General features: G+C 71.3%; 52 protein-coding genes and 2 pseudogenes (2 of these 54 only partly in view). 23 read left to right on the forward strand and 31 right to left on the reverse strand.

What is annotated here, in order from left to right:
- Positions 1–1,331 carry the 5' portion of a potassium transporter Kup gene (locus AB0F98_RS20420; RefSeq protein ID WP_357737506.1) on the reverse strand. It extends 637 nt beyond the left edge of the window, so 1,331 of the gene's 1,968 nt are visible here — the first part of the coding sequence; the start codon lies at positions 1,329–1,331; the stop codon falls past the left edge of the window.
- A 332-nt stretch (positions 1,332–1,663) separates the two neighbouring features.
- On the opposite strand from AB0F98_RS20420, the gene AB0F98_RS20425 reads away from it, so the two are divergent.
- Positions 1,664–2,278, forward strand: coding sequence for a CatB-related O-acetyltransferase (locus AB0F98_RS20425; RefSeq protein ID WP_357737508.1), 615 nt, complete (start codon positions 1,664–1,666; stop codon positions 2,276–2,278).
- A 111-nt stretch (positions 2,279–2,389) separates the two neighbouring features.
- Positions 2,390–3,001 carry a histidine phosphatase family protein gene (locus AB0F98_RS20430; protein ID WP_357737510.1) on the forward strand — a complete coding sequence of 204 codons (612 nt, stop codon included), beginning with the start codon at positions 2,390–2,392 and terminating at the stop codon, positions 2,999–3,001.
- Here AB0F98_RS20430 and AB0F98_RS20435 read toward each other — a convergent pair.
- The 3 genes from AB0F98_RS20435 to AB0F98_RS20445 form a co-directional block, all read right to left on the reverse strand.
- Entirely contained in the window at positions 2,931–3,437 is a 507-nt protein-coding gene (locus AB0F98_RS20435) for an Lrp/AsnC family transcriptional regulator (protein ID WP_355143172.1), read from the reverse strand. The genes AB0F98_RS20430 and AB0F98_RS20435 overlap by 71 nt on opposite strands.
- Before the next feature lie 98 nt (positions 3,438–3,535).
- Complete coding sequence (locus AB0F98_RS20440; RefSeq protein WP_357737512.1) at positions 3,536–4,678, reverse strand: acyl-CoA dehydrogenase family protein; 1,143 nt, start codon at positions 4,676–4,678, stop codon at positions 3,536–3,538.
- The gene (locus AB0F98_RS20445; protein WP_357737514.1) at positions 4,675–5,790 is read right to left on the reverse strand and encodes a Xaa-Pro peptidase family protein; all 1,116 of its coding nucleotides are present in this window, start codon (positions 5,788–5,790) and stop codon (positions 4,675–4,677) included. The genes AB0F98_RS20440 and AB0F98_RS20445 overlap by 4 nt, the downstream gene beginning before the upstream one ends.
- Before the next feature lie 203 nt (positions 5,791–5,993).
- On the opposite strand from AB0F98_RS20445, the gene AB0F98_RS20450 reads away from it, so the two are divergent.
- On the forward strand, positions 5,994–7,370 hold the full coding sequence (locus tag AB0F98_RS20450) for a glycosyl hydrolase family 18 protein (RefSeq protein WP_357737516.1): 1,377 nt from the start codon (positions 5,994–5,996) through the stop codon (positions 7,368–7,370).
- A gap of 81 nt (positions 7,371–7,451) precedes the next feature.
- Here the strand turns inward: AB0F98_RS20450 and AB0F98_RS20455 are convergent, their stop codons facing one another.
- Positions 7,452–8,333 carry a winged helix-turn-helix transcriptional regulator gene (locus tag AB0F98_RS20455; protein WP_357737518.1) on the reverse strand — a complete coding sequence of 294 codons (882 nt, stop codon included), beginning with the start codon at positions 8,331–8,333 and terminating at the stop codon, positions 7,452–7,454.
- A gap of 86 nt (positions 8,334–8,419) precedes the next feature.
- On the opposite strand from AB0F98_RS20455, the gene AB0F98_RS20460 reads away from it, so the two are divergent.
- From AB0F98_RS20460 to AB0F98_RS20470, 3 genes are all read left to right on the forward strand, one after another.
- Positions 8,420–9,688, forward strand: a complete 1,269-nt coding sequence (locus AB0F98_RS20460; RefSeq protein WP_357737520.1) for an MFS transporter — start codon at positions 8,420–8,422, stop codon at positions 9,686–9,688.
- A 105-nt stretch (positions 9,689–9,793) separates the two neighbouring features.
- Positions 9,794–10,027: a hypothetical protein gene (locus AB0F98_RS20465; RefSeq protein ID WP_357737522.1), complete on the forward strand. Its 234-nt coding sequence runs from the start codon at positions 9,794–9,796 to the stop codon at positions 10,025–10,027.
- A 62-nt stretch (positions 10,028–10,089) separates the two neighbouring features.
- Positions 10,090–11,010 carry a 5'-3' exonuclease gene (locus AB0F98_RS20470; RefSeq protein ID WP_357737524.1) on the forward strand — a complete coding sequence of 307 codons (921 nt, stop codon included), beginning with the start codon at positions 10,090–10,092 and terminating at the stop codon, positions 11,008–11,010.
- Positions 11,011–11,068: 58 nt separating this feature from the next.
- On the opposite strand, the gene AB0F98_RS20475 is transcribed toward AB0F98_RS20470, so the two are convergent.
- Positions 11,069–13,852, reverse strand: coding sequence for a DEAD/DEAH box helicase (locus AB0F98_RS20475; protein ID WP_357737526.1), 2,784 nt, complete (start codon positions 13,850–13,852; stop codon positions 11,069–11,071).
- 121 nt (positions 13,853–13,973) lie between these two features.
- On the opposite strand from AB0F98_RS20475, the gene AB0F98_RS20480 reads away from it, so the two are divergent.
- Positions 13,974–14,711, forward strand: coding sequence for an HAD-IA family hydrolase (locus tag AB0F98_RS20480; RefSeq protein WP_357737603.1), 738 nt, complete (start codon positions 13,974–13,976; stop codon positions 14,709–14,711).
- A 195-nt stretch (positions 14,712–14,906) separates the two neighbouring features.
- Positions 14,907–15,818: an EamA family transporter gene (locus AB0F98_RS20485; RefSeq protein WP_357737528.1), complete on the forward strand. Its 912-nt coding sequence runs from the start codon at positions 14,907–14,909 to the stop codon at positions 15,816–15,818.
- Here AB0F98_RS20485 and AB0F98_RS20490 read toward each other — a convergent pair.
- The 6 genes from AB0F98_RS20490 to AB0F98_RS20515 all read right to left on the reverse strand — a co-directional run bounded on the left by AB0F98_RS20490 (position 15,781) and on the right by AB0F98_RS20515 (position 20,624).
- The gene (locus AB0F98_RS20490) at positions 15,781–16,707 is read right to left on the reverse strand and encodes a diacylglycerol kinase (protein ID WP_357737530.1); all 927 of its coding nucleotides are present in this window, start codon (positions 16,705–16,707) and stop codon (positions 15,781–15,783) included. The two genes, AB0F98_RS20485 and AB0F98_RS20490, sit on opposite strands and share 38 nt — an antisense overlap.
- Before the next feature lie 73 nt (positions 16,708–16,780).
- On the reverse strand, positions 16,781–17,674 hold the full coding sequence (tatC, locus tag AB0F98_RS20495) for a twin-arginine translocase subunit TatC (protein ID WP_357737605.1): 894 nt from the start codon (positions 17,672–17,674) through the stop codon (positions 16,781–16,783).
- An 81-nt stretch (positions 17,675–17,755) separates the two neighbouring features.
- Entirely contained in the window at positions 17,756–18,073 is a 318-nt protein-coding gene (tatA, locus tag AB0F98_RS20500; RefSeq protein ID WP_357737532.1) for a Sec-independent protein translocase subunit TatA, read from the reverse strand.
- Positions 18,074–18,329: 256 nt separating this feature from the next.
- Positions 18,330–18,578, reverse strand: a complete 249-nt coding sequence (locus AB0F98_RS20505) for a hypothetical protein (protein ID WP_357737534.1) — start codon at positions 18,576–18,578, stop codon at positions 18,330–18,332.
- A gap of 10 nt (positions 18,579–18,588) precedes the next feature.
- On the reverse strand, positions 18,589–19,629 hold the full coding sequence (locus AB0F98_RS20510) for a YafY family protein (protein ID WP_357737536.1): 1,041 nt from the start codon (positions 19,627–19,629) through the stop codon (positions 18,589–18,591).
- The gene (locus AB0F98_RS20515; protein ID WP_357737538.1) at positions 19,626–20,624 is read right to left on the reverse strand and encodes a WYL domain-containing protein; all 999 of its coding nucleotides are present in this window, start codon (positions 20,622–20,624) and stop codon (positions 19,626–19,628) included. Before AB0F98_RS20515 ends, AB0F98_RS20510 begins: the two co-directional genes overlap by 4 nt.
- 126 nt (positions 20,625–20,750) lie before the next feature.
- On the opposite strand from AB0F98_RS20515, the gene AB0F98_RS20520 reads away from it, so the two are divergent.
- The gene (locus AB0F98_RS20520) at positions 20,751–21,752 is read left to right on the forward strand and encodes a cation transporter (RefSeq protein WP_357737540.1); all 1,002 of its coding nucleotides are present in this window, start codon (positions 20,751–20,753) and stop codon (positions 21,750–21,752) included.
- Positions 21,753–21,834: 82 nt separating this feature from the next.
- Positions 21,835–22,920 carry a DUF3866 family protein gene (locus tag AB0F98_RS20525; RefSeq protein ID WP_357737542.1) on the forward strand — a complete coding sequence of 362 codons (1,086 nt, stop codon included), beginning with the start codon at positions 21,835–21,837 and terminating at the stop codon, positions 22,918–22,920.
- A 10-nt stretch (positions 22,921–22,930) separates the two neighbouring features.
- Here the strand turns inward: AB0F98_RS20525 and AB0F98_RS20530 are convergent, their stop codons facing one another.
- From AB0F98_RS20530 to pafA, 3 genes are all read right to left on the reverse strand, one after another.
- Positions 22,931–24,070 carry an oxalate decarboxylase family bicupin gene (locus tag AB0F98_RS20530; protein ID WP_357737544.1) on the reverse strand — a complete coding sequence of 380 codons (1,140 nt, stop codon included), beginning with the start codon at positions 24,068–24,070 and terminating at the stop codon, positions 22,931–22,933.
- A 216-nt stretch (positions 24,071–24,286) separates the two neighbouring features.
- Positions 24,287–24,493: a hypothetical protein gene (locus tag AB0F98_RS20535; protein ID WP_076471848.1), complete on the reverse strand. Its 207-nt coding sequence runs from the start codon at positions 24,491–24,493 to the stop codon at positions 24,287–24,289.
- Between the two features lie 97 nt (positions 24,494–24,590).
- Complete coding sequence (gene pafA / locus AB0F98_RS20540; protein ID WP_076471849.1) at positions 24,591–25,949, reverse strand: Pup--protein ligase; 1,359 nt, start codon at positions 25,947–25,949, stop codon at positions 24,591–24,593.
- 136 nt (positions 25,950–26,085) lie between these two features.
- On the opposite strand from pafA, the gene rfbB reads away from it, so the two are divergent.
- The gene (gene rfbB, locus AB0F98_RS20545; protein ID WP_357737547.1) at positions 26,086–27,063 is read left to right on the forward strand and encodes a dTDP-glucose 4,6-dehydratase; all 978 of its coding nucleotides are present in this window, start codon (positions 26,086–26,088) and stop codon (positions 27,061–27,063) included.
- A gap of 48 nt (positions 27,064–27,111) precedes the next feature.
- Here rfbB and prcA read toward each other — a convergent pair whose 3' ends face one another.
- The 6 genes from prcA to arc form a co-directional block, all read right to left on the reverse strand.
- Positions 27,112–27,933, reverse strand: coding sequence for a proteasome subunit alpha (gene prcA, locus AB0F98_RS20550; protein ID WP_357737549.1), 822 nt, complete (start codon positions 27,931–27,933; stop codon positions 27,112–27,114).
- A gap of 58 nt (positions 27,934–27,991) precedes the next feature.
- Positions 27,992–28,831, reverse strand: coding sequence for a proteasome subunit beta (gene prcB, locus AB0F98_RS20555; RefSeq protein ID WP_350790088.1), 840 nt, complete (start codon positions 28,829–28,831; stop codon positions 27,992–27,994).
- Positions 28,750–29,418: an endonuclease VII domain-containing protein gene (locus AB0F98_RS20560; RefSeq protein ID WP_357737552.1), complete on the reverse strand. Its 669-nt coding sequence runs from the start codon at positions 29,416–29,418 to the stop codon at positions 28,750–28,752. Before AB0F98_RS20560 ends, prcB begins: the two co-directional genes overlap by 82 nt.
- A gap of 5 nt (positions 29,419–29,423) precedes the next feature.
- A complete protein-coding gene (locus tag AB0F98_RS20565) occupies positions 29,424–29,639 on the reverse strand; it encodes a ubiquitin-like protein Pup (protein WP_357737554.1) in 216 nt (71 codons plus the stop codon).
- 107 nt (positions 29,640–29,746) lie between these two features.
- Positions 29,747–31,264 (reverse strand): depupylase/deamidase Dop, encoded by a 1,518-nt coding sequence (dop, locus tag AB0F98_RS20570; protein ID WP_357737556.1) that lies wholly within the window; start codon positions 31,262–31,264, stop codon positions 29,747–29,749.
- 235 nt (positions 31,265–31,499) lie between these two features.
- Entirely contained in the window at positions 31,500–33,281 is a 1,782-nt protein-coding gene (gene arc / locus AB0F98_RS20575; protein ID WP_357737558.1) for a proteasome ATPase, read from the reverse strand.
- 178 nt (positions 33,282–33,459) lie between these two features.
- Here arc and AB0F98_RS20580 point away from each other — a divergent pair, with 178 nt between their 5' ends.
- On the forward strand, positions 33,460–33,753 hold the full coding sequence (locus AB0F98_RS20580) for a ferredoxin (protein ID WP_357737607.1): 294 nt from the start codon (positions 33,460–33,462) through the stop codon (positions 33,751–33,753).
- Between the two features lie 103 nt (positions 33,754–33,856).
- Here the strand turns inward: AB0F98_RS20580 and AB0F98_RS20585 are convergent, their stop codons facing one another.
- The 3 genes from AB0F98_RS20585 to AB0F98_RS20595 all read right to left on the reverse strand — a co-directional run bounded on the left by AB0F98_RS20585 (position 33,857) and on the right by AB0F98_RS20595 (position 36,575).
- Positions 33,857–34,429 (reverse strand): hypothetical protein, encoded by a 573-nt coding sequence (locus AB0F98_RS20585; protein WP_357737560.1) that lies wholly within the window; start codon positions 34,427–34,429, stop codon positions 33,857–33,859.
- Between the two features lie 77 nt (positions 34,430–34,506).
- Complete coding sequence (locus AB0F98_RS20590; RefSeq protein WP_357737609.1) at positions 34,507–35,457, reverse strand: tRNA (adenine-N1)-methyltransferase; 951 nt, start codon at positions 35,455–35,457, stop codon at positions 34,507–34,509.
- Between the two features lie 62 nt (positions 35,458–35,519).
- Positions 35,520–36,575 carry a site-2 protease family protein gene (locus AB0F98_RS20595; protein ID WP_357737611.1) on the reverse strand — a complete coding sequence of 352 codons (1,056 nt, stop codon included), beginning with the start codon at positions 36,573–36,575 and terminating at the stop codon, positions 35,520–35,522.
- A 182-nt stretch (positions 36,576–36,757) separates the two neighbouring features.
- On the opposite strand from AB0F98_RS20595, the gene AB0F98_RS20600 reads away from it, so the two are divergent.
- From AB0F98_RS20600 to AB0F98_RS20620, 5 genes are all read left to right on the forward strand, one after another.
- Complete coding sequence (locus AB0F98_RS20600) at positions 36,758–37,675, forward strand: PD-(D/E)XK nuclease family protein (RefSeq protein WP_357737562.1); 918 nt, start codon at positions 36,758–36,760, stop codon at positions 37,673–37,675.
- 316 nt (positions 37,676–37,991) lie between these two features.
- Positions 37,992–38,222, forward strand: a complete 231-nt coding sequence (locus tag AB0F98_RS20605) for a hypothetical protein (RefSeq protein WP_357737564.1) — start codon at positions 37,992–37,994, stop codon at positions 38,220–38,222.
- Positions 38,219–38,899 (forward strand): response regulator transcription factor, encoded by a 681-nt coding sequence (locus tag AB0F98_RS20610; RefSeq protein ID WP_357737566.1) that lies wholly within the window; start codon positions 38,219–38,221, stop codon positions 38,897–38,899. The genes AB0F98_RS20605 and AB0F98_RS20610 overlap by 4 nt, the downstream gene beginning before the upstream one ends.
- Positions 38,900–39,251: 352 nt before the next feature.
- Positions 39,252–40,019, forward strand: a complete 768-nt coding sequence (locus AB0F98_RS20615; protein ID WP_357737568.1) for an ABC transporter ATP-binding protein — start codon at positions 39,252–39,254, stop codon at positions 40,017–40,019.
- Entirely contained in the window at positions 40,019–42,571 is a 2,553-nt protein-coding gene (locus AB0F98_RS20620) for an FtsX-like permease family protein (RefSeq protein WP_357737570.1), read from the forward strand. The genes AB0F98_RS20615 and AB0F98_RS20620 overlap by 1 nt, the downstream gene beginning before the upstream one ends.
- A gap of 113 nt (positions 42,572–42,684) precedes the next feature.
- Here AB0F98_RS20620 and AB0F98_RS20625 read toward each other — a convergent pair whose 3' ends face one another.
- Together AB0F98_RS20625 and AB0F98_RS20630 are read right to left on the reverse strand one after the other, a co-directional pair.
- Positions 42,685–43,338 carry an HAD family phosphatase gene (locus tag AB0F98_RS20625; RefSeq protein WP_357737613.1) on the reverse strand — a complete coding sequence of 218 codons (654 nt, stop codon included), beginning with the start codon at positions 43,336–43,338 and terminating at the stop codon, positions 42,685–42,687.
- Positions 43,339–43,475: 137 nt separating this feature from the next.
- Complete coding sequence (locus AB0F98_RS20630) at positions 43,476–44,249, reverse strand: neutral zinc metallopeptidase (protein WP_357737572.1); 774 nt, start codon at positions 44,247–44,249, stop codon at positions 43,476–43,478.
- A gap of 86 nt (positions 44,250–44,335) precedes the next feature.
- Here AB0F98_RS20630 and AB0F98_RS20635 point away from each other — a divergent pair, with 86 nt between their 5' ends.
- On the forward strand, positions 44,336–45,145 hold the full coding sequence (locus AB0F98_RS20635; protein ID WP_357737574.1) for a methyltransferase domain-containing protein: 810 nt from the start codon (positions 44,336–44,338) through the stop codon (positions 45,143–45,145).
- Positions 45,146–45,189: 44 nt separating this feature from the next.
- Here the strand turns inward: AB0F98_RS20635 and AB0F98_RS20640 are convergent, their stop codons facing one another.
- Both AB0F98_RS20640 and AB0F98_RS20645 read right to left on the reverse strand, forming a co-directional pair.
- Positions 45,190–45,708: a GNAT family protein gene (locus tag AB0F98_RS20640; RefSeq protein ID WP_357737576.1), complete on the reverse strand. Its 519-nt coding sequence runs from the start codon at positions 45,706–45,708 to the stop codon at positions 45,190–45,192.
- 115 nt (positions 45,709–45,823) lie between these two features.
- A pseudogene (locus AB0F98_RS20645) lies at positions 45,824–46,194 on the reverse strand (DUF664 domain-containing protein).
- Positions 46,195–46,723: 529 nt separating this feature from the next.
- Between AB0F98_RS20645 and AB0F98_RS20650 the strand changes: the two are divergent.
- A complete protein-coding gene (locus AB0F98_RS20650) occupies positions 46,724–46,930 on the forward strand; it encodes a hypothetical protein (protein WP_357737578.1) in 207 nt (68 codons plus the stop codon).
- A gap of 295 nt (positions 46,931–47,225) precedes the next feature.
- Here AB0F98_RS20650 and AB0F98_RS20655 read toward each other — a convergent pair whose 3' ends face one another.
- The gene (locus AB0F98_RS20655) at positions 47,226–48,410 is read right to left on the reverse strand and encodes a low temperature requirement protein A (protein WP_357737580.1); all 1,185 of its coding nucleotides are present in this window, start codon (positions 48,408–48,410) and stop codon (positions 47,226–47,228) included.
- 878 nt (positions 48,411–49,288) lie between these two features.
- Here AB0F98_RS20655 and AB0F98_RS20660 point away from each other — a divergent pair.
- Both AB0F98_RS20660 and AB0F98_RS20665 read left to right on the forward strand, forming a co-directional pair.
- Positions 49,289–49,909: a hypothetical protein gene (locus tag AB0F98_RS20660; protein WP_357737582.1), complete on the forward strand. Its 621-nt coding sequence runs from the start codon at positions 49,289–49,291 to the stop codon at positions 49,907–49,909.
- Between the two features lie 135 nt (positions 49,910–50,044).
- Positions 50,045–51,288, forward strand: a pseudogene (locus AB0F98_RS20665) (IS256 family transposase).
- A gap of 219 nt (positions 51,289–51,507) precedes the next feature.
- Here the strand turns inward: AB0F98_RS20665 and AB0F98_RS20670 are convergent.
- Positions 51,508–51,768 carry a hypothetical protein gene (locus AB0F98_RS20670; RefSeq protein WP_357737584.1) on the reverse strand — a complete coding sequence of 87 codons (261 nt, stop codon included), beginning with the start codon at positions 51,766–51,768 and terminating at the stop codon, positions 51,508–51,510.
- A 464-nt stretch (positions 51,769–52,232) separates the two neighbouring features.
- Here AB0F98_RS20670 and AB0F98_RS20675 point away from each other — a divergent pair, with 464 nt between their 5' ends.
- Positions 52,233–52,409 carry a tyrosine-type recombinase/integrase gene (locus tag AB0F98_RS20675; protein WP_357737615.1) on the forward strand — a complete coding sequence of 59 codons (177 nt, stop codon included), beginning with the start codon at positions 52,233–52,235 and terminating at the stop codon, positions 52,407–52,409.
- A gap of 112 nt (positions 52,410–52,521) precedes the next feature.
- On the opposite strand, the gene metH is transcribed toward AB0F98_RS20675, so the two are convergent.
- Positions 52,522–56,037 carry a methionine synthase gene (metH, locus tag AB0F98_RS20680; protein WP_357737586.1) on the reverse strand — a complete coding sequence of 1,172 codons (3,516 nt, stop codon included), beginning with the start codon at positions 56,035–56,037 and terminating at the stop codon, positions 52,522–52,524.
- Between the two features lie 258 nt (positions 56,038–56,295).
- Between metH and AB0F98_RS20685 the strand changes: the two genes are divergently transcribed.
- Positions 56,296–57,156, forward strand: the 5' portion of a protein-coding gene (locus AB0F98_RS20685; RefSeq protein ID WP_076471866.1) for a PAC2 family protein. Its footprint extends 9 nt past the window's final position; only the first 861 of its 870 coding nucleotides appear in the window; it begins with the start codon at positions 56,296–56,298; the stop codon falls past the right edge of the window.

Here is a 57,156-nt window from a genome sequence, read left to right on the forward strand (position 1 = left end):
TTGGTCGCGTTCGCGCCCAGGAGCAGCAGGTCCCAGACCAGCAGCGGCACCGCGCCCAGACCGAGCAGCCACACCGGGACCTTCCACTTCCAGCGGCCCAGGTAGAACAGGAGGAGCGTGCTGATCGTGATCGTTGCGGTCACCGCCATGCCGTACGCGAAGGCCAGTCCCGCCGAGCTGCCGTAGGCGAGGACGAGGGTGAGCACCGCGACCATCAGCAGCCAGTTGACCCACGGAACGTAGACCTGGCCGATCGTGGACTCCGAGGTGTGCAGGATCCGCAGCCGGGGCAGGTAGCCGAGCTCCGCGGCCTGCGTGGCGACCGAGAAGGCCCCGGTGATCACTGCTTGGGAGGCGATGACCGTCGCGACGGTGGCGAGCAGGGTCAGTGGCAGTCGACCCCAGTCGGGCGCGAGCAGGAAGAACGGGCCACTGATGTTGCTGGGGTCCTTGAGGATCAGCGCACCCTGGCCGAGGTAGCTCAACGTCAACGCGGGAAACACCAGAGCGAGCCAGGCTCGGGTAATCGACCGCCGGCCGAAGTGTCCCAGGTCGGCGTAGAGCGCCTCGGCGCCGGTCACGGCGAGCACGATGGCCGCGAGGGCGAAGAACGCGACCTCGAAACGGCCGGCCAGGAACCCCAGCGCGTAGGTCGGGGACAGGGCCTTGAGGATGTCCGGGTGCGCCGTGATGCCCCGCACTCCGCATGCGGCGACGGTGAGGAACCAGACGATCATGATGGGCCCGAAGAGGCGACCGACCGCCGCGCTTCCCCGGCGCTGCGCGAGGAACAGCGCCGCGATGATCACCACGGTGATGGGTACGACGAGCTCACCCAGCGAGGGTTCGACGACCTTGAGTCCCTCGACGGCGGACAGCACGGAGATCGCGGGCGTGATCATGCTGTCGCCGAAGAACAGCGCGGCCCCGAAGATGCCGAGTGCCGCGAGCACCGGTACGACGCGCCCGCCCCGCCGTACGTTGCGGCGCAGCAGCGTGATGAGGGCCATGATGCCGCCCTCGCCGTCGTTGTCGGCGCGCAGTGCCAGCAGCACGTACGTGACCGTGACGATGATCATCACGGTCCAGAACACCAGTGAGACCACCCCGAACACGTTCTGCGTGCTGATCGGGACGGGATGTGGATCGCTCGGGTTGAACACCGTCTGCATCGCGTAGATCGGGCTGGTGCCGATGTCGCCGAACACCACCCCCAGCGCGCCGATGACCAGCGCGAGTCGCGCGCTGTCGCGTGCGGCCGCGCTGGTGGCCCCCAACGGCCGCGCCGCCGGTCCGGCCTCGGGCACGCCCGGTTGCTGCCGCTCGGTCACGGCGCTCCCCCCTGTAGCCGGCGACGACACCGGCTCGACGCCCAGGGCACGCGCCCTTGATGCCAGACGTCGGCATATCGGCACATTACCGGCACAACGGTAGGTCCGGCGGCCGGTCAGGGACAGACGTGTGGGCCGGCGGAATCGATCCGCCGAACGGTCGCCCGAGCATTCGGACCGGCGGGGCGCTCCGGACCCAGGAGCCTGGTCACGACAGGACGGGGTAAATGGCTGTCCCCGAGCGGCGGGATACCACGATCATGGGCCGGAAGCGGACCCGAGACGATGAGGAACCCATGCCCGTACCTGCCGACCCGACGACCCTCCATCCCATGCCGGAACAGCCGCGGGTGGTGTTGCTCAAGCCGCTGGTGACGTCCGCGCTGATCGAGGTCGGGGAGTACTCCTACTACGACGATCCGGACCAGGCGACCGCGTTCGAGACGCGCAACGTGCTCTACCACTACGGGCCGGAGAAGCTGATCATCGGCAGGTTCTGCGCGCTGGGCACGGGCGTACGGTTCATCATGAACGGCGCCAACCACCGCATGGACGGCCCGTCGACCTTCCCCTTCCCCACCATGGGCGGCTCCTGGTCCGAACACTTCGACCTGCTCACCGGCCTACCCAACCGGGGAGACACCGTCGTCGGCAACGACGTGTGGTTCGGCCACGGCGCAACGGTCATGCCCGGGGTACGGATCGGCCACGGTGCGATCGTCGGCGCCGGCGCCGTGGTCACTCGCGACGTGCCCGACTACGGCATCGTCGGCGGCAACCCGGCCCGCCTCATCCGCACCCGCTACGACGAGCAGGACGTCGCCCGGCTGCTGACGGTCGCCTGGTGGAACTGGCCGCCGGAGCACATCACCGAGCACATTCGCACCATCATGTCGGGCAGCATCAGCGAACTGGAGGCCGCCGCCCCGGAAGTCCCGCGGGAGTGACGCCGGCGCCGGCCTCCCCGTTCACCGTGCTCGGCACCCACTCCGTGGCCGGTAACCGTCCGCCCGCCACCTGCGCCCGGATGACCGCCCGGCTCGTGGTTGACTGGGTTCATGGGAGAGCTCCTGCTGATCCGGCACGGCGAGACGACCTGGAGCGCCAGCCGCCGGCACACCTCGTACACCGACCTGGAGCTCACCGCCGACGGAGAGCGGCAGGCCCGTACCCTCGCCGCCTTCCTCGCCGGCCGCCGTTTCGTCAAGGTGCTGGCGAGCCCCCGGGTCCGGGCGCTGCGCACCGCCCAACTCGCCGGTCTCACCGTCGACGCGGTCGACGAGGACCTCGTCGAGTGGAACTACGGCGAGTACGAGGGACGCACCACCGTCGACATCCACCAGGACGACCCGCACTGGAACATCTGGACCGACGGCTGCCCGGGCGGTGAGTCCCCCGGCCAGGTCGGCGAACGGTTGGACCACGTGCTCGACCGGGTCGCTCCGCTGCTCGACCAGGGCACCGTCGCACTGGTCGGCCACGCGCACAGCCTGCGGGTGCTCGGCGCCCGCTGGATCGGCCTGCCCCCGTCCGCCGGTGGGCTCCTCCGGCTGGACACCGCCACGGTGAGCGTGCTCGGTCACGAGCACGGGCGACGGGTCATCCTGCGCTGGAACCAGCCCGCTCCTCCGGCCCCCGGGACCGCGCCCGACTCGCCGGTCCGGCACTGATCTTCGGCGGCCGGTTCTCGTACGGCGTGGAGAGCACCACCGTCGTGCGGGTGGTGACGTTCGCCGCGGTGCGGATCTCCTGGAGCAGCCGCTCGAGGTCCGCCGGCCCGGCCACCCGCACCAGCAGCATGTAGAAGTCCTCGCCCGCCACCGAGTAGCACGAGTCGATCTCCGGTAGGTGCGCCAACCGTTCGGGCGCGTCGTCGGGCTGGGACGGGTCGAACGGCCGGATCGCCACGAACGCGGTCAACGGCAGGTCCAGCGCCTCGAACGCGACTCGCGCCGCGTACCCCTTGATGACGCCCCGCTGTTCCAACCGGCGTACCCGCTGGTGCACGGCGGACACCGACAGGCCCACCTTCTCGGCCAGATCCGTGTACGACAGCCGGCCGTCTGCGGTCAGCGCGGCGATGATGGCGCGGTCGGTCTCCTCCACGGCGTGCAAACTACCGGGAAAAACGGCGTACGGCGATGAGGCGGCACGGGCCGGCGCGATGATCGACGCGACGCGCCGGCCCGAGGACGCCGGTCGCCTCAGCCCTTCGCCAACGCCCGGGAGATCACCAGCCGCTGGATCTGGTTGGTGCCCTCGACGATCTGCAGCACCTTGGCCTCCCTCATGTACCGCTCCACCGGGTGGTCGACGACGTAGCCCGCTCCACCGAGCACCTGCACCGCGTCGGTGGTCACCCGCATCGCCACATCGGTCGCGAAGAGCTTCGCCTTCGCCGCCTCCGTGGCGTACGGCCGCCCGGCGTCACGCAGACGCGCGGCCGAGAGCAGCAGGGCGCGCGCCGCGGAGATCTGCGTGGCGAGATCGGCCAACGTGAAACCGAGCCCCTGGAAGTCGATGATGGCCCGGCCGAACTGGCGCCGTTCCTTGGCGTACCCGACCGCGTAGTCCAGCGCCGCCTGAGCCAGCCCCACCGCGCAGGCGGCGATGCCGAGCCGGCCCGAGTCCAGTGCGGACATCGCGATGGTGAAACCCATCCCCTCGCGGCCCACCAGCCGCTCGGCCGGCACCCGGGCGCCGTCGAAGGCGATCTGCGCCACGGGTGACGAGTGCAGTCCCATGGTCCGCTCGGCGGCCTGCGGTTCGATGCCGGGCGTGTTCCGGTCCGCGACGAGGCAGGAGATGCCCTTCGGGCCCGGCCCACCGGTACGGCAGAAGATGTTGTAGAAGTCCGCGGCGCGGGCATGGGTGATCCACGCCTTGGTGCCGGTCACGACGTACGCGTCGCCGTCGCGCACCGCTTTGGTGGTGAGCGCCGCGGCGTCCGAGCCGCCCTGCGGCTCGGTGAGGCAGTACGCGCCGAGCTGCTCCCCGCCGATCATGTCGGGCAGCAGCTTGCGCTGCTCGGCCGTGCCGAACTGGGCCACCGGGTAGCAGGAGAGGGTATGCACGCTGACCGCCTCGGCGACCGCGAGCCAGCGGCTGGCCAGAATCTCCAGGACCTGCACGTAGACCTCGTACGGCTGGGCCGCCCCGCCGTACTCCTCCGGGTACGGCAGGCCGAGCAGGCCGGCCCGGCCCAGAGTGCGCAGCACCTCGCGAGGGAACTCGGCGCGCTCCTCGTGCCCGGTGACCTTGGGCGCGAGCTCCCGGTCGGCGAGCTCGGTGGCGAGGTCCAGCAGGTCGTGGGCCTCGTCGGTGGGGAGGATCCGGTCGACAGTCATAGTGCGATGAGCTCCGTGGAGGTGATGTTGAGCCGCTGAACGCCGTCCGTCGTGCAGACGACGATGTCCTCTATCCGGGCGCCGTGCCGCCCCGCCACGTAGATGCCGGGTTCGATCGAGAACGCCATGCCGGGCTCCAGCGGCCGGGTGTTGCCGGCCACCACGTACGGCTCCTCGTGGCCGTCCAGGCCGATGCCGTGCCCCGTACGGTGCAGGAACGCGGGGCCGTAGCCGGCGGCGGCGATGATGTCGCGGGCCGCCGCGTCGACCGCCTCGGCGCTCACCCCGGGGCGTACGGCTGCCACCGCGGCCCGCTGGGCCTCCGACAGGACGGCGTAGTAGTCGTTGAACTCGGTCGGCGCCGAGCCGCCGGAGACGTATGTGCGGGTGCAGTCGGAGCGGTAGCCCGACGCCATGGTGCCGCCGATGTCCACCACGACCGGCTCGCCGGCTCCGATCGGCCGGTCGGAGGTGTCGTGGTGCGGGCTCGCGCCGTTGGGGCCGGCGGCGACGATGACGAAGTCCACGGTGACATGGCCGGCTTCCCGGATCGCCGCCGCGATGTCGGCGGCCACCTCCGCCTCGGTGCGTCCGGGACGCAGCCACTCCCCCATCCGTCGGTGCACGGCGTCGATCGCCGCGCCGGCCTCGGCGAGCGCCGCCACCTCGGCCGGCGACTTGCGGATGCGCAGGTCGCGCAGCACCTCGCCGGCGAGTCGCTGCTGGGCGCCGGGCAGCGCCGCGCGCAGGGCGAGCACCTGTTCGGCCCACATCCGGTCGGCGAGCCCGACCGTGCCGACCGGCCCGCCGAGGGCAGCGGCGACCAGCGGGTACGGGTCGGTGCCGTCGGCGTGGTCGACGATGCGTACGCCGGTGGCCGGGGCGGGGGAGGCTTCCGCGGCGGGTCGTTCCAGCGCGGGCACGATCAGCGTCGGCTCCCCCTCGGCAGGCAGCACGAGACAGGTCAGCCGCTCGCCGGCGCGCGCTTGGTAGCCGGTCAGGTAGCGCAGGTCGGCGCCGGGGGTCAGCAGGAGGGCGTCCAGCCCGGCTGCGACGGTGGCGCGGCGGGCGGCGACCAGCCGCTCCGGCGGATAGAGCTCGTCGGATTCCACGCCGTCAGCTTAACGGTCGTTTGGGGACCGGCCTAGCCGACAGGCGTGCCGGGAAGCGCCCTCCCATCCATCGAACTACATCATTGACTCGGATAGTTAACACTCTTTAAGATTTGGCTGCCTCGAGGCAGACGTCCCTGTATCCACCCGTACGCCCCGGCCGGGGCGGTACGCGCCGCGACCCGTCCACGGGAAGGCCCTCGATGTCCAGACCACGACCCCGCCGCTCGGCCCTCGCGGCCGGCCTGCTCGCGCTGACCACCGTCGGCGCGACTCTCGCCCTGTCCCCCGCCACCGCCTCGGCGGCGGTGCTGCCGAACAACTTCAAGAGCGTCGGCTACATGCCGTCCTGGAGCGGCAACGTCACCAGCGTCCAGTACAGCAAGCTCACCCACATCAACTACGCGTTCGTGCTGCCGAACAGCAACGGCACCCTGCGCGCCGTGGAGAACCCGAGCAAGCTCTCCCAGCTGGTGTCGCTCGGCCACTCGAACAACGTCAAGGTGTCGATCGCGATCGGCGGCTGGAACGACGGCGACGACTCCGCCTTCGAGGCGCTCGCCGCCAACTCCGGCAGCCGCACCACGTTCGTCAACAGCGTGGTCAGCTTCGTCAACCAGTACAACCTGGACGGCGTCGACATGGACTGGGAGTACCCGGACCCGGGCGCCTCGGCCAACAACTACAGCCTGCTGATGCAGCAGCTCAGCAACGCGCTGCGCCCCCAGGGCAAGCTGCTCACCGCCGCGGTCGTCTCCGAGGGCTACTACGTCCAGGGCGTGCCGACGGCCGTGTTCGGCTACGTCGACTGGCTCAACATCATGGCGTACGACGGCGGCAGCCCGCACGCCAACTACGACTGGTCGATCAACAGCGTGAACGGCTGGAAGGCACGTGGCCTGCCGGCCGCCAAGGCCGTGCTCGGCGTGCCGTTCTACAGCCGGCCCGGCTACTACACCTACACCGCGTTGGTGGGCATGGACCCGGCCAACGCCAACCGGGACTGCACCACGGTCGGCGGTGTCCAGCAGTGCTACAACGGCGTACCGACGGTGAAGCGGAAGACCCAGTGGGCGATGGCGAACGCCGGCGGGATGATGAACTGGGAGCTGTCGCAGGACCGCAACGACTCGACCTCCCTGGTGAGCGCGATCTACGACACCGTCATGGGCGGCGGCGGCGACCCACCGCCGACCGGCCGTACCGGCCAGATCACCGGGATCGGCGGCAAGTGCGTGGACGTGGCCGCGGCCGGCACCGCCAACGGCACGCCGATCCAGCTCTACACCTGCAACGGCACCAACGCCCAGCGCTGGACGGTGGGCAGCGACGGCACCCTGCGCGCGTTGGGCAAGTGCGCCGACGTCACCAGCGCCGGCACGGCGAACGGCACCAAGATCCAACTGTGGGACTGCAACGGCACCGGCGCCCAGGTGTGGCAGGCCCAGTCCAACGGCACGCTGCGCAATCCGGCGTCGAACAAGTGCCTCGACGCCACCGACAACAGCTCGGCGGACGGCACCCGGCTGCAGATCTGGGACTGCTTCGCCGGCGCCAACCAGCGGTGGGTCCTACCCTGACCCGTGCCGAACGGCCCCCTGCCGACGCGGCAGGGGGCCGTTCATGACCGTCGTGCCGGACGAACGGGCCCGACGCGGGGGTCAGGCCGAGCCGCGCCGCCGGACCAGGTCGAGCATCTCGTCCACCGAGCCGCCCGGGTCGGTCACCGGGAACTGGACCGCACGGACCACCGCGGCTGCGTCGACGAGCAGGGTCAACCGCTTCAGCCGCGCGACGCCGCCGGCACGGAACGTCGGCAGCAGCAGCCCTGCGGCGAGGCGGCCGTCCTGGTCGGACAGGAGCGGGAACGGCAACCGGGCGTACGCGCCGAAGTCGGCGAGCTGGTCGGGGCGCTGGGTGCTGATGCCGCGCACTTGGGCGCCGGCGGCCCGGAAGTTGGCGTACCGGTCGGCGTAGGTCGTCGACTCCAGGGTGCAGCCCCGCGCACCCGGGATCTCGTCCCATCCCGGCGGATAACCGGCGCTGCCCGGCGCGTACGCCCCGGGGAAGAAGTAGAGCACCGTCCACTCGCCCGCGGCCGCCGGTGCGACCGGTCGGCCGTCGGGTCCCAGCAGGCTCACCTCGGGCAGCCGCCGTCCGACCAGGTCGTGTGCCCGCCGCGCCTCGGCCGACCCGGCGTCGGCCGTGGCGGTGAGCTCGCCGTCGCCCATCAGGTGCCGGGTGCCCCAGTCCTGCAGGGCGAGCAGTGCCGGCAGCAGCCCTTCGCCCTTACGGGTGAGCAGGTAGTCGTAGCGCGGTGGATGCTGCGAGTACGGCCGGCGCTCCAGCACCCCGTGCTCGACCAGCGCGCCCAGCCGCTCGGTCAGCGCCCGCCGGCTGACGCCCAGTTCCCGTTGCAGCGCGTCGAAGCGGGTGGTCCCCCCGGCGACGTCGCGCACGATGAGGAAGGTCCACCAGTCACCCAGGACGCCCAGTGCCTGCGCTATGCCGCAGTCCGCGTCCGCGAGGTCGACCCGTCGCACATCCCACCTCCACCGCTCGGACCAGCCTCGACTATAGTCCGTTTCAATTTGGAACTCTCTGGTTCGGGTCAACGGGGGTGGATGATTTGGGCAGCACAGGCCGAGCCGGGGCGTTCTGGCGTTGGTGGACCGCCTTCACCACGAGCGCGGTCGGGTCAGCGGTCGGCGCCGTGGCGCTGCCGCTGACCGCACTGACCGCGCTCGACGCCACGCCGTTCGAGATGGGCCTCATCGCGGCGGCCAACTACGTGGCCTGGATCGTCATCGGCCTGCCGGCCGGGGTGATCGTGCAGCGGCTGCCCCTGCGCGGCACCCAGGTCTGCGCAGACCTCGCCCGCGCCGTGGCCGTGGCGTCGGTGCCGCTCGCCTGGTGGTGGGACCAGCTCACGGTCGCCCACCTGGTGGTCACCGCGCTCGTGATCAGCTTCGCCAACGTGTTGTTCGACGTGGCCAACGCGACCTTCCTGCCGAGCATCGTCGACCGCGACCAACTGCAATCGCGCAACAGCCTCACCTCCGCCACCCACGCCGCGACGCAGCTCAGTGGCCCCTCCATCGGCGGACTCGCCGTGCAGGCGCTGGGTGCGGTGCCGACCCTCCTGGTGGACGCGCTCAGCTACCTGGCCTCGGCGGTGCTGCTGCGAACCCTGCCCGCCCGCCGCGCGGACGCACCGGAGCACTCGCCGCCGATGGGCGAGCTGATCCGGCAGGGCTGGCGCTTCGTCGCGCACCACCCCGTCATGGGCCCGGGCATGTGGGCCGCGACCGCGGTCAACTTCGTCTGCGGCGCGCAGTACGCGCTCTACCCGCTCTACCTGTTCCGGGACCTGCACACCCCGGCCGGACTGGTCGGTCTGCTGATCGCGGTCGAAGGCGTCGGCTCGCTCGTCGGGGCGGCGCTCACCCCGCGGATCACCGGTCGGCTCGGCACCGCCCGGGCGCTGATCATCTCGTGCCTGGTCTCCGTCGGTGGAGCCTTCCTCGTGCCTTTGGGCACCGGCTGGCCGGCCTACGCCGCCTTCGCGGCGGGCAACGTCGTCTTCGCCAGCGGCGTGGTGGTACTCAGCGTGACCACCCGGACCTACCGGCAGATCGCCAGCCCACCCCACCTGCTCGCCCGGGTGATGGCCACCGTCCGCTTCGTCTCCTGGGGCGCGATCCCCGTCGGCGGTCTGGTCGCCGGTGCGCTGGCGGGCGTCCTCGGGGCACGGACCACGCTACTGGTCTTCGCCGCCGCGGTGATCTGCGCGCCCCTGGCGCTGCTGCTCTCCCCCGTGCGCAAGCTGCGCGACCTCACGGATCACGACCGGGTCGCCGAGCCCGCGCCACCGCCACAGCCCGTCGCCGGCCCCTGACCTCCTCGGCCGCCGCCGCATCGCGGTTCTGGGGTTCCGCCGACGTCGACGTCGATAGCCTGAGGCGGGGTGTCCGCCCGGGCACCGGGACCGGAAGGATCGACGGTGACAGGCAACCGGCCAAGTCGTCACGTCGTACGTCGCCGGCGGCGACGCCTGTGGAGCGGCGTGCTCGCGCTGGCCGGCCTGGTGCTACTGGTCATCGGGCTGACGGTGGCGGACGGCGTGGCCGCCTGGGTCGAGATCGTCGTCGCCGCCGTGCTGCTGGTCGTGGCCTACGTGGTCCAGGCCATGGCCCGCCGGGAGACGCTGTACCGCCGCGACGACGACGGGCGCTGACAGCCACGACGGTTCCGGCGGGGTGCTGTCGTTCGTCGGAGGCCTGTGCCAGGCTGTCCGGCGTGGCACACCGACCCCCGATCCTGCTGATCGACTCCCCGAGCCTCTACTTCCGGGCCTACTTCGGCATACCCGAGTCCGCGGCCCGCGCCGAGGACGGCACCCCGGTCAACGCGGTGCGCGGTTTCCTCGACATGCTCGCGACCCTGATCCGTACCCGCCGGGCCGACCGGATGGTCTGCGCCATGGATCACGACTGGCGGCCCGACTGGCGGGTGGCACTGCTGCCGTCGTACAAGGCCCACCGGCTGGCGCCCGAGGGTGGCGAGGTGGTGCCCGACACGCTCACCCCGCAGGTGCCGGTGATCCTCGACGTGCTCGCCGCGATCGGCATCACGACCGTCGGCGCGGCCGGCTACGAGGCCGACGACGTGCTCGGCACCCTCTCGGTCACCCAACCGGCCCCGGTCGAGGTCGTCTCCGGCGACCGGGATCTGTTCCAGCTCGTCGACGACTCCCGGCCGGTGCGGCTGCTCTACGTCGGGCGGGGCGTGGCCAAGCTGGAGGACTGCGACGACGAGGCGGTCCGGGCCCGCTACGGGGTGCCCGCCGCCCGTTACGCCGACTTCGCCGCGCTGCGCGGCGACCCCAGCGACGGGCTGCCGGGCGTGCCCGGGGTCGGCGAGAAGACCGCCGCCCGGCTGATCGAACGCCACGGTGACCTCGACGGCATCCTCACCGCGCTCGACGATCCCCGCTCCGGTTTCGCACCCGGTCTGCGTACGAAGCTCGAGGCGGCCCGGGACTACCTGGCGGTCGCCCCGAAGGTGGTCCGGGTGGCGCTCGACGTGCCGCTGCCGGAGCTGCCCACCGCGCTGCCGAGCGCGCCCGCCGACCCGGACACCCTGCTGGAACTGGCCCGCCGGTGGAACCTCGCCGGCTCCACCCGACGCCTCGTGGACGCGCTCGCCAACCGCGGCTGAGCCGACGGTCACCCAGACGGCCCGGGGTGACCGTCAGCTCAGGCCGACCGGCCGGCGGTCAGGCGGCGGCGTGGTAGGCGAGCACGCCCCGGTTGATCTCGGTGATCGCCTGCCGGGCCGTGGAACGCAGCTCGGCCGACGCGCCGCCGGAGTCCTTGAGCTGGCCGAGCAGGTCGACCACCTGCCGCGCCCAGCGGACGAAGTCACCGGCCGGCATCTCCCCGTCGAACTCGTGACCACTGGCGAGCACCTTCGCGAGGGCCTCGCCCCGGGTCCACCGGTAGATCGGCCAGGCGAAGCCGAGATCCGGCTCCCGGGTCACCGACAGGCCACGCGCGGACTCGTCGGCCTCGATGTCGCTCCACAGCTTCAGCGTCTCGTCCACCGCGTCCGCGACCGCGCCACGCGGCAACGACGCCCGCTCGTCCACGTCGCGGCGCGCCTCGTAGACCACCACCGAGACCGCTGCCGCCAGCTCGGCCGGGGAGAGCCCGTCCCAGACGCCCCGCCGCAGGCACTCGGCGACCAGTAGGTCCGCCTCGCTCCAGATCCGGCCGAGCGTCCGACCCGCGTCGGTCACCTCGCCCTCGGTGCTCAGGTACCCGCGGGCGCTGAGCAGCGCGACGATCCGGTCGAAGGTGCGGGCGAGGGAGCCGGTACGTCCGGCCACCCGCTGCCGCAGCTCCTCGGTGTCGCGTTCGAGGCGACGCCGCCGCTCCGCCCAGCGGGCGTGCTCCTCGCGCTCCGGGCAGGCGTGGCACGGGTGCCGGCGCAGCTCCGTACGGAGCTGGCTGAGCCGGTGGTCCTCGCCGACCGGTTGACGGGACCGGCCGCCCCGGCGGCCACCGTGCCGGTCGAGCCCGGTGGCGGCCACGGCCGCGGCCAGGTCCCGCCGAGCAGCCGGCGAGCGGTGGTTGAAGTGCTTCGGCACCCGGATCCGGGCGAGCACCTCGGCCGGGCTGGTGAAGTCCCCGGGGCCGACGCGCCCCGCCCAACGGTCCTGGGTGAGCACCAACGGACGGGGCTCGCCGAACCCGCCGGTGGCCGGGTCCAGCACCACGGCCAGGCCGGCGCGGCGGCCGGATGGCACCCGCACCACGTCACCGACCCGCAACCGCTCCAGCGAGGCCACCGCCGCCGCCTTGCGCTGGGTCTGCCCCTGGCGGGCCAACGACCGCTCCCGGTCGGCGATCGCGACCCGCAGAGCGAAGTACTCGTCGAAGTCGCCGTGGTGGCAGGCCGCCTCCGCGCCGTACGCCTCGATGGTCTCGGTGTTGCGCTGCACCTGCCGGGCCAGGCCGACCACCGACCGGTCGGCCTGGAACTGGGCGAACGACGACTCCAGCAGCGCCCGGGCCGGCTCCGCGCCGACCGAGCCGACCAGGTTGACCGCCATGTTGTACGAGGGCCGGAAGCTGGAGCGCAACGGGTAGGTGCGGGTGGAGGCGAGGCCCGCCACGTGCCGGGGGTCGGTCTCCGGGGACCAGACCACCACCGCATGCCCCTCGACGTCGATGCCGCGGCGACCGGCCCGGCCGGTGAGCTGCGTGTACTCCCCGGGGGTCAGGTCGACGTGGGCCTCGCCGTTGTACTTGACCAGCCGCTCCAGCACCACGCAGCGGGCCGGCATGTTGATGCCCAGCGCGAGAGTCTCGGTGGCGAAGACCGCCTTCACCAGGCCCCGGACGAACAGCTCCTCGACGACCTCCTTGAACGCCGGCAGCATCCCGGCGTGGTGCGCGGCGAGGCCACGTTCGAGGCCGTCGAGCCACTCCCAGTAGCCGAGCACGGAAAGGTCCTCGCCGGGGATGGCTGTCACCCGCGACTCGACGACCTGGCGGATCTCCGCCCGCTCCTCCGGTGTGGTGAGCCGCAGTCCGGCGGCGAGGCACTGCTGCACGGCCGCGTCGCAGCCGGCCCGGCTGAAGATGAACAGGATCGCCGGCAGCAGCCCCTCCCGGTCGAGCCGGTCGACGATGTCGGCTCGCATCGGCCCGCGCCAGCGCGGCCCGCGCCGCCCGCCGCCCGGGCCGGCGCTGCGCCCCTCACCCAACTCCAGGCGGCGCACCGTGTCGCGCGTGTAGCGCAGCAACTCCGGGTGCACGTCGTGCTTGCGCGCGGCGTCGGCGTCGTGGAACAGGTCGAACATGCGCTTGCCGACCAGCATGTGCTGCCACAGCGGCACCGGTCGGTGCTCGCTGACCACCACCGCGGTCTCGCCGCGCACGGTGACCAGCCAGTCGGCGAACTCCTCGGCGTTGGAGACGGTCGCCGAGAGGGAGACGAGGGTGACCGAGGCGGGCAGGTGGATGATCACCTCTTCCCACACGCCGCCACGGAACCGGTCGGCGAGGTAGTGCACCTCGTCCATGACCACGTAGGCGAGCCCCTCCAGGGCGCTGGAGCCGGCGTAGAGCATGTTGCGCAGCACCTCGGTGGTCATGACCACCACGGGCGCGTCGCCGTTGATCGCGTTGTCGCCGGTCAGCAGACCCACCTGGTCGACGCCGTAACGGTCCACCAGGTCGTGGTACTTCTGGTTCGACAGCGCCTTGATCGGCGTGGTGTAGAAGCACTTGCGGCGGGTGCCCGCGTCGCCCTCCGCCGCCCCCTTGCCGCGCAACGCCAGGTGTACGGCGAACTCGCCGACCACGGTCTTGCCGGCGCCGGTCGGCGCGCAGACCAGCACGCCGCTGCCCCGCTCCAACGACTGACACGCCTCGCGCTGGAAATCGTCGAGATCGAACCCCAGGTCAAGGGCGAACTCGTCCAGCGCCGGGAACATGGAGGCCTGCGCGGCCCGGCGGCGCGCCGCGGCGTACCGCTCGGCGGGGCTCGACATGCCACCAAGATTAATGCGTGCCGGGAGACGACACCGGACAAGGCCGACCCGACGGGCCGTCGGAGGCGCTCGGTAGGGTGCACACGTGCCGGAGCAACCCGAACCGTCCCAGACCCCCACCGTGGGCGGCGCCGACGCGGTCGCCCCCCGACCCCGGCCGTCGCGCCGGCCGGTGAAAGCGGTGCTCTTCGACTTCCACGGCACGCTCGCCCAGGTGGAGGAGCCCCTGGAATGGGTGCTCAAGGCCGCGGCGACGTGCGGGGTCACCCTTGACCGGGTGAAGGCCACGATCCTGGCCGACCGGCTGCTCACCGCCGGCAGGGCCGGTGGTCCGATGCCCGCCCGGGTGCCGCCCCGGTTGGCTGAGCACTGGTCCGCGCGGGACCTCTACCCGCACGCCCACCGAGCCGCGTACACCGGCCTGGCCGAGACGGTCGACGCCGGCATCGACGGGCTCGCCGACGCGCTCTACGAGCGGCTGCTCCTGGCCGAAGGCTGGGTCCCCTACCCGGACACCACCCCGACCATCGCCGCGCTGCGCGAGGCCGGGATCCGGGTGGCCGTGGTGAGCAACATCGGATTCGACCTGCGGCCACACTTCGACGCGTGGCAGCTCACCGAACTGGTCGACGCGTTCGTGCTCTCGTACGAGGTGGGCCGCTGCAAACCCGACCCCGGCATCTTCCTGCGTGCCTGCGGGATGCTCGGCGTCGACCCGGAGGAGACGCTGATGGTCGGCGACTCACCGGCCGACGCGGGAGCCGCCGCCGCCGGCTGCGCCGTGCTGGTGCTGCCGGCCGCCGAACCGGGCCGGGAGAACGGTCTGGGCGCGGTCCTCGACATCGCCCTGCCGACCTGACCTCACCCCGCACGTCGGAAGTGCACGGCGGGCGTGGCCGTAGGAGCGCCACGGGCGGCGCGAGCGCCTCCCACACCGGCACGACCGAACGCCCGTTGAACACCCGGCACCGCGGCAAACCTCGCGACGAGGGCTGGCTCACCCCCGACGGAGGCGACATCCGCCCAGCTCGCGGCGGCCCCTACCGTCACCGCTATGACCGACACGCTGATCGCCGACCGGCCGGCGCCGGCTGCCGCACCGGCCCGCCGCACGAACGCGGGAGCGGTCGGCCTGGTGCTCGGCGGGGCGCTGTCGGTGCAGTTCGGCTCCGCGGTGGCCACCATGCTCTTTCCCCGTACGGGTGTGGCCGGCGCGGTCACCCTCCGGCTGGTCATCTCCGCCGTACTGCTGCTGATCGTCTGCCGGCCGCGGCTACGCGGACACGACCGGGCGGACTGGCTGGCCGCCGGCACGTTCGGGCTGATCCTCGCCGCGATGAACTCGATCTTCTACCAGGCCATCGAGCGGATCCCGCTCGGTCCGGCCGTCACCCTGGAGGTGCTCGGCCCGCTGGCGCTGTCGGTGTTCACCGCGCGACGGACGGCGAGCTGGGTGTGCGCCGGAGTCGGCCTGGCCGGTGTGGCGCTGCTCGGCCGGGGCGGCTTCGACCGGCTCGACCCGCTCGGCGCGACCCTCGCCCTGATAGCGGGCGCGACGTGGGCGGCGTACATCGTGTTCAGCGCCCGGGTCGGAGCCCGCTTCCGGGGTGCCGACGGGCTGGCCGTCGCGCTCGTCGTCGCCGCGGTGCTGACCCTGCCGGCGGGGCTGGCGACCGCCGGCACGGTGCTGCTGGACCCGTCGGTCCTGGCCCTCGGGGTCTCGCTGGCCGCGCTCGCCTCCGGGGTGCCGTACACCCTCGAACTGCTCGCCCTGCGGCGGCTGCCCACCGCCACGTTCGCGGTGCTCATGAGCCTCGGTCCGGCGGTCGCCGCGCTAGCCGGCTACCTGGTGCTCGGCCAGCAGCTGACCCTGCTCGAAGTGGTGGCGATCGCCCTGGTCATCGCGGCCAGCATCGGTGCGGTGCGGGTCAACGCAGCAACCGGAGCGCGCCCGGCACGGCGGTGACGGTCACCGGCAGGTCCAGCGACCGCTCACCGTCGGCGTACGTCGTGATGCCCTCCGCGGCCAGCTCCACCGTTCTGACCCGGTAGCTGCTCACCAGCGGGTGCCGCAGATGGGTGCCCTGGTAGATGCTCGGCTTGACGCGGATCAGGGTGCGCCGGTCGAGCCGCCCACCGACGACCACGTCGAGCAGGCCGTCGGCCGGGTCGGCGTCGGGGCAGATCCGCATCCCGCCGCCGTAGCTGGCGCAGTTGCCCACGGCCACCAGCACCGCGTCCAGCTCGTACGGTTGGCCGTCGAGGCGCAGCTTGTATCGGCGCGGACGCAGCCGGGCCAGCTCGACCATGATGGCCAGGTCGTACCGGCGGGGTCCGCGCGGCCAACGCATCCGGTTGGCCCGCTCGTTGACGATCGCGTCGAAGCCGGCGGCGAGCACCGCGCCGTACCAGCGCGGTGGCCCGGTGGGGCCGGTCAGTCGGGCCAGGTCGACCGGGCGGGAACGACCGGCGTGCAGTGCCCCGGCGATCACCTCAGCGGCGGCGAGCGGGTCGGCCGGGTAGCCGGTGTCGGTGGCGAAGTCGTTGCCGGTGCCGGCCGGGATGGGCCCGAACGGGATCGAGGTCCCGGCGACGGCCTGCAGAGCCCGGTGCACCGTGCCGTCGCCGCCCACGGCCACCAGCGCGGCCACTCCCCCGGCGACCGCGGTATGGCAGACGGTCTCGGCCTGCTCGGCGCTGTACGCCTCCAGCAGCCGCACCTCCCGGCCCGCGCCGGCCAGCCGGGAGATCAGCGGTGCGAGCAGGCCGCGGTGCCGGCCCCGGCCGGCGGTCGGGTTCGCCAGCACCGCGACGGGACCGTCGGGATCGACGGAGGGGTGATCGACCACGGTCATGGCGAGCAACCTACCGGTACGACGAACGCCGCCCGTCCGGGCGGCGTTCGTCATTCCAGTGCGGGTGACCGGCTCAGGTCATGTCGTCGTAGCGGCGCTCGATCGGCGTCGGAGCGGTGATCGGTTCCGGCGCGTCGATCGGGCTGGCCGCCTCGACCCGCTGCCCGGCCTCGACCGGATCCGGGGTCAGGTCGAGCGGCGACACCTCGTCGTCGTCGATGCCGGCGTAGATCTCCTTGCCCCGCCCTCGCCGCTTGTCGTTGAGGAACGCGACACCGACCGCCACGAAGTAGAGCAGGCAGAGCGACGCCGCCAGCAACGTCATGCCGAACGGGCCCGGGTCCGGCGTGGCGATGGCCGCGAAGGCGAACGAGATGAAGATGACCACTCGCCACCAGCTCAGCAGTCGGCGTGCGCTCGCCACCCCGGTGAAGTTGAGCATCAGCAGGATGAGCGGGAACTCGAACGCCACACCGAACAGCAGAATCATGTTCGTGATGAACGCGATGTAGGCGCTGACCTCGAACTGGTTCGACAGCCCGCCGACCCCGGAATCCATCAGGAAACCGAGACCCTTGTCCACGACCAGGTAGGCCAACACCGCCCCAGCCGCGAACAGCGGAGCTGCGATCGCCACGAAGACGTAGGCCCACTTGCGCTCGTGGCGGTGCAGGCCCGGCGCGATGAACGCCCAGAGCTGATAGAGCCAGACCGGCCCGCCGATAATCAGCCCGAGCCAGAGCGCGAGCTTGAGCTTCAGCACGAATCCGGTCGTCGGCGCCAACGCCAGCAGGTCCTGGCAGTTCCCGAGTGCGTCGGTCGTACCCGGCAGCCTGCAGTAGGGCTGCTTGAGCAGCAGGAAGACCGGGTCGGCAAGCCAGAAGCCGACGATCAGACCGCCGACGACCGCCAGCGAGGCGCGGAACAGGCGGGTGCGTAGTTCCCGGACGTGCTCGATGAGGCTCATCGAGCCGTCGGAGGCCCGCTCAAACTTGCTCGGGCCGCGCTTGCGCAACGCGAAGGCCGCCACAGTCTTCGGGCCCCTCGATCAGTTGTCGCGGACGCGCTGCACCGGGTCGACGACCGGCTGCTGCGGCGCGGCCTGGTACGGCGCGGTCTGGGGCTGCTGCGGCGCGGCCTGGTACGGCTGCTGCGCGCCCTGCGGCGGCAGCGGCTGGTAGCCGGCCTGCGCGTCGGCCTTCTCGGCCAGGTCGCGGTCGTCGTCCTGCAGGCTCTTGGTCTCAGCCTTGATGATCCGCAGCGAGCGGCCGAGCGAGCGGGCCGCGTCGGGGAGCCGCTTCGCGCCGAAGAGCAGGATCAGCACGACCACGAGGATGGCGATGTGCCACGGCTTGAGGGCACCCATGGGAAGCTCCAGTCGCTTGTGAGACAGCAGGGGTGTGTGTCGAAGCCATCGTACGTGCGTATCGGCCCGATGCCACCCGCCGGGGCGGAGGTGGTTCGTCCCAGCGGATGAAGTGTTGACCAACCCAGGATGTCCAGTCAACAGCCGGTGACCGATCCGTACCGGAAGATCCATTCGGATCGCGCCGCGCGGGACACCGGCCGCGGCGTCGAGCGGGGTCGGCGCGGCGACGGCTGGATCGCCCGCCGGAGGCGGCTCAGCCGTGCCGCTTCGCCTTGATCAGCTCAAGCCGCCGCTGGGTGGTCGTGAGCTGCCCCTGCAGCGCCTCGGACCGTTGCTGCAGCACCTGGGCCGCCCCGGCGAGCTCGAGGGCCTCGGCCTGCCGGCGCTGCAACGTCAGCGCCGCCCGGTGCAGCCCGGGCAGCCGGGTCAGCACCCCGCGCACGGCCGCCGCGAACAGGACGAGGGTGGCCAGCACCACCGCGAGCACGATCCACCACAGCACGGCGGTCAGCCTACCGGGAGCCCGCGGTCATCGCCGGGTCGGCGGCGGCCGGTTCCGGGTCGCATCGGGCCGCCGGCGTCGGCCGGGCGTACGCCTCCAGGGCGGCGCCCGCCGCTGCCCGCACCTGCTCGGCCAGTTCGGCCGGGGCGACCACTGTCACGTCGGGGCCGAGGCCGAGGACGAACCGGCGCGCCCAGCCCAGGTCGGTGACCCGCAGCGACACCAGCCACTGGTCGGCGTCACCGGGCCGGACGTCCTCGCACGGGTAGTACTCGGTGATCCACCGCTCGCCACGACCGACCCGCAGCGTGATCAGTGGCAGGTCGGGAGAGGGCCGGAACGCCCCGTCGCTGAGATCGTGCGGGCGGGCCTGCGGCGGCACGACCGCCGGCTCGTCCAGCTCGGTGACCGCGTCGATCCGGTCGGCCCGGAACAACCGGACCGCCTCCGCCCGGCGGCACCACGCCTCCACGTACGCCCGGCCACCGACCATCAGCATGCGCAGCGGGTCGATGGTGCGCTCGGTGGTCTCGTCCCGGGCCGCCGTGTAGTAGGTGATCCGCAACGCCCGGCCGCCCTCGACGGCCCCGCGCAGTGCCTCCACGTGCCTGATGTCGGCGGGCAGCCGTACCTCCACCGGCGCGCCGACCAGGTCGCCGGCCGCGCTCTCGATCTTGGCGAGGGCGCGTTCCACCGCCTCCCGGTTGGTCACCCCGGGCGTCTCGGCGAGCATCCGCAGAGCCACCACCAGCGCGAGCGCCTCGTCCGGGGTGAGGCGCAGTGGGCGGTCGATGCCGGCGTCGTAGGTGATGGTCACCCGGTCGCCGTCGAAGGCCATGTCGATCAGGTCACCCGGCCCGTACCCGGGCAGCCCGCAGACCCAGAGCAGTTCCAGGTCCTCGCGCAGCTGCCGCTCGGTGACGCCCAGGTCCTCGGCGGCCTCGGCCACCTCGATGCCGGGGCGGGCCAGCAGGTAGGGCACCAGGTTGAGCAGTCGAGCCAGCCGGTCGGCGGAGGCTCTCGAGCCGCCCTTGGCGGCGGGTCGGGTCATCTGGTGCCTCCGGCGGTCGCCAGGTCGTCGTGCCGGGTCGCGATCTCCTTCAGCCGTTGGATCACGGCTTCACGCACCTCGGGCGGGTCGAGCACACGTACGTCCGGGCCGTAGCCGACGAGATGGCCGGCGAGCGACTCCGGGTCGGCGTACGGCAGGACCAGCCGGTCCCCGTCCGGCCCGGTGACGGTCTCCACCGCCCAGCGGCGCAGCCCGGCGGCCCGGCCCGGCGCGGCGAGGACGGTGGCCCGCCCGGTGCGCTCCACCGGCCCGGACCAACGTGCGACGTGGCTGATCAGGTCGACTCCCGCCGGTGGCTCGTACGCCCCGGGCTCGCCGGTGGCTCGCACCGAGCCCACCACGCGGGAGAGCCGGAAGCAGCGGGTGGCGTCGCGATCCAGGTCGTGGCCGACCACGTACCAGCGGCCGCGCCAGCAGACCACGCCCCACGGTTCGAGCCGGCGGCGGGTCGGCGCGTCCTGGTCGGGCACCCGGTAGTCGAAGCCGACCACCCGGCGGTCCCGGGCGGCGGCGGTCAGCGGAGCGAACGCCGGATCCACGGTCACCATCGGCTCCAGGCCCAGAGTGGCCTGCGGATCGACGTCCACCCCGGCGGCGCGCAACTTGGCCAGTCCGGAGGACGCCGCGGCAGCGAGCCCCGCATGCTGCCAGAGCCGTGCGGCGATGCCCACCGCGGCCGCCTCGTCCGGCTCGAGGGGGATGTCGGGCAGGGCGTATTCGCGGCGGGCGATGCGGTAGCCCGGCTCGGAGTCGAAGACACTCGCGGTGCCGGTCTCCAACGGGACACCGAGCTCGCGCAGCTCGGCCTTGTCGCGCTCGAACTTGCGCTGGAACGCCTCGTGGTCACGGGCGTCGTCCGGATCGTGTTCGTAGCCGGGCACGGTCGCGGCGATCTGCGCGGCGGTGAGGAACCGGCGCGTGGAGAGTAGACAGATCACCAGGTTGACCAGGCGTTCGGTACGGGTACGGGACACGCATAGACGCTAGCAGCCGACGCGACGCGTCCGCGCACCCACGCGGGCGCAACGTGTGATGAACGTCGGACCCTCCGGTACGGCTCCCGCGCGGCGGGCCCGGGGCGGGGGCCATAGGGTCGTCTCATGGCACAACCGGAGGTCAAGACCGAGAGCGCCGGGACGGTCGTCGTGGCCGGTGCGGCGAACCTCGCCATCGCGGCCGCGAAGCTGGTCGCGGGCCTGATCTCCGGCTCCGCGGCGATGCTCTCCGAGGCCGCCCACTCGGTGGCCGACACCACCACCGAGGTGCTGCTCTTCACGGCCCTGCGCCGCGGCGCACGGCCGGCGGACGCCCGCCATCCCTTCGGCTACGGCAAGGAGAGCTACGTCTGGGCCTTCTTCGCCGCCCTGTTCACCTTCGTCGGCGGCGCCGGCTTCGCGATCACGCACGGGATCACCACGATCCTCGTGCACGAACACAGCGGCAACTTCCTGATCTCGTACGTGGTGCTCGCGGTCTCCTTCGTCATCGAGGCGATCTCGCTGGCCCGGGCACTGCGTCAGGTACGCCGTGAGGCCAGGCGGTGGGGCACCACGCCACGCCGCTTCCTGCGTCTGACCGCTGACACCACCGTCAAGGCGGTCTTCCTCGAGGACAGCGCCGCGCTCATCGGGCTGCTCCTGGCCGGGTGCGGTGTCGCGCTCTCCGAACTCACCGGCGACGAACTGTGGGACGGGATCGCCTCGGTGCTGATCGGCCTGCTGCTGCTGGTGGTGGCCGCCATCCTGGCGTACAGCAACCTGTCGCTGCTGGTCGGGCGCGCGGTGCCGGAACGTCTGCAGCACGAGATCGAGCGGTCCCTCGCCGGGCTTCCCGAGGTGACCCGCGTCGGCATGCTCTTCACCATGCAACTCGGCCCGGAGGACATCCTGGTCGCCGCTAAGGTCGACTTCCACGACGAAGCGACCGGGGCGGACATCGAGGCCGCCGCAGACGAGGCCGAGCGGCGGCTGCGCCAGCGGTACCCGGAGGTGCGGTACCTCTTCCTCGACCCGACCGACTCGATGCCCGGCGCCACCGCCGGAACGTACGGGGAACCGGAACCGCCGATCGGCGACGGTCCCGTCGACCCGGGCCGCCGCTGACCCGGCCCGGACCCGGGTGGACGTGACCGTCTCGTGGACCCGGTGCCGGAGAGTACGGGGCGCGGACGCTAGCGTGCCCGTCATGGTGCGATGGCGATCCGGGACGGTGGTGGCGCTGCGGCGGCAGTGGGCCGGGGCGGTGGAGCTGGACGTGACGCTCCCCGACGGCTCGCCCATGCGGGCCCTGGCCTACCCCCACCTGGTCGGCCATCCCGAGCCGGGCGACCGGGTGCTGCTCAACGCCGGCGCGCTGCTGATGGGACTCGGCACCGGCGGGTACGCCCTGGTGGTGGCGCTGCCGGACCGGTTGCCGCCGGACCCGCCGCAGGCCGTCGACACCCGCGACGCCGGCCACCTGGTGAAGGCGCGCTACACCCCGCTGCAGCCGATCCTGCTCGGCGTGGACGAGGAGGCCTCGCCGCACCGGGCGGTCCTGGAGACCGCCGAGGACCTGGTTGGCATGCCCGTGGTCACCGCCGACCTGCACTCGGCCCTGCCGGCGATCCTCGCCGGCATCCGCGCCGACGCGCCCGGCGCCCGGGTCGTGTACGTGCTCACCGACGGCGGGGCCCTGCCGGCCTGGTTCTCCCGCACCCTCGCCGGGCTGCGGGACGAGCTGGCCGGCACGATCAGCGTCGGTCAGGCCTTCGGCGGCGACCTGGAAGCGAGCACGCTGCACAGCGGGCTGCTCGCCGCCCGGTACGTGCTCCGCGCCGACGTGGCGATCGTCTCGCAGGGCCCGGGCAACCTCGGCACCGGCACCCGGTGGGGGTTCTCCGGCGTCGCCGTCGGCGAGGCGGTCAACGCGATCGCGACGTTGGGCGGGCGCCCGGTCGGCTCGCTGCGCATCTCCGACGCCGACGCCCGATCCCGGCACCGCGGCGTCTCCCACCACAGCCTCACCGCGTACGGCCGGGTGGCGCTGGCCCCGGCCGAACTGGTGGTGCCCGACGGCCTGGACCCGGCGCTCGCCGCCGACATCGACGCGGCGCTGGAACCGCTCGCCACCCGGCATCGGATCGTCCGGGTACGCACCGACGGCCTCGACGCCGCGCTGCGGGCCGGCCCGGTACCACTGTCCACGATGGGACGGGGCCTGGACGCCGACCACGCGTACTTCCTCGCCGCCGCGGCCGCCGGCCGGCACGCCGCCACCCTGCTCGGCTGACCTCGCGGCGTCAGCGGACGACGGGCCGCTTGTCCCGAGGCAGCCCGGCGATCACCTCCCGGGGCAGGTTGAGGGTGTCCGCCACCACCTCGGCCGGGGTGTTCGCCATCCATTGGGTCAGCGAGATGTCGGCGAACCGCGGCTTGCGGAACATCTCCAGGTAGACCAACGGCTCCGGCCCGCGGTTCTCGATGTAGTGGCCGTATGCGAACGGCACGTAACCGACGTCGCCGGCCCGGAAGTCGAAGGTCCGCGCCACCCCCGTACTGGCGAATACGCCCATCCGGCCCTGCCCGGAGATGTAGTACTGCCACTCGTCGTCGTTGGGGTGCCAGTGCAGCTCACGCAGACCACCCGGCTCGACCTCCACCAGCGCAGCGCAGATCGTGGTGGCGGCGGCGAACGTGTCGACGTCGGCGATCCGTACGGTGCCGCCGGGGAACCGCTGCGGCTGCTGGGCCAGCATCCGGTGGCTGAAAGTGTTCGGCACGTCCCCGGTCGGACTGATCACCCGGTCCCGATCCAACGGCGGCGGGACCTGCCCGGCGAAGATGTACCTCTCCCGCTCGGGCAGCCGGTCCAGCAGCTCGGGCGCCCAGCCGAAGTTCTTCGCCAGCACCTCCCGCGGGGTGTGCGCGAACCAGTCGCTGATCAGGAAGGTGCCGTTCTCCGAGAACCCGCCGTCATCGAAGACCAGCAGGAACTCGACCCCCTCGTCGAGGGCCTGGATATGGTGCGGCACGCCCCTCGGGAAGAACCACAGGTCGCCGGCCCGCACGTCGTCGATGAAGTTGCGGCCCTCCTGGTCCACCGCGCTGATGCGGCAACTCCCCCTCAGCACGTACGCCCACTCCGACTGCTTGTGCCAGTGCAGTTCCCGGTACGCCCCGGGCTCCAGGGCCATGTCGACGCCGGCGAGCTCCGTGGCGATCGGCAGCTCCCGCTGGGTGATTTCGCGGGTCCAGCCGCCCTGTTCGATGCGGGTGTGCGCGTCGGCGAAGGAGAACCGCATGTTCGGCAGCGTCCCCGCATCAGTGGCCGGCGGTACGAGCAGGTCCGGGTTCTCCCGGTCCCGCGTGACGTCTCGCGGCCCGGGGTCGCGCCAGCCCTCGCCGGCTCGCTCCGGCTGCGGCGCCCTCCTGTCGTTCATGCCCGCCTCCCGCCTCGTCGCATCTCCCAATCACCGACGCGGCGGGCAGGAAGCTGTCGACCGCGACGACGACGGCGCGGGAGTACCCGCCTCGATGACCCGGCCGGGCCAACCGCTGGCCCGCGCGGGTCGCCACGACGTCGCCGACCGGCGGGAGTCGACTCACCCGGCGCGTGACGGCGGCGGTCCTGAGGCCGCCGCGGGGGTGCCGGAAAGTCAGGCGAGGTAGATCAGGGCGAGCCAGCCACCCACGATCAGCACCAGCGCGAGCGCCAGCACCCAGGTGGGCACCGTGTACTCACCGCGCCGGTTCCGTTCGATCTCGGCGCGGATCTTCGCCCGGCGGCGCTCGACCCAGTTCTGGCGCTGTCGACCGCTCTCGGTGGGCTCTCGGCCCGACTGCGGGCCCGGGGATGTCGTCATGGCCCGGCCAGCGTACCGGGACGGCCGATCCGTGCGGCACACCACCACCCACCCGGCCGGCCCGGTGGGACGTCCCACCGGGCCGGCCGGACGGCTGTCACATGCTGGCGATCAACCGCTCGACCCGCTCGTCGTACGCCCGGAACGGATCCTTGCAGAGCACGGTGCGTTGCGCCTGGTCGTTGAGCTTCAGATGCACCCAGTCGACGGTGAAGTCACGCCGCTTCTCCTGCGCGTGCCGGATGAACTCGCCGCGCAGCCGGGCACGGGTCGTCTGCGGCGGCGTCTCCTTCGCCTCGAAGATCTCCGGGTCGGTCGCCACCCGGTCCACCTCGCCGCGGCGCTCCAGCAGCGCGTACAGGCCGCGGCCGCGGCGCACATCGTGGTAGGCCAGGTCCATCTGGGCCACCCGCGGATGCGACAGCGGCAGGTCGTGCTTGCGCTGGTAGCGCTCGATCAGCCGGAGCTTCGTCACCCAGTCGATCTCCCGGGCCACCGGATCCAGGTCGCCGGTCTCCACCGCGCGCAGCACCCGGCCCCACAACTCCACCACCCGCTTGGCGGTCTGGTCGCCGCCGCGCCGCTCGACGAACTCGGTCGCCTTCGCCAGGTACTCCTGCTGGATCTCCAGCGCGCTGATCTCCTTGCCGGAGGCGAGCCGCACCTTGCGCCGGCCGGTGATGTCGTGGGACACCTCGCGGATCGCCCGGATCGGGTTCTCCAGCGACAGGTCCCGCATCACCACCCCGGCCTCGATCATGCGCAGCACGATGTCGGCCGAACCGACCTTGAGCAGCGTGGTGACCTCGTTCATGTTGGAGTCGCCGACGATCACGTGCAGCCGCCGGTAACGTTCGGCGTCGGCGTGCGGCTCGTCCCGCGTGTTGATGATGGGACGGCTGCGGGTCGTCGCCGAGGAGACGCCCTCCCAGATGTGCTCGGCCCGCTGGGAGAGGCAGTACACCGCGCCACGCGGCGTCTGCAGCACCTTGCCCGCACCACAGATCAACTGCCGCGTCACCAGGAACGGGATCAGGACGTCGGCCAGCCGCCCGAACTCGCCGTGCCGGGACACCAGGTAGTTCTCGTGGCAGCCGTACGAGTTCCCGGCCGAGTCGGTGTTGTTCTTGAACAGGTAGATCTCACCCGCGATGCCCTCGTCGTGCAGCCGCTTCTCCGCGTCGACGAGCAGCCCTTCGAGGATCCGCTCACCGGCCCGGTCGTGGGCCACCAGATCGACCACCGAATCGCACTCCGGCGTGGCGTACTCCGGGTGGGACCCGACGTCGAGGTAGAGCCGGGCCCCGTTGCGCAGGAACACGTTGCTGGACCGGCCCCAGGACACCACCCGGCGGAAGAGGTACCGAGCCACCTCGTCCGGGGAGAGACGCCGCTGCCCACGGTAGGTACAGGTGACGCCGTACTCGGTCTCAAGGCCGAAGATTCGCCGCTCCATGGTGTGACATTAGCCGCCCGAAGCCCGGATTGGGCAGGGCTCATCCGCGTGGCCTCCCACGGCGGCCCGGCGCCCGCGAGGTGGGCAGGCACGGACGGCGGCCCCACGCCGCCGGTGGGCCGGTACCTTGGCAGCCGTGAAGATCCTCGTCACCGGCGGCGCCGGGTTCATCGGCTCGGCGTACGTCCGGCGGCTGCTCACCGGTTCCGAGCCGCTGCTGCACCCCGACGCCGTCACGGTGCTCGACAAGTTCACCTACGCGGGCACCCAGGGCAGCCTCGATCCGGTCCGCGCCGATTCCCGGCTGCGTGTCGTGGCAGGCGACGTCTGCGACGGCCCGCTGGTCGACGCGGTCGTCGCCGAGCACGACGTTGTCGTCCACTTCGCCGCGGAGTCGCACGTCGACCGCTCCATCGCCGGCGCGGCGCCGTTCGTCACCACCAACGTGCTCGGCACCCAGACCCTGCTCGACGCCGCGCTGCGGCACGGCACGAGCCGGTTCGTGCACATCTCCACCGACGAGGTGTACGGCTCGATCGAGCACGGCTCGTGGACCGAGGCCGCGCCGCTGGATCCGAGCTCGCCGTACTCGGCGAGCAAGGCCGGCGCCGACCTGCTCGCCCTCGCCTACCACCGCACTCACGGCCTCGACGTCGTGGTGACCCGGGGCTCCAACACCTACGGGCCCTACCAGCACCCCGAGAAGGTGGTGCCGCTGTTCATCACCAACCTGCTCGACGGGCGTGACCTGCCGCTGTACGGCGACGGCGGCAACGTCCGGGACTGGCTGCACGTCGACGACCACTGCCACGGTGTCACCCTCGCCCTGCTCAAGGGCCGGGCCGGCGGCGTGTACCACCTCGCCGGCGACGTCGAACTGACGAACCGGGAACTCACCCGGCGGCTGCTGGACGCCTTCGACGCCGGGTGGGAGCGGGTCCAGCCGGTCACCGACCGGAAGGGCCACGACCGGCGTTACAGCCTCGACACCGGCACGGCCCGACGCGAGCTCGGCTTCGCCCCGCACGTCGGTTTCGAGCGGGGCCTGCACGACACCATCGCCTGGTACCGGGACAACCGGATGTGGTGGGAGCCGCTCAGGCGAACCGCCTGAGCGCGGCCGGCGGCTCGGGACTTCAGGCGGTACGGCGCACGTCGACGCTCAGGACTCGTCCTCCGGCTCCCGCCGCTCCAGGTCCGCCGAAGCCGCGGAGGTGGTCGGCTTGTGCGCCTCCCCCGTCGGCACCGCCGGGGTCTGCGGGCCACCCGCCGGTTCCTCCGCCGCGCCGCCGTTCAACAACGCGGTGAGCGCGGCCCCGGTGATCCGCCGGAACGTACGTCCGATCCGGCGACGGTCGAGGACCGCCACCTCCAACTGGTTCGCCGCGATGGTGCGGGCCGCACCACCCTCGCCGCCGACGCTGCCCAGCGCCTTGACGGCCACCTTCACCGCCTCGCCGAGCGACATGTCCGGACGGTGCTCCGACTTGAGCACCCCGGTGATCGCCTCCGCCTGGCCGCCCATCGCCATCCGGCCCGGCTCGTCGTTGACCGAGCCGTCGTAGGTGAGCCGGTAGAGCTCGTCCCCCTCGGGCGTCGACCCGACCTCCGCCACGCAAATCTCCACCTCGAACGGCTTCGACTGCTCGGTGAAGATGGCACCCAGGGTCTGCGCGAAGGCGTTCGCCAGGGCCCGGCCGGTGACGTCCCGCCGGTCGTAGGAAAGCCCGTTCAGGTCGGCCATCCGCACGCCGGCACGGCGCAGGTTCTCGAACTCGTTGTACCGGCCGACGGCCGCGAAGCCGATCCGGTCGTAGATCTCACTGACCTTGTGCAGGGCGCTGGAGAGGTTCTCGGCGACGAAGAGCACCCCGCCCTCGTAGCTCAGGACCACCGCGCTGCGCCCGCGGGCGATGCCCTTGCGGGCCAGCTCGGAGCGGTCGCGCATGATCTGCTCGGGCGAGGCGTAGAACTGCATGGCCACGGCGGCTGGTTCTCCTTAGCGCTGTGCGAGACGACTGCTGACGAATACGGACGGCCGGTCAGCCGCCGGGGTTTTCCATCCGGCCGGAGACCACGGCCTCCGCGATCGCCGCCGTCTCGGCGTCGGTGAGCCGGTGCGTGCCCTCCGCGGTCGCGGTCATCACGACCGGGTAGATGCGGCGGGTCAGATCGGGGCCACCGGTCGCGGTGTCGTCGTCGGCGGCGTCGTAGAGCGCCTCGACCGCGAGCTTGACCGCGTCGTCGATCGACAGTCCGGCCCGGAACCGCTTCTTCAGGGCCGACTTGGCGAACAGCGAGCCGGAGCCGATGGCGTCGTAGCCGGTCTCCTCGTAAGGGCCACCGGTGACGTCGAAGCTGAAGATCCGGCCGGCCTTGGCCGGGTCGGCGGCGGCCAGGTCGAAGCCGGCGAAGAGCGGGATCACCGCGAGGCCCTGCATGGCGGCGCCGAGGTTGCCCCGGATCATCGAGGCGAGCCGGTTGGCCTTGCCGTCGAGCGAGAGCATGGCGCCCTCGATCTTCTCGTAGTGCTCCAGCTCCACCTGGAACAGCCGCATCAGCTCGATGCCGATCCCGGCGGTGCCGGCGATGCCGACCAGCGAGTACGCGTCGGCCGGGTGCACCTTCTCGATGTCGCGTTGGGCGATCAGGTTGCCCATCGTGGCCCGCCGGTCGCCCGCCATCACGACACCCCCGGCAGCCGCGATGGCCACAATGGTGGTCGCGTGCGGCGCCATGTCGGCCGCCATGCCCGGCGGCAGCGGCCGCCGGCCGGGCAGCATCTCGGGTGCCACCTTGCTCAGGAACGCCGTGAAGGAGGACGTCCCCGCGTTGGTGAACACATCTGGTAGACGCCCGGATGGATCAAAACCCGCTGCCACGTGGTTCCTCTCAGGTACGTGATCGCCCTGGCCAGTCGCTCGGGACTGTCTCGGAACTGGCCAAGACCACCGTTGCAGTTGAAGCAGAGTATCCCGCGCACCCATCCGGTGCGATGATCGTGGTCCAGATGTTCCGGATCGGGGGTACCGCAGACCGCGCAGACGCCACCTTGCTCGGTCAGGAGTTCATCGAACTCCTTCTGCCCGACGCCGTATCGCCGCCGCAGGTGGTACTCCCGACTACCACCGTAGAGCCGCTGGGCGGTCTCTTTTCCGCGTGCGCTGTGGCAGGGCTTGCAGTAGCTGTGACGCCCGCTCGCCTTCCTGGTTTGCGGGAAGTCCTCGAGAGGCTTGACCTGATCGCAGTCCGGACACCACTTCATACCGTCAGGGACCGACACCGAAGCTTTCTTCTGCGGTCCGATCCCGCGCTTGCGACGGCTCGCCTCGGAGCGAGCCGCCGCACAGGTCTTGCAGTAGTAGGCGAGACCGTCGACCCGTCGCCGGTTTCGATGAAACTCCGCCGCGGGCAAGGTTCGCTCGCACTGGGGGCATTGCTTGCCCGACTCGCTGGACGAATCGGACATTCAGCTCATTCCCCCCCTTTCTGTACATATCCCCTCACGAACTCCTCGGCGTTCTCCTCGAGGACGGAGTCGATCTCGTCGAGCAGGTCGTCGACGTCCTCGGTGATCTCGGCGTGCCGCTCGGCGACCTCCGGGTTCGCCTCGGTCGTGACGTCCTCGACTTCCTCGTTCTGACGGGACTTGCCCGACTGCGACTGACCGCCGCTGTCACGAGTGGCCATTGCTGCCTCCTCCAACGATCTCTTGCGAGAAACTTACCCCGCGCAGGCGACGAAAAGCCCGCCGCGCGCCGTAGCCGCAACGCGACGGGCTTTCACACAATCGCCGGTCAGCCGCCGGTGAGCGTCTCCAGCAGGTCCTTGGCGCTGGCGCACCGGTCGAACAGCGCTCCGACGTGCTTGCGGGTACCCCGCTCCGGCTCCATCATCGGCACCCGCACCAGCGACTCGCGGCCCACGTCGAAGATGACCGAGTCCCAGCTCGCCGCGACCACCTCTGATGCGTACTGGGCGAGGCAGCGGCCACGGAAGTAGGCCCGGGTGTCCTCCGGCGGCTCGGTCATGGCGGTACGGGTCTGCTCGTCGCTGAGCAGCGTCTTCATCGCCCCGCGGGAGACCAGGCGGTGGTAGAGGCCCTTCTCCGGACGCACGTCGGAGTACTGCAGGTCGACCAGCTGGAGCTTGTGCGCCCCCCAGCCGAGCTTCTCCCGCTCCTGGTAACCGTGCAGCAGCCGCAGCTTCGCCACCCAGTCCAACTCGTCGGCGCAGAGCATCGCGTCCCGGCCGAGCCGGTCCAGCACGCTCTCCCAGCGGGCCAGCACGTCCCCCGTCTGGGCGTCCACATCGTCGCCGTAACGGTCGTCGACAAAGGACCGCACGCGCTCGTAGTACGCCCACTGCACGTCCAGCGCCGTGAGCCGCCGGCCGTCACGCATCCGCATCAGGTGGGTCAGCGACGGGTCGTGGCTGACCGCGCGCAGCTCGTTGACCGGGTCGGCGATTCCCAGGTCGGGGCCGAGCGCCTTCTCCTCGATCATGGTGAGGATCAGGGCGGTGGTGCCGACCTTCAGGTAGGTGGAGATCTCGGAGAGGTTGGCGTCGCCGATGATGACGTGCAGCCGCCGGTACTTGTCCGCGTCCGCGTGCGGCTCGTCGCGCGTGTTGATGATCGGCCGCTTGAGGGTGGTCTCCAGCCCGACCTCGACCTCGAAGAAGTCGGCCCGCTGGGAGATCTGGAATCCGCTCTGGCTGCCGTCCTGGCCGATGCCGACCCGCCCGGCGCCGCAGACGATCTGCCGGGTGACGAAGAACGGGGTCAGGTACGCCACGATGTCCGCGAACGGGGTCTGTCGCCGCATCAGGTAGTTCTCGTGCGCCCCGTAGCTGGCGCCCTTGTTGTCGGTGTTGTTCTTGTAGAGGTGGATCGGCTGGGTGCCGGGGATGGTGGCCGCCCGCCGGGCCGCCTCGGCCATCACCCGCTCGCCGGCCTTGTCCCAACGCACCACGTCCAGCGGGTTGGTCACCTCCGGAGTGGAGTACTCGGGGTGCGCGTGGTCGACGTAGAGGCGCGCGCCATTGGTCAGTATCACGTTGGCGAGCCCCAGGTCCTCGTCGGCGAGGGCTTCCGCGGGGTCGTAGGCGGCACCGGAGTAGGTGAAACCCCGGGCGTCGCGCAGCGGCGACTCCTCCTCGTAGTCCCAGCGGGCGCGGCCACCGCGATTGAGTTCCGGGCGCGCCCCGTAGGCGTTCACCACCTGTGAGGAGGTGACCATCGGGTTGGCGCCGGCCTGGCCGGGCACGGAGATGCCGTACTCGACCTCGGTGCCCATGATCCGTCGTACGCTCATCGACCTGCTCGCTCCGCTCGCCCGACCGGTCCCCCGTCCCGTCGAGCGTAGTCGGCCACACGGCGAACGGGGGCTTCGCCGGGGTTGCGCCGTCCGCGGGTGGCGTGGACGGCCCGCCGGCGCCGGGTGCGGCGGGCCGCGGCCCGGCGCGCGGAGATCCGGTTCGGGCCGGATGCGGCGATGGACGGGGCCCGGGGCGTACGCCACCCCGGGCCCCGTCGTCGCGCGCTGCCGGTCAGAGGTACTGGCCGGTGTTGCTCGCGGTCTCGATGGACCTTCCGGCGTCGGTGCCCTTGCCACCGGAGACGAGCGTGCGGATGTAGACGATCCGCTCGCCCTTCTTGCCGGAGATGCGGGCCCAGTCGTCCGGGTTCGTGGTGTTGGGCAGGTCCTCGTTCTCCCGGAACTCGTCGACGCAGGCGTCGAGCAGGTGCTGCAGGCGCAGTCCCTTGCGGCCGGAGGTGAGGAACTCCTTGATGGCCATCTTCTTGCCCCGGTCGACGATGTTCTGGATCATCGCGCCCGAGTTGAAGTCCTTGAAGTAGAGGACTTCCTTGTCGCCGTTGGCGTAGGTGACCTCGAGGAATCGGTTCTCCTCGGTCTCGGAGTACATCCGCAGCACGACCGCGTCGATCATCGCCGCCACGGTGGCCTGTGCGTCACCGCCGTGCTCGGTCAGGTCGTCGGGGTGCAGCGGCAGACCCGAGAGGATGTACTTGGAGAAGATGTCCTTGGCCGCCTCGGCGTCCGGCCGCTCGATCTTGATCTTCACGTCGAGCCGCCCGGGACGCAGGATGGCCGGGTCGATCATGTCCTCACGGTTGGACGCGCCGATGACGATGACGTTCTCCAGGCCCTCCACACCGTCGATCTCGCTGAGCAGCTGCGGAACGATGGTGTTCTCCACGTCGGAGGAGACGCCGGAACCGCGGGTGCGGAAGACCGAGTCCATCTCGTCGAAGAACACGATCACCGGGGTGCCCTCGCCGGCCTTCTCCCGGGCTCGCTGGAAGATCATCCGGATGTGCCGCTCGGTCTCGCCGACGTACTTGTTGAGCAGCTCGGGGCCCTTGATGTTGAGGAAGAAGCTGGTGTGCTTCTCCTCGCCCCGCCGCTCGGCGATCTTCTTGGCCAGCGAGTTGGCCACCGCCTTGGCGATCAGCGTCTTACCGCAGCCGGGCGGCCCGTAGAGCAGGATCCCCTTGGGCGGGCGGAGCTGGTGCTCACGGAACAGGTCGGCGTGCAGGAAGGGCAGTTCCACCGCGTCGCGGATCTGCTCGATCTGCGCCTGGAGGCCACCGATGTCGGAGTAGTCGACGTCGGGCACCTCCTCGAGGACCAGTTCCTCGACCTCGCTCTTCGGGATCCGCTCGTACGCGTACGCCGAACGGGGCTCGATCATCAGCGAGTCGCCGGCCCGGATCGGGGATCCGATCAGGCTCTCGGCGAGGTGCACGATGCGCTCCTCGTCGGAGTGGGAGACCACCAGCGCCCGGTCACCGGGCCCTCCGCCAGGGCTCTCCAACACCTCCTTGAGCATGACCACCTCGCCGACCCGCTCGTAGCCGAACGCGTCCACGATGTTGAGCGCGTCGTTGAGCAGGACCTCCTGCCCGCGCCGCAGTTCGCCGACGTCCAACGACGGCGACACCGCGACGCGCAGCTTGCGGCCACCGGTGAAGACGTCGACGGTGCCGTCGTCGTGCCGAGCGAGGAACACTCCGTAGCCACTCGGTGGCTGAGCGAGGCGGTCGATCTCCTCCTTGAGCGTCACGATCTGCGCGCGAGCCTCCTTGAGGGTGCTCACGAGCCGTTCGTTGTTCTCGGTCAGCCGCGCCAACTGCGCCTGGGTGGCGGCCAGCCGCTCCTCGAGCTGCCGGACGTGTCGGGGGCCTTCGGTCAACTTGCGCCGCACCAGGGCGAGTTCCTCTTGGAGGAAGGCGACCTGCGTGGAGAGATCGTGGGCCTCCTTCTCCCACCGTGCGGCGCGCGAGTCCGCGTCGTCGCTGCGTGCCACGTCCCACCTCCCCGGGGGGCTTGAACGTTCTGGCCTAACACTAGCCGCTATGAGCCCGATTCGGTCCCGCGCAACGCCCCTGTCACCGAACCTTGATCGCCAAGGGTGGGCATCGGGACCGGTACGGGCGTTCGGGTACCGTCGGGGCGTAGGACGGGAGAACATGGGGGGTGCACCGGTGGCGCAGGTCGCGACGGACCAGCTTCAGGTCTGGGTGGACCAGGATCTCTGCACGGGCGACGGGCTCTGCGTGCAGTACGCGCCGGAGGTCTTCGAGTTCGACATCGACGGCCTGGCCTACGTCAAGGGCCCCGACGGCGAGCTCCTGCAGACCCCGGGCAGCCGCGTCGACGTGCCCGAGCACCTGCGCCTCGAGGTGATCGACTCGGCGAAGGAGTGCCCGGGCGAGTGCATCCACGTGGTGCGCGCCGGCGACGGCGTCGAGGTGGCCGGCCCCGACGCCGAGGACTGAGCAGACCGAACGGACGGCCCTGGCGGTGCGTGCCGCCGGGCCGCCTCGTCAATTCCCACCGGGCGCGCCGGAGTGGACCCTCTGCGGTGAACGCGCCGGGCGGTCAGAGCATCGGCCGGCCGACGACCGAGGCAACCAGCCGCGCGAACTCCTCGAGCCGGGCGATCTGTCCGGCGCCGCCGTCGTCGAGGGTCTTGCCGAAGCGCAGCGCGTCGTGGCGGGGCGCGCCGGTCACCTCCTCGGGTGGCGGCGCCTCGTCGAGCGAGGTCAGCAGCAGGTAGACGTCGATGCTGTCGACGCGGACCTCGCCGTTGTCGGAGCGGGTGAGCCGCCGTCGGCAGCCGACCTCGGTGACCGTGGAGACCGGCACCACCCGTAGCGACGAGGTCATCGACCCGGGCGGCCCCTCCCCCGGCGGCACGTCCTCGCCGTGCCAGAGGATCAGCCGGCTGCCGTCGCAGACGACGACCTCCTGCCACACCCCGTTGACCTCGTTGACGAAACGTTCCAGCGTGAAGCCGAGCACCGACGCGCCGCGCAGCACCCCGCCGAGCGCCTCCAGAGCGATGTCCGGGTCGCGCAGGTAGGCCCGCGCCGCCGACTCCAGGTCCTGGTACGGCGACCAGTCCGGGAAGACCGCTGGCAGGTCACCGCCGCCGTAGCCCGGGCTGCTCATGCCGTTTCCTCCCTCTGCTCGAGGCCCCCTGGACCGTTCGCTGCCGGAACGACCCTGCACTCATGCCGGATGGCCCGTCACGGCGTCTCCATCTCCTCCGTAGCCTCGGGCGCTGTGACCGCCGCCTGGGCGGCTGCCTGCCGGGCCGCCTCCGCCTCCCGCAACACCTGGCGGCGCTGGACGTACGCCTCGGTGCCCTTGCTCGGCTTGCGCCGGCGGGGCGGCGCGGTGACGCCGGGGGCGAGCTTGCGGGCGGAGACGAGGAACGCGGTGTGGGCGACCATCCGGTGGTCCGGGCGGACGGCGAGGCCCTCGGCGTGCCAGTCACGCACCAGGGACTCCCAGGCCCGGGGCTCGGTCCAGCCGCCCCGCTCGCGCAACGCCTCGACCAGCTCGGACAGCTGCGGGGTGGTGGCCACGTAGCCGATGAACACCCCGCCGGGCAGCAGCGCCCGCTCGACCATGTCCAGGGTCTCCCAGGGGGTGAGCATGTCGAGGATGATCCGGTCGAAGCCGGTCTCCCGGCACTGGGCCACGTCGCCGACGTGCAGGTTCCACGCCGGGTGCGGGCCGTTGAAGAACGACTCCACGTTGCGGCGGGCGATCTGGGCGAAGTCCTCGCGGACCTCGTACGAATGCAGCTCTCCCTCGGTGCCGACCGCCCGCAGCAGCGAGCAGCTGAGCGCGCCGGAGCCCGCGCCGGCCTCGAGCACCTTGGCGCCGGGGAAGATGTCGCCCATCGCGACGATCTGCGCGGAGTCCTTCGGGTAGATGACCTGCGCGCCGCGCGGCATGGACAACACGTAGTCGGCGAGCAGCGGGCGCAGGGCGAGGAACGCGGTGCCACCGCCGCTGGTGGTGACCACGCTGCCGTCGGGCTGACCGATGAGCGCGTCGTGCTCGAGGATGCCGCGGTGGGTGTGGAAGGCCTTGCCGGGCTCCAGGGTGATGGTGTGCATCCGCCCCTTCGGGTCGGTCAGCTGCACCCGGTCGCCGACCTGGAAGGCGCCCCGGCGCGCCGGTGGCAGTCCGGGGCGGTCGGCGGGTGCCGGGGCACCCGGGTGGGCCGGGACGGCGGAGGGAGTTGCGCTCACGTGTTCATCTTCCGGTCGGGTTCGAGGAGCTGGGCGAGATCCGCGATGTGCAGAACGCCGACGACATCTTCGCCTGAGGTCACCACGTACTGCGCGCCCGGGTGGGTCTGCACGGCCTCCATCACGCGTTCCCCGTCCAACCCGACGGCAAGGACGGGCAGCGTGGACAGCGATCGGGACACCGCGTCGACGGCGAGCCAGGGTCGGCGCTCGACGGGTACCGCCGCCACGGCGACCGGGTCGACCAGGCCGACGGGCCGGCCGGCACCGTCGGTGACGAGGAGCGCCGCGCCGGTCCGCGCGTCCTCGGCTCGGCGCTGCGCCTCGGCGAGCGGGGTGCCGGTCGGCACCGGCCAGACCGGCCGGGCCAGGCGGGCCAGGTCGATCAGTGGGAAGCGTCGGCTGACCTTCGCGTACCGGATCGACTGGCCGGCGCCGCGCCACAGGGTGAACGCCACCAGCAGCATCAGCGGCAGCGCCAGCGGGGCGAGTTGGTGGTTGAGGGTGAGCACGGCGACCAACCCGGCGGTGCCGGCGGCGACGATCCGCCCCACCCAGCCGGCCACCTCGGTGCCCCGGTGCCGGTCACCGGTCGCCGCCCACACCGCGGCACGCAGCGCCCGCCCGCCGTCGAGCGGCAGCCCGGGCAGCGCGTTGAAGACCGCGACGATGACGTTGCTCACCGCGAGCTGGAACGCGAGCTGGTTGGCGACCGTGTGGTCGGGCAGGGCGAGGGTGACCACGACGGCGATCGCGCCGAGGACCGCGGAGACCGCCGGCCCGGCCAGCGACACGAGCAGGTCCACGCGGGGGGACGGGGCGTCGCGGTCCATCTCCGTGTAGCCGCCGAGCAGTTCGAGGGTGATCCCCCGCACGCCGATGCCGTACCGGCGGGCGGTGAGGGCATGGCCGAGCTCGTGCAGCAGTACCGAGCCGAGCAGGGACACCACGAACCCGACGCCGATGACGTAGCCGCTCAACTGCGACAGGGCGAGCTGGTGGCGGGCGAACTCGCCGTACAGCACGGTCACCAGCAGGGCGAGCAGGAGCATCGAGCCGTTGAGGTACAGCGGTACGCCGAACACCCGTCCCACGGTCAGGCCGGGACCACCGCGGGGCCGGCGCCGCGGCCGGGACGTCTGCTCCATCGGGTCGATGCTACGTACTGCGCCTGAGACGGCGCGCGGGGCGGCGGGGGCGGAAGGTGTCACACCGGTGCCCTAATCTTCCCCACATGACGGCGGACCCGGTGACCACGCGACAGTCCACGGCCACGGCGGAGGTGCCGGCGACAGTGCGGGCCTCGTTGTCGCCGTCGCGGGCGGCGGATTTCAAGACCTGCCCCCTGCTCTACCGGTTCCGCAGCATCGACCGGCTGCCCGAGCGGCCCACCGTCGAGCAGGCCCGCGGCACGCTGGTGCACGCGGTGCTGGAGCGGCTGTTCGACCTGCCCGCCACCGGCCGCAGCCCGGACGCCGCCGGCGACCTGGTCGCCCCGCAGTGGGACCGGCTGGTCACCGAGCAGCCGGAGCTGGCCGGGCTGTTCCCCGCCGACGGCGACCCGGCCGCCCGCGCCGAGTTCCTCCGGTCGGCCGCGGCGTTGCTCGAGGGCTACTTCGCGGTGGAGGATCCGCGGCGATTGGAGCCCGCCGAGCGGGAGAGCCTGATCTCGGCGGTGGTCGACGACGAGCTGCTGATCCGCGGCTACCTCGACCGCCTCGATGTCGCGCCGGACGGCGCGCTGCGGGTGGTCGACTACAAGACCGGCGGCGCGCCGCGTGAGGCGTTCGAGGCGCGGGCCCTGTTCCAGCTGAAGTTCTACGCCCTGGTGCTGTGGCGTACCCGGGGTGTGGTCCCGCGCGTGCTGCGCCTGCTCTACCTGCGCGATGCCGAGATCTGCGACTACACCCCCGACGCAGATGAGCTGGTCCGGTTCGAGCGGACGGTGGTGGCGCTGTGGCGGGCGATCGAGCAGGCCACCGAGCAGCAGGATTTCCGGCCCCGGCCGAGCCGTCTCTGCGACTGGTGCAACCACCAGGCGCTGTGCCCGAGCTTCGGCGGCACACCGCCGCCGTTCCCGGCCGCCGCGTCGACGCCCGACCCGCTGCTCGACGCCCGGTCCCGGCCCGCGCAGCCCGGGGCGGACGAGTGAACCCTCCTCGCCACGGAGGAGACCGGCGGCGTCCTCGGCGGTGATCGGCACCGCCGAAAGGCGGCTACCCGTCGCGGTACGACCGGGCGCCCGTGGGCGGTGCTGCGTACGGACGCGGAGCCGGACGGCGACCTCACCCCACAGCCGGGGCTCGCCGGCATCGACGCCCTGACCGAACAGGTACGCGAGGCGGGCCTGCCGGTGACGCTACGTGTCTCGGGTGACCCGGTCGAACCGGACGAGGGTGCGGCGTCGGCGATCTTCCGGATCGTGCCGGAGGCGTCTGACCAACTCGCCCAAGCAAGCTGGCGCGGAGGTGCGCATCGGCTACGGGGCGGCCGCCGTGTCGGTGGAGGTCACCGGCGGACAGGGCCCGGCTCCCGGCTCCTGCGGCGTGGGGCACGGTCTGGTGGGCGTGCGGGAACGGGTCGGGCTCTACGGTGGTGTCCTACGGGCCGGCGGCGGTTTCCGGGTGTACGCGACGAGCCCCCGGTGGAGCAGCCGGGGGCGGGTGCGGCGTGACGGGCGGGACAGGAGGGCGCAATGACCGATCGGACGCCACGGCCGGTACGTGTCCTGCTCGCCGACGATCAGCCGCTGCTGCGCACCGGGTTCCGGATGGTGCTGGGCGCGGAGCAGGACCTGGACGTCGTCGCCGAGGCCGGTGACGGCGTGGAGGCGGTGGACCTGTCCCGCCGGCTGCTGCCCGACGTGGTGCTGATGGACATCCGGATGCCACGGATGGACGGGGTGACGGCCACCCGGGCGATCGTCGGCGCCCGCCTGCCGGTGCGGGTGCTGATCCTCACCACCTTCGACCTCGACGAGTACGTGGTGGGGGCGCTGCGCGCCGGGGCCAGCGGCTTCCTGGCCAAGGACGTGCCCGCCGAGGACCTGGTCACGGCGATCCGCACCGTGGCCGCCGGCGAGGCGGTGGTGGCGCCGCGCATCCTCAAGCGGCTGCTGGACCTGTTCGCCGAGGTGCTGCCGGACCCGTTGGCCGCGCCGCCGCGCTCGCTGGCCGCGCTCACCGAGCGGGAGCGGGAGGTGCTGGTGCAGGTCGCCCGTGGCTTGTCCAACTCCGAGATCGCCGCGGAGCTGTCGGTGAGCGAGACCACCATCAAGACGCACGTCGGGCACGTGTTGCTGAAGCTGGGTCTCCGCGACCGGGTGCAGGCCGTCGTGCTGGCGTATGAGACGGGCCTCGTACGCCCCAGGGGGTAGCGCGGCCGGCGGACTACCCCCGTCGGCGTATTCGAAGATCCGCCCTCGGCGCGAGGTATCTGTTGCCGTCGTCACCTACCGTGACCGCAGACGGCCCGACACGGTTGACCCTCAGGCGGCGTGAACCCAACGACGTCGGGCCCGGGTGCTCGATGACGACGCCCCGTGGTCGATCGGCCGCGGCGATCAGGGGCAACCCTGAGTCGGGATGGGGGGCACCCGCAGCGCGGAAATCCGCCATGACTCCGACCGAGGTCGGAGAAGACTGGGGCGGTGAACGCGGAGGATGGGACTGCCGCGCCGAACGCAGCGGGGGGCGGCGCGGACCGACCGCACGACAGAGGGAGAACACGTGACCGCGACGGTAGGCCAGCAGGCGCAGGCCGCGGCCCGGGCGAGCGACGTATGGAAGGTGTACGGCAGCGGCGAGGCGCAGGTCGTCGCGCTACGGGGGGTCAGCGCCGAGTTCGAGCGGGGTCGCTTCACCGCGATCATGGGTCCGTCGGGGTCCGGCAAGTCGACGTTGATGCACTGCCTGGCCGGGTTGGACTCGGTGACCCGGGGGACGGTGTCGATCGGCGACACCACGGTCACCGGCCTGGGCGACGCCGGGCTGACCAAGCTGCGCCGGGACAAGGTGGGCTTCATCTTCCAGCAGTTCAACCTGCTGCCCACGCTCAGCGCCAAGGAGAACATCCTGCTGCCCTTGTCGATCGCCGGGCGCAAGCCGGACCCGGCCTGGTACGACATCGTGATCGACACGGTGGGGCTTCGTGACCGGCTGGACCATCGGCCGGCGCAGCTCTCCGGCGGGCAGCAGCAGCGGGTGGCGTGCGCCCGGGCCCTGGTCTCCCGCCCCGAGGTGATCTTCGCTGACGAGCCGACGGGAAACCTGGACTCCCGCGCCGGTGCGGAGGTGCTGAACTTCCTGCGCGACTCGGTACGTGAGCACGGTCAGACCATCGTCATGGTCACTCACGACCCGACCGCCGCCGCGTACGCCGACCGGGTGGTCTTCCTTGCCGACGGGCAGATCGTCTCGGAGTTGATCGAGCCGACCGCCGAGACGGTGCTGGACACGATGAAGAAGCTGGACGTCTCGGCCGAGGTGAACGGCTGATGCTCCGGGCGACGCTCAAGAGCCTGCTGGCACGCAAGCTGCGGCTCACCCTCTCCGGCCTGGCCGTCGTACTCGGCGTGATGTTCGTCTCCGGCGCGTTCGTGCTGACCGACACCCTCGGCCGCACCTTCGACGCGATCTTCGCGGACGCGTACGAGGGGGTGGACGTCAACGTCGCGGCCAAACCGAAGATCGCGATGTCGGAGATCGAGGGCGAACAGCAGGCGCCGCCGTTCCCGGCGGGCACGGTCGAGAAGGTCCGCACGGTGCCGGGGGTGGCCGAGGCGACCGGGGTGGTCGCCGTCGACGGGGCCCGGCTGATCGGCAGCAACGGCAAGGCCGTCGCCTCGTTCGGTCCGCCGCAGCTCGGCGAGAACTGGACCGGCGAGACGGACCTGATCCAGCTGCGCGAGGGACGCGGCGCCGACGCCGCCGACGAGATCGTCATCAACAAGGGGCTCGCCGACGCGGGCAAGGTGAAGCTCGGGGACCGGGTCGGGGTGCTCACCCCGATGGAACCGAAGCAGGAGTTCACGATCGTCGGGATCTTCGGTTACAGCGGTGGCCGGGACTCGATCGGCGGCTCCAACGAGATCATGTTCACCACGCCGGTGGCCCAGCGGCTGATGCTGGGCGAGCCGAACACGTTCAACAGCGTGAGCGTGAAGGCCGCCGACGGCGTCACCCCCGAGTCGCTGCGCGACTCCGTGACCACCGCGGTGGGCGACGCGTACGTGGTGAAGACCGGCAAGCAACTCTCGGAGGAGGCCGCCCAGGGCTTCAAGGAGGCGCTGTCGTTCTTCAACCGGATCCTGCTCGGCTTCGCGGCGGTGGCGTTGCTGGTCGGCACGTTCCTGATCCTCAACACCTTCTCGATCATCGTGGCGCAGCGCACCCGTGAGCTGGCCTTGATGCGCGCCATCGGGGCCAGCCGCCGGCAGATGATCGGCTCGGTGGTGCTGGAGGCGATCGCGGTGGGCCTGATCGCCTCGGTGCTCGGCCTGGCCGCCGGCATCGGCATCGGCGCGCTGCTCGCGTGGGCGTTCGGCAACCTTGCCGGCGGGCTCACCCTGGCCGGGATCGGCGTACCGGTCTCGGCCGTGATCAGCGCGTTCGCGGTGGGCCTGATCATCACCGTGGTGGCGGCGCTGCTGCCGGCGCTGCGAGCGTCGCGGATCCCGCCGATCGCGGCGATGCAGGACGTGGCCACCCCGGACCGCCCGCTGACCCGGATCACGGTGGCCGGTGGTCTGGTCAGCGCGGTCGGTGCGGTGCTGCTCTTCCTCGGCCTCTCCGGCAACGCGGGCGGCAACACGCTGGTGACGATCCTGGGTGGGGTGCTGTTCGCCTTCATCGGTGTCGCGTTGCTGACTCCGCTGATCAGCCGGCCGGTGGTGAGCCTGCTCGGGGCGATCTTCGCCTGGTCGGTGCCGGGCAAACTGGGACGGCTCAACTCGGGGCGCAACCCGCGCCGCACCGCCATCACCGCGGCGGCGCTGATGGTCGGTATCGCCCTGGTCACCGGCGTGACGGTGATCCTGGACTCGGCCAAGAGCAGCATCAGCGGCCTCGCCCAGGACACCATCAAGGCCGAACTGGTCATCGCCGGCGTGCAGAGCGGCCCGCGGCCGCCGACGTTCGACCCGGCGGTGCTCGAGAAGGCCGCCGCGATCCCCGGCGTCCAACTGGTCGACGGCGAGTACGGCGACCTGGCCGTGGTCGGCGGGGAACGCACCTGGGTGGCGGCGAGCAGCAACGACACCGCGCTCCGGCAGATCTTCGGGGTGCAGCCCACGGCCGGTGACATCGACCGGCTCGGGCCGAACCAGATGCTGATCAGCACGGACACCGCGGAGGACCGGGGGCTCTCGGTCGGTTCGACGGTGCCGGTGCAGCTGTCCCGAGGCGAACCCAGCACGTACACGGTCACCGGCATCTACACCAGCAGCCAGCTGACCAACGGTGTCGTGCTCCCGCCGGAGGCGGCCCGCGACTTCGCCATCCCGCAGCCGGTCCAGGGCTTCATCCAGCTGGCCCCCGGCACGCAGGTCGCCGACGTGCAGCCGCAGGTCGAGGCGCTGCTCGCCGACTCTCCCGAGGTATCGGTGGCCGACCGGGACGCGTTCATCGAGCAGCAGGCCGGTCAGGTGGACGGGTTGCTCACGATGATCCAGATCCTGCTGGCCCTGGCCATCGTGATCGCGGTCCTCGGCATCATCAACACGCTGGCGCTGTCGGTGCTGGAACGCACCCGCGAGCTGGGGCTGTTGCGGGCCATCGGGCTACGCCGGGCGCAGACCATGCGGATGATCACCGTCGAGGCGGTGGTGATCTCGGTGTTCGGCGCGCTGCTCGGCGTCGTCGTCGGCACCGGACTGGGTGCCGCGGTGGTCGAGGCACTGAAGGACGAGGGCATCACCGACCTGGTCCTGCCGTGGACGCAGATACTGGTCGCCCTCGGGCTCGCCGCGGTCGTCGGAGTGGTCGCCGCGGTCCTGCCCGCGGTCCGGGCCGCCCGGATCAACGTCCTGGGCGCGATCGCGCACGACTGACCCGTGCGGGGCGGTCCCCGGGCCTCGCTGGCCGGGGACCGCCCCGCATCGGGGCCACCGAGGGCCCCGCACGAGCTCCACGGGGCCCCGCCGACCGGTGGGGCCCCGGCGCGTCACCGGCCGGCGGTCGGCTTACCGAGCAGCGCGGCGAGCAGCTCCAGGTCCACGGCGGTCAAGCTTTCGAGCTGGTGTACGCCGTCCGTCGGCGGCAGCGGCACCTCGCCGGGTACGGCCAGCACGGCGGCGCCGGCGGCCAGGGCGCTGGCCACCCCCGTCCTCGAGTCCTCGATCGCCACGCACCGCTCGATCGGCACACCGAGCAGCCGAGCGGCGGTCAGGTACGGCTCCGGGTGCGGCTTGGTCGCGACCACCTCGTCGCCGCAGACCACCACGTCGAAGCTGTCCCGCCCGAGGGTCTCCAGGGCCACCTCGACCAGCGGCCGGCCGCTGGAGGTGACCAGAGCCGTCGGGATGCCGGCCGCGCGTACCGCCTTCAGCAGGGCCATCGCCCCCGGCCGCCAACGCAACCCGGAGCGGAACAGCTCCAGGATCCGCGCGTCGATCCACGCCGCGCTGACCGCCGGATCCCGCTCCGGCTGGCCGAGATCGTCGTGGAGGATACGCATCGAATCGGCCATGGCCGTGCCGATGATCGCCTTACGGGCGGCGTCGGACAGCGTGCCGCCGTACGTCTCGGCGAGCTCCTGCAACGCGACGTCCCACAGCTTCTCGCTGTCGACCAGGGTGCCGTCCATGTCGAAGAGCACGGCGGCGGGATGACGGCTGGTGTTCGGATCCTCCACGGACATGCCGGGATCCTCTCAGGGGCATCCCGGTTCGGTCGTCGCGGTGCCCGCCCGGGTGACCCACGCAATCGCCCGGCCCACCGCGGCCTAACGGCCGATCAGCGGAGGTCGCAGGCGGCGAGCGACCGCTCGTAGCCGCGGAAGAACGACTCGGTGCGCTGCTCCGCGGTGCCGTGCGAGCCCTCGGCGAACCAGGGCTGGTCGGGGTCGTCACCGACCGCCGCCAACCCCTCCCGGAACTCCTCCAGATCGCCCTCGCCGAGGGTGAGCAGACGGGACCGCACCGAGTCGCCGAGGTACGCCCCGGCCATACAGTCGGCCTGCAACTCCTGCTGGATGGTGAAGCTGTAGCGGATGCCGAGGCGCACCTGGATGCCGTGGGCGTACTCGTGGCCGAGCAGGTAGAATACGAACGCGTCGCCGACCTGCCGGAACGCGGCCACCGACCAGGCCACGTCGTACGCGATGAAGTCGCCCTGCGAGCAGTAGACGGCGTTGTTGCGGGGCAGCGCCTGCCCGCCGCAGGAGACCTCACCGGCCCGCTGATAGGGAATGATCCGGCGGATCGGCTGGAACCGCTCCCCCGACGACCGGAACTGGGCCGCCCAGTAGCGCTCGGCCACGGCCTCCGCGTCGGCGACGTCCTGGGCGAACTCCTCGACGCTGGTGGTGCCGTCGGCGCGGGTGGTGGCCGTGCCCGGCGCCGCCGTCGGCTCGACCGGCGCCGGCTCGCGGCCCTGCGGGTCACCTACACCGCCCACGAAGCAACCGCCGACCGCGACGAGCGCCACCAGCAGCCCCGCCAGCGGCCCTCGGAACCGACCTGTCGACCGTCCGTCCACATCGTCCTCCCCGGCAGCGTGCTCGCGCACGCGATACCCCGACGGTACGTGCGCCATGCCCGCCGGGGGCACAGCGCGGCGCCCGGCATGTCAGGAGTGCGACCAGGGTCACGTCGATGACCAGATTCGACGATCATGAACATGGACGGTGGGCGGGGCGCGCCGAGGCGTACGCGCGCAGTTTCGGCCGCCTCTGCGCGTACCCGGCACCCGCTCTGCTGGACGCGGCGCAGGTGGACGCCGGCACCCGGCTGCTGGACGTCGGCACCGGGCCGGGCACCGTGGCGGCGCTCGCCGCCACCCGCGGCGCCACGGTGACCGCCGTGGACGCCGAGGCCAGCATGATCGCCAAGGCCCGTACGGCCCGTCCGGCCGGCCACTTCGCGCAGGCCGTGCTGCCGCTGCTGCCCTTCCCCACGGGCGTCTTCGACGCCGCGGTGGCGAACTTCGTGATCAACCATGTCGGCGATCCGCAGGCCGCTGTCGCGGCGCTGCGTCGGGTGGTACGCCCCGGCGGATGGGTGGCGGTCACCGTCTGGCCCCACCCGCAGCCACCGCTGCAACGGCTCTGGGGGCAGGCGTACGAGGCCGCGGGCGGGCCACTCCGACCGGACCTGCCGCGGGTGGCCGCCGACCGGAACTTCGACCGTACGCCCGCCGGCCTGACCGGGTTGCTGTGCGACGCGGGCCTGGACGCGGTGCGGTGCGAGACGCTGTCGTGGGTGCACCGCACCGACCCGGAGGACTGGTGGGCCGGACCGGCCGCCGGCATCGGTCAGCTCGGGCTGTTGCTCGACGGCACCACGACCGAGTTCCGCCGGCAGGCCCGGCACGAGTACGAACGGGTGACCGCCGCGTACCTCGACGTGGACGGGCTGCTCAACCTACCCACCGCGGCACTGCTCGCCACCGGCCGCCTGCGGTGACCCGGCCCGGCCGCTCTCCGCGGGCCGCTCGTAGTAGCCGTTGATCAGGTCGGTTTCGTCATCCGCGGCGTAGAGACGTCGAGACGTGTCTCGTACCGGTAGAGCTCCCCGTTGGTGCCTGCTCGGCGGAAACCGGCACGTTCGAGGGTCCGCTGGGAAGCGACGTTGTCCCCGGTGGTGTCGGCGACAACTCGGGTCGACCCGTGATCGGCCGCGACGTTCAACAGTGCGACGAGTGCCTCCGCCGCATAGCCGTGACCACGGGCTGACGAGACAAGGCCGTACCCGACCTCGACACATCCGTCGACCGGCTGCCCCTTGAATCCGATTCCGCCGATGGCCTTCCCGTCGGCGATCCGGGTGATCCGGTAATGCCCGAAAGGGCGCTGCTCCCCGTGGGCGGCGGTGGCTTTGAGGAAGGCCATGACGCCGAAGACGTCACCGTCGAACGGAAAATCCTCGGCCCAGGCGTCCCCGGCTCCGGCGCGCCGCCCGACGATGCGTTCACCCTCTGCTGCGTCGATGGCGTACAGGCACAGCCGCTGCGTTCGAAGTTCGATCACGGGCAACAGCGAAGCAGCCCTCGACACACCCCACAAGCCGATTACGCCACCTCGGCAGAGCCCGACATCGCCGGCAGCCGGCAGGCCTCACGTCGGCGGCTGGGGCCTGTCACGTTCAGGCGTGCGTTGCAGGAACGTCGTGGTCGGGCTTGGCGACCGCCGCCTTGGCGGCCCGGTCGATCCTCACGCGTTGGGCCGCCCAGAACGCCGCATCGCGCTGAGTGTCCGCGTAGCGGGCTGCGGTTCCGGTCGAGCCGTCGAGTTGTTCGCGCAGGATGTCGGCGTGTCCGGCATGCCGGTTGCCTCGCCGAAGTAGCGGGACTCCCAAATCGACAGATGCTCGACCAGGCCGAGGAGGTTGGTCCCGGTCAGGGTCAACGGACGGCGGATGTCGTACTCGGGCACCCCGTCGAGCTTCCACAGCATCGTCTCGCGGATCTCTCGCAGGCCGCTGTGCAGGTACTCCTTCGCGAACTCATCGATCACAGTGCACGAGCCCGCCATCGACCGTCGGCGGTCTCAACCCGGTCCAGCGCGGCCGTCGGACCAACAGGCGAGCGTTGCAACACCCGTAACGGCCTAGCGACGGCCAGGCAGGCCACCGAAAGTGGATCGCTCAGCTCAGACGGGGTGGCAGCCTCACTTGGCGTTGTATTGATCTCGCTGATGGGCGTAGCCGATCAGACTGGACGAAACGCCCTGTGACCTGGACTCGGACAGGTCATCGACGGTCATCCGTGGTCGCTGCTGGTTCACCTCAGACGGCCTGGAGACGGCCTGATCTTGAGGGCTCGCGCGTAGTTGTCCGGCAGGTGAGCCGAACCCGGGTGTGCAACGATGGTCGGCATGTCGACTCCACGAAAGGGCAATGCCGCGTAGGCGCCCCGCACAACTGCGTGCCGACTCCATCTACCGGCGACCGCTCGATGAGTCAACCTCCGTCATCCCCGGGCTCTCGGCCCGCGGCTTGAGAGCCATCGCCTACCTCGAACGCACCCGCCTGTGGAACCAAACCGTGTCTGATGCACTCCGGACCTGGTCATGGTTCGTGCGCCACCCATGGCATCGACTGTGGGACCCGACGGCCGGCTGCGGAGTGATGGAGTGCTGCCCTAACCCGCCCGAGCTGCGCTGGATCCTGGACGTCGCCGTTGCCGTCCTGCCGCCGAAGGATGCCCGAACCCTCCGCAAGCAGATCGCGGCCCTCGATGAGCTGTGGTGACTCGTCGCAACGGCATCTCGTCGGGCTCGGCCCGCGAGTAGACCCCTCGTTTGTAAGTTCTGGGCAGCCTTCGGACCGCGTCCATCCCCGGTCGGCCCGTCCCCGTCCGACACGCTAGGAGCACGTGATCGTGCGCCGTCGTCCGTCATCGTTGCTACAGGCGCTGCTACACCCGGCATTCGCCGGAACCAGCGGATTAAGAGGCATATCCATAGTCACGGTCCGACGAGCGTGACCTCGGTCGTGGTGGGAGCCAGTGTCGGATGCGATCCGGAATCGCCTGCCTCGGTTGCTGTCACCGTTGCTGTCGGGTTGACCCGGTCGGCGAGGGTTCCTCACGTGGGTGCTTCCGCCCGCGTATCGTGTCCCACGCCGCGACCCCGGCCAGGACGGTCGCTGCGGTGCTGGTGACGATCAGCGACGGCAGGCGGACCATCACCAGCGCCAAAGCGGCAAGCGCGAGAAGTCCGACGACCCGGGACGCGGACACCCGGGCGAACACCTCGTACTCGAGACGGGACCGCCCGGCCAGGAACAGCGCGGGCCCACCCAGGATGACCGCGAGCCACAGCGGATCCTGGTGTCCGACCGGATGGTCGATGACCAGTGCGTGGCCGACGCCGGTGGCGAGGATGCCGGTCATGATGACCATGTGGGTGTGGAACGCAGACCGACCGAGGCGGGCTGAGCTGGGGACGGCCTCGAGGGCGGCGGGCAACACCGTCCCAGCGCGGTGGAAGTAGATTCGCCACATCAGCATCGTGGTGGCGAACGACACGACGCTCGGCACCACCCGATCGGGGGTGAACTCGCCGGCGAACGTCAGTCCCGTGAGCAGGATCGACTCGCCGAGCGCGATGACGATGAACTGCTGATAACGCTCGGCGAGGCGCTCGCCGGCGAGCCTCCAGTCTTCGATACGGGAGCGGCCAACTCCCGGAACGGGCCAGCCGAGTTGGAGTCCCGTGTAGTCCAGCGCCAACGCCAGCGTCCACAGGACCCCGCGCGCAGGACTCTGCGGGAAGAAAACCGCCCCGGCGATCCAGGGTACGGCGGATACCGCTGCCCAGCAGAGTATCCGCGCGCAGCGGTGCCGTTCAAATTCGTACCGGCCGAGCAGGAGGACGAGGGGCTTGCCAAGTTGGATGGCGACGTAGGTGACCGCGAAGACCACGCCTCGATCGCCGAACGCGAAGGGCAGCGTAACCGCCATGATCATGCTGCCGAACATGACCAAGACGAGCGCGAGCCGGATCGCCCGATTTCGCGGATCGTAGGAGCTGGTCAGGACCGCCGCGCGGACCCAGGCATACCAGAGGGCCAGCAGCAACAACACCGTCTGACCGAGTTCTGGCAGAACGACCCGCCGCTGTGTGGTGAAGTCCGCGATCAGCCGCTCCGAGATCCGGGTGAGCGCGAAGACATAAACCAGGTCGAGAAGGAGCTCACCCCCCTCGCGGCCACGGAGCAGACCACGCACGCCACCGACCGTCATCTTCCGCCCGTTCCCGTCCGCCTCGCGCCACTATTGACGCAGTCGTACCACGCCGGTCAGGGCCTCCGACGCGGATAGGCGGAACCCTAGGGGGCTGACTAATCCGCTGCGACACCCACTCGGCGGCCCCCGCCCGGCGCGCATGTCGCGCACAGCCAACGATCGACGACCCAGGTCATGCGACTTCGGTCACTGTTTGGGAGGTGTCAATGCCTCCCCGACATACCCAGCGTCTGACCTGCCATCCCGTCTGCCGTCGACCCGCCCTCCTGGGGAGCGGGCCACCGCCCGGCCCGCCATCGTCAAGCGGACCTTGACGGCTCGTACGGACGCTGGCGGGCCGGGCGGTGGTCTGCTCGGCTCGCCCGGGTCGATGGCAGACGGGATGGCCAACCGCAACCACCCACGGACCGCGACCCGCCGACGCAGCCCCGGCCATCCTGGAGCCGGAGCGCCCCCGCCGGAGGCGCACTAACCGCAACCCGGCGAATCGCCGCCAGCTCGCCGACGCGGCCGCGTGCGCTCCCCTGCGCCGCGCGGGCTCGTGACCGCGCGGCCCGGCCGGCTGCCGGCCCACCACAACCACCGGTCAACGGTCTGTCGCTATGCGGCGGCCCCTCCGGGCTTCCCGCCCTTCGCGCCAGCCGCCGGGCGTCCGGCGTGACGGCCGCAGAGCGACAGCGGCCGCGGCCGGCGCGCGCCTTGGCGGCGGCGTGTGCGGCCCGTTGCGGGCCGCCTTGAAGACGCACAGAAACTTTGAACGGGGATTCTGGGGAGGTGTGTCCGGTCTCAGGACCTGCGTGACTGATCGTTCTAAGGACCTGCGTGACACTTCTTGCCGAGCAGGGCTCATCATGAGAGGCATGGCTGCACCCCAGCCCGCCGCTCCCAATGCCCTTGCCGAGGCGGTCCGACAAGAGTTGTTTGCCGCTGGCCTGCACGTACTGCCTCGGGAGGCCTTCCCTAGCACCGGTGTCTCGGTTGAAGGCAATGATGATGAGCCAGGGGTATGGATCGCTTGGATGGTCAGTGACGCCTTGGGCGACGCGGCCGTCAGGGCCCTCCAAGCGGGCGCTTACCGGCGCGACGGCTCGGAGATGCATCCCGCCATCCGGCATTCCTCGGTGGTCAAGTTGGCGATGACTGCGGCGATTGCGGAGATTCTTGAAGCTGCTGGATTCCGGGTGGAGCGAGACGCCGATGACTATCGGCCGGGTGAGTTGCTGGTGCTGGACCGGCAGTCCGGGCCCACCTGGCGTGACCCGGTAGGTCCACCGCTCGCTGGCCTAGGCGGGTACATGCCCGGCGTGCGGGTGCGGCTCACTGACGGCGAGTATGCCGGGTCCATCACCACGGTCAGGGAAGCTTGGCATACAAGGTCGCTGGAAGAGCCGCCAGATGTGTATCTCGTCGAGCATCCGCTTGGCAGCGGCGAGATCCAAGTCCCCGCGTCGGCCGTCGCGCTTGTCTGTGAGGACAACTAGCGGCCGGGGGGTCGATGGGCTGCGTCCAGGGAAGTGGTGTACGACTTGCCCGTGATGGGCGTGTTGCGTAGATAGGAGACGGCCACCGCGCGATCCTTCGAGACGGCTAAGTCGAACGAAGGAGAGTGATGCACGATGGCCGCATCTGAGAGTGTGAACCCTGTTGACCTGCTGTGCGAGCAGATTGCGGGCGCGTCGCCGGATCTGTTGCAGACGATGATCAAAACGTTCGCGCAGGCAGTATGTCCGCGGAAGCGGACGCGATCTGCGGTGCCAGCTACGGGCAGCGCAGCGATGAGCGGGTCAACTCCCGCAACGGCTACCGGCAGCGCGAGTGGGACACCCGGGCCGGCACGATCGACCTGGCGATCCCGAAGCTGCGGCAGGCCTCCTACTTTCCGGACTGGCTGTTGACGCACCGGCGGCGGGCCGAGCAGGCCCTGGTGTCGGTGGTGGCCACGAGCTATCTGCTGGGGGTGTCGACGCGGAGGGTGGAGAAGCTGGTCGAGCAGCTCGGTATCCGGCAGCTGTCCAAGTCGCAGGTCTCGGAGATGGCCGCCCACCTGGACACCCAGGTTGAGGCGTTCCGCAACCGACCCCTCGACAGCGAGCACTACACGTTCGTGTGGATGGACGCTCTGACGATGAAGGTCCGCGAGGCAGGCCGCACCGTCAACGTCCACGCGCTGATCGCTGTCGGGGTCAACGCCGACGGTCAGCGTGAGGTGTTGGGCCTCGATGTGGCTTCGGACGAGGACGGCGCCGGCTGGCTGGCGTTCCTGCGCAGCCTGACCGCACGTGGTCTGACCGGGGTGCGGCTGGTCATCTCCGACGCCCACGCCGGCCTCGTGGCCGCCATCGGCGCCGCGCTGCCCGGGGCCTCCTGGCAGCGATGCCGCACTCACTACCTGCGCAACCTGCTGACAAAGGTGCCGAAATCAGCGCAGCCGTGGATCGCGACCCTGGTCCGCACGATCTTCGACCAGCCCGACGCCGACGCCGTCCGCGCCCAGTTCGACCGGGTCGTGGCCACGATCGAAGCGAAGTTCCCCACCGCGGCCGAGCACCTCGACGCCGCCCGCGACGATCTCCTGGCCTTCACAGGCTTCCCCCGCGAGATCTGGCGCCAGATCTGGTCCAACAACCCACAGGAACGGCTGAACAAGGAAATCCGTCGCCGCACCGACGTCGTCGGGATCTTCCCGAACCGGTCGTCGGTCATCCGCCTTGTCGGCGCGGTCCTCGCCGAGCAGACCGACGAGTGGACCGAAGGACGCCGCTACATGGGCCTGGAACTCCTCGCCAAAGCCCGCCTCATCACCGTTCAGCCAGACCAACACGACACCGACCAGCCCAACCCCACCCCGATCGCCGCATAACATCAGACCGGATCCCGCGATAGCCGTCTCCTACACCACCAGCGCGGACGCGACCGGTCGATGAGGGGAGCGCATGCTGACTGTCACCCATGTCCTGATACCGATCTGTCACGCACGCCCCGAGACCGGACATCGCCGGCAGCCGGCGATCGCGCCCACAAGCCCTGTTCAGGCGTCCGCGGGAACCGCTCTCTCTTCGAGATACGCAGAGCCTCGCTCTCAGGCCCGCATGCTGACTCGGAGCCGGCGCGCGAGTCTCGGGATGGTCAGCTCGTCGAGTTGTCCGTCCTCCACGAACGCCCATTCCGCGATCTCACCGTCCCGGGAAGAGACGGCTGAGAGCTGGTCGGCGGTGAGCGTGCCGCCGTCGAAGACGAAAAGGAGTTTGTCGCCCTCATCCGGCCTGGGAGCCCAGTCGACTGTGAGAAGGGGTCCGATCGTGAAGAAGATCGTCAGCAACCCGTTCTCCGCCAAGACCATCCAACGCCCTCGACCCGTTTCAAACAGGGTGCAACCCTGGTCGGTCGATCGACTCACAGGGTTTCGGGCGAAAATGCCGGACCGCTACCGGGTCACCGTCGACCTCGGCGCAGGCTGCGGACTGCGTCAGGGCGAGATCTTCGCGGTGAGTCCTGCGGACCTGGGTGCTGCTCGCCCTCTGCTCACCGTCAACCGACAGATCAAACTCGTTCGCGGCACGCTGATCTTTGCTCCGCGCAAGGGCGGCAAGACCCGAGAGGTTCCCCTACCCGATTCGGTGGCCCGCCGCCTGGAAGCTCACGCTGCCAAGTACGAGCCTGTAGAGGTCACCCTCCCGTGGGGAACCCCAACCGGCGAGCCGACGACCGTCGAGCTCTACCTGACGATGCCGGTCGAAGTTCAACCCGGGCGTCTGGAAGCCTGCGATCCGCGCGACCGACGTGCCGGACGACCGGCGCAACGGGATGCACGTGCTGCGGCACACCTACGCCTCGGTACTCCTGGACGCCGGGGAGAGCATCAAGGCCCTCTCGGCCTGCCTCGGTCACGCAGATCCCGGGTTCACACTCCGGACCTACACCCATCTCCTGCCCAGCAGTGAGGACCGTACCCGCCGGGCCCATCGACGAGGCGTTCGGTGAGTTCCAGGCCCCGGTTGACGGCCCGAACGTCGGTGACGGCCTGGAGACGGCATGATCATGATTCTGAGGCGGCCGAAGGGGGTGGAAGTGCAGGTCAGAGCACCTGCCCCGACTATTTGGCGTTGAAGTAGCTTGCCTCCGGGTGGTGCACCACGATCGCGTCGGTGGCCTGCTCCGGCATCAGCTGGAACTCCTCCGACAGCTGCACGCCGATCCGGTCCGCGCCGAGCAGCTCCACGATCTTGGCGCGGTCCTCCAGGTCGGGGCAGGCCGGGTAGCCGAACGCGTACCGGCAGCCCCGGTAGTCGTTGCGCAGCAGGCCGGCCAGGTCCGCCGGGTCGTCGGCGGCGAGCGTACGCCCGCCGGGCAGCGTCAACTCGGCGCGGACCCGCTTGTGCCAGTACTCGGCGAGCGCCTCGGTGAGCTGCACGGACAGTCCGTGCACCTCCAGGTAGTCGCGGTACTCGTTGCGGGCGAAGAGTTTCGCGGCGTACTCGCTGATCGGCTGCCCGACCGTGACCAGTTGCAACGCCACCACGTCCGGCCCGTCGCCGCGGGGACGGAAGAAGTCGGCCAGGCACAGCCGACGCTCCTGCCGCTGCCGCGGGAACGAGAACCGGGCCCGCTCGGCGTGCCCGTTCTCGTCCAGCACCACCAGATCGTTGCCCTCCGAGTACGCGGGGAAGTACCCGTACACGACAGCCGCCTCGAGCACCTGGTCGGCGATGAGCCGGTCCAGCCAGTAGCGCAGCCGCGGCCGCCCCTCGGTCTCCACCAGCTCCTCGTAGGACGGACCCTTCCCGCTCCGGGCGCCACGCAGCCCCCACTGGCCGAGGAACGTGGCCCGCTCGTCCAGCAGCGCCGCGTAGTCGGCCAGGGGTACGCCCTTGACGACCCGGGTGCCGAAGAACGGCGGGGCGGGGACCTCCACGTCCACGGCCACGTCGGAGCGGACCGAGGCGTCGTCCAGCGGCGGCAGCGACTCGGTGACGATCGCCCGCTGCCGCTCGCGGCGGGCCCGACGGGTGGCGAGCGCCGCCTCCCGGTCCGCGTCGACGACCGGTACGCCGCCACGCTTGGCCGCCATCACCCGGTTCATCAGGGACAACCCCTCGAACGCGTCCCGCGCGTAGTGCACCTGCCCGGGGAACATCGACCGCAGGTCGTCCTCGACGTACGACCGGGTGAGCGCCGCGCCACCGAGCAGGACGGGCCAGCGCTCGGCGACCCCGCGGCTGGCCATCTCGGCCAGGTTCTCCTTCATGATCACCGTGCTCTTGACCAGCAGCCCGGACATCCCGATCGCGTCGGCGCGGTGCTCCTCGGCGGCGTCGAGGATGGCGCTGATCGGCTGCTTGATGCCGATGTTCACCACCTCGTAGCCGTTGTTGGACAGGATGATGTCCACCAGGTTCTTACCGATGTCGTGCACGTCGCCGCGCACGGTGGCCAGCACGATGCGCCCCTTGCCGCCGTCCTCGACGGCCTCCATGTGCGGCTCCAGGTACGCCACCGCGGTCTTCATCACCTCGGCGGACTGGAGCACGAACGGCAGCTGCATCTGCCCGGAGCCGAACAGCTCACCGACGACCTTCATCCCGTCGAGCAGGATGTCGTTGATGATCGACAGCGGCGAGCGCCCCTCGGCCATCGCCGTGTCCAGGTCGGCCTCCAGGCCGTTGCGCTCACCGTCGATGATCCGCCGCTTGAGCCGCTCGTCCAGCGGCAACGCGGCCAACTCCTCGGCCCGCCCGGCCCGCGCCGAGGCGGCGTCGACCCCCTCGAAAAGCTCGATGAAGCGCTGCACCGGATCGTACCCCTCGCGGCGCCGGTCGTAGACCAGGTCGAGGGCCGCCTCGCGCTGCTCATCGGGAATCTTCGACATCGGCAGGATCTTGCTGGCGTGCACGATCGCCGAGGTCAGCCCCGCTTGCACGCACTCGTGCAGGAAGACCGAGTTGAGCACCTGCCGGGCGGCCGGGTTCAACCCGAAGGAGATGTTCGAGATGCCGAGAGTGAAATTGACCCCCGGGTAACGGCGGGCGATCTCCCGGATCGCCTCGATCGTCTCGATGCCGTCGCGGCGGGTCTCCTCCTGGCCGGTGGCGATGGGAAAGGTCAGCGCGTCGATGAGGATGTCCGAGCGGTCCAACCCCCAGCGCCCGGTCAGGTCATCGATCAGCCGCGCCGCGACCCGCACCTTCCAGTCGCGGGTACGGGCCTGCCCCTCCTCGTCGATGAGCAGCGCCACCACCGCCGCACCGTGCTCCTGCACCACCGGCATCACCCGCGCGTACCGGGAGTTCGGGCCGTCGCCGTCCTCGAAGTTCACCGAGTTGACCACGCAGCGCCCGCCGAGCATCTCCAGTCCGGCCTCGATCACCGCCGGTTCGGTCGAGTCCAGCATGATCGGCAGGGTGGACGCGGTGGCGAACCGGCCGGCCAGCTCCCGCATGTCGCGGGTGCCGTCCCGGCCGACGTAGTCGACACAGAGGTCCAGCAGGTGCGAGCCGTCCCGGGCCTGGCTGCGGGCGATCTCCACGCAGGCTCGCCAGTCCTCGGCGAGCATGGCCTCACGGAACGCCTTCGAACCGTTCGCGTTGGTCCGCTCCCCCACCATCAGCACCGAGGCGTCCTGGGCGAACGGCACCGGGTGGTAGACCGACGAGACACCGGGCTCGTGCTGCGGCGTGCGCGGCGCGGCGGTGGCCCCGTGCAGCCGCTCGGCCAGCACCTGGATGTGCTCCGGGGTGGTGCCGCAACAGCCTCCGACCAACGAGACGCCGTACTCGGCGACGAAGCGCTCCAGCGCGTCGGCCAACTCCACCGGAGTGAGCGGGAAGTACGCCCCGTCGGCGGTGAGCACGGGCAGGCCGGCGTTCGGCATCACCGAGAGCCGGGTCCGCGAGTGCTGGGAGAGGTAGCGCAGGTGCTCGCCCATCTCAGCCGGCCCGGTCGAGCAGTTCAGCCCGATCAGGTCCACCCCGAGCGGCTCGATCGCCGCCAGCGCGGCACCGATCTCGCTGCCCACCAGCATCGTGCCGGTGGTCTCGACGGCGACGTGACAGATGATCGGCACCGTCCGGTCGAGCTCGGCCATCGCCCGCTTCGACCCGACGATAGCCGCCTTCACCTGGAGCAGATCCTGGCAGGTCTCCACGATCAGCGCGTCCGCGCCGCCCTCGATCAGCCCGGCGGCGTTCTGCTGGTAGGCGTCCCGTAGGTCCGCGTAGCCGGCGTGGCCGAGGGTGGGCAGCTTCGTGCCCGGGCCGATGGAGCCGAGTACGAACCGGGGACGCTCGGGCGTGCTGTGCGCGTCGGCGGCCTCCCGGGCGATCCGGGCGCCGGCCTCGGACAGCTCGCGGATCCGGTGCGGGATGTCGTACTCGCCGAGGTTCGGCAGGTTGGCGCCGAAGGTGTTGGTCTCGACGCAGTCCGCGCCGGCGGCCAGGTACGCCTCGTGCACACCCCGGACCACGTCCGGCCGGGTCACGTTGAGGATCTCGTTGCAGCCCTCAAGCCCGTCGAAGTCGTCCAGCGTGAGGTCGGCGGCCTGCAACATCGTGCCCATCGCCCCGTCGGCGATGAGAATCCGGTCGGCCAGCGCGTCGAGCAACGAAATCCGCACGGCCTAAGGCTAGTGCGGAAGTGGGCGTTCCGATCCTCCCCGGCACGCTGTCCCACATTCTGTCAGCGGGATCACTCTGTCCGGTTCGACCGCCGATGACCGGTCGGCAGTGGCCCTGACCGGCGCGGCCGCCGGGCCGCACGCCGGAGCGGGACGTAGGCTGACGGACGTGAAGGAGAACAGGGACGCCACGATGCACCACCGGCGGACGACCGGGCGCGTCCCGGCCCGCCGCCACGAGCACAGTGAGGTGACGGCGTGACCGAGTTCGACGGGCTGCCGGTGCTGCGTTCCCCGGTCGCCATCGCCGCGTTCGAGGGCTGGAACGACGCCGCGGACGCGTCCACGGCGGCGGTGGAGCACCTGGAGCAGGTCTGGCAGGCCCGGCAGGTGGCCGAGCTCGACCCGGAGGACTTCTACGACTTCCAGGTGAGCCGGCCGACGATCACGATGGCCGAGGGCGAGACACGGCGGGTCGAATGGCCCACCACCCGCTTCATGGTCGCAAGTCCGGAGGGCACCGAACGGGATGTGGTGCTGATCCGGGGCATCGAGCCGAGCATGCGCTGGCGGACGTTCTGCGAGCAGGTGCTGGAGATCTGCCACAGCCTCGAGGTCGAGCGTGTGGTGCTGCTCGGCGCGCTGCTGGCCGACGTGCCGTACACCCGCCCGCTGCCGATCAGCGGCAGCGCCTCGGACGCGCAGGCGGCCGAGCGCTACCAGCTCACGCCCACCCGCTACGACGGGCCGACCGGCATCGTCGGGGTCCTGCACGACGCGTGCACCCGCGCCGAGGTCGACGCGGTCTCGTTCTGGGTGCACGTGCCGCACTACGCGAACAATCCGCCCTGCCCGAAGGCCACCCTGGCGCTGCTGCACCGGGTCGAGGAGGTGCTCGATCTGCCGGTGCCGATGGCCGACCTGGCCGAGGAGGCCGCCGAGTGGGAGCAGCGGGTACGCAACGCCGCCGAGCAGGACGCCGAACTCGGCGAGTACGTCCGTGAATTGGAGGAACGCGTCGGGGACGCGGGCATCACCCCGCTGACCGGCGACGAGATCGCCCAGGAGTTCGAGAAGTACCTGCGCCGCCGCGGCGGGTCCGCCGGTCCGACGGCCGGC

It is taken from the genome of Micromonospora sp. NPDC023737 (genome assembly GCF_040639715.1).
Lineage (GTDB): Bacteria > Actinomycetota > Actinomycetes > Mycobacteriales > Micromonosporaceae > Micromonospora.

Coding starts and splice junctions, on each gene's coding strand:
- AB0F98_RS20425 (WP_357737508.1), top strand. CDS start 1,664: ATGCCGGAACAGCCGCGGGTGGTGTTGCTCAAGCCGCTGGTGACGTCC.
- AB0F98_RS20430 (WP_357737510.1), top strand. CDS start 2,390: ATGGGAGAGCTCCTGCTGATCCGGCACGGCGAGACGACCTGGAGCGCC.
- AB0F98_RS20440 (WP_357737512.1), bottom strand. CDS start 4,678: ATGACTGTCGACCGGATCCTCCCCACCGACGAGGCCCACGACCTGCTG.
- AB0F98_RS20450 (WP_357737516.1), top strand. CDS start 5,994: ATGTCCAGACCACGACCCCGCCGCTCGGCCCTCGCGGCCGGCCTGCTC.
- AB0F98_RS20475 (WP_357737526.1), bottom strand. CDS start 13,852: ATGTCGAGCCCCGCCGAGCGGTACGCCGCGGCGCGCCGCCGGGCCGCG.
- AB0F98_RS20485 (WP_357737528.1), top strand. CDS start 14,907: ATGACCGACACGCTGATCGCCGACCGGCCGGCGCCGGCTGCCGCACCG.
- AB0F98_RS20490 (WP_357737530.1), bottom strand. CDS start 16,707: ATGACCGTGGTCGATCACCCCTCCGTCGATCCCGACGGTCCCGTCGCG.
- tatC (WP_357737605.1), bottom strand. CDS start 17,674: ATGAGCCTCATCGAGCACGTCCGGGAACTACGCACCCGCCTGTTCCGC.
- tatA (WP_357737532.1), bottom strand. CDS start 18,073: ATGGGTGCCCTCAAGCCGTGGCACATCGCCATCCTCGTGGTCGTGCTG.
- AB0F98_RS20510 (WP_357737536.1), bottom strand. CDS start 19,629: ATGACCCGACCCGCCGCCAAGGGCGGCTCGAGAGCCTCCGCCGACCGG.
- AB0F98_RS20520 (WP_357737540.1), top strand. CDS start 20,751: ATGGCACAACCGGAGGTCAAGACCGAGAGCGCCGGGACGGTCGTCGTG.
- AB0F98_RS20525 (WP_357737542.1), top strand. CDS start 21,835: ATGGTGCGATGGCGATCCGGGACGGTGGTGGCGCTGCGGCGGCAGTGG.
- AB0F98_RS20530 (WP_357737544.1), bottom strand. CDS start 24,070: ATGAACGACAGGAGGGCGCCGCAGCCGGAGCGAGCCGGCGAGGGCTGG.
- AB0F98_RS20535 (WP_076471848.1), bottom strand. CDS start 24,493: ATGACGACATCCCCGGGCCCGCAGTCGGGCCGAGAGCCCACCGAGAGC.
- pafA (WP_076471849.1), bottom strand. CDS start 25,949: ATGGAGCGGCGAATCTTCGGCCTTGAGACCGAGTACGGCGTCACCTGT.
- AB0F98_RS20560 (WP_357737552.1), bottom strand. CDS start 29,418: ATGTCCGATTCGTCCAGCGAGTCGGGCAAGCAATGCCCCCAGTGCGAG.
- AB0F98_RS20565 (WP_357737554.1), bottom strand. CDS start 29,639: ATGGCCACTCGTGACAGCGGCGGTCAGTCGCAGTCGGGCAAGTCCCGT.
- dop (WP_357737556.1), bottom strand. CDS start 31,264: ATGAGCGTACGACGGATCATGGGCACCGAGGTCGAGTACGGCATCTCC.
- AB0F98_RS20585 (WP_357737560.1), bottom strand. CDS start 34,429: ATGAGCAGCCCGGGCTACGGCGGCGGTGACCTGCCAGCGGTCTTCCCG.
- AB0F98_RS20595 (WP_357737611.1), bottom strand. CDS start 36,575: ATGCTCCTGCTCGCCCTGCTGGTGACCGTGCTGTACGGCGAGTTCGCC.
- AB0F98_RS20600 (WP_357737562.1), top strand. CDS start 36,758: ATGACGGCGGACCCGGTGACCACGCGACAGTCCACGGCCACGGCGGAG.
- AB0F98_RS20610 (WP_357737566.1), top strand. CDS start 38,219: ATGACCGATCGGACGCCACGGCCGGTACGTGTCCTGCTCGCCGACGAT.
- AB0F98_RS20620 (WP_357737570.1), top strand. CDS start 40,019: ATGCTCCGGGCGACGCTCAAGAGCCTGCTGGCACGCAAGCTGCGGCTC.
- AB0F98_RS20635 (WP_357737574.1), top strand. CDS start 44,336: ATGACCAGATTCGACGATCATGAACATGGACGGTGGGCGGGGCGCGCC.
- AB0F98_RS20660 (WP_357737582.1), top strand. CDS start 49,289: ATGGCTGCACCCCAGCCCGCCGCTCCCAATGCCCTTGCCGAGGCGGTC.
- AB0F98_RS20670 (WP_357737584.1), bottom strand. CDS start 51,768: ATGGTCTTGGCGGAGAACGGGTTGCTGACGATCTTCTTCACGATCGGA.
- AB0F98_RS20675 (WP_357737615.1), top strand. CDS start 52,233: ATGCACGTGCTGCGGCACACCTACGCCTCGGTACTCCTGGACGCCGGG.